The sequence below is a fragment of the Halorhabdus amylolytica genome, assembly GCF_004944975.1.
Taxonomy (GTDB): Archaea; Halobacteriota; Halobacteria; order Halobacteriales; family Haloarculaceae; genus Halorhabdus; species Halorhabdus amylolytica.
Genome location: NZ_SPQG01000002.1, coordinates 194,271 through 249,946 on the forward strand (window position 1 = coordinate 194,271; position 55,676 = coordinate 249,946).

55 protein-coding genes (1 of these 55 only partly in view) are annotated in these 55,676 nt (G+C 63.5%); 29 read left to right on the forward strand and 26 right to left on the reverse strand.

Translation table 11 applies throughout. The features are described from left to right. The 9 genes from E3374_RS17535 to E3374_RS17025 form a co-directional block, all read left to right on the forward strand. Window positions 1–427, forward strand: a 427-nt coding sequence (locus E3374_RS17535; RefSeq protein WP_282568429.1) for a FlaD/FlaE family flagellar protein, incomplete at its 5' end; no start/stop codon positions are given. Continuing rightward, window positions 411–851 carry a flagellin gene (locus E3374_RS03535; RefSeq protein WP_136687650.1) on the forward strand — a complete coding sequence of 147 codons (441 nt, stop codon included), beginning with the start codon at window positions 411–413 and terminating at the stop codon, window positions 849–851. The genes E3374_RS17535 and E3374_RS03535, both read left to right, overlap by 17 nt. Beyond that, window positions 844–1,299, forward strand: coding sequence for a flagellar protein G (locus E3374_RS03540; RefSeq protein ID WP_136687651.1), 456 nt, complete (start codon window positions 844–846; stop codon window positions 1,297–1,299). The genes E3374_RS03535 and E3374_RS03540 overlap by 8 nt, the downstream gene beginning before the upstream one ends. Beyond that, window positions 1,296–2,057, forward strand: a complete 762-nt coding sequence (locus tag E3374_RS03545; protein WP_136687652.1) for an ATPase domain-containing protein — start codon at window positions 1,296–1,298, stop codon at window positions 2,055–2,057. The genes E3374_RS03540 and E3374_RS03545 overlap by 4 nt, the downstream gene beginning before the upstream one ends. 12 nt (window positions 2,058–2,069) lie before the next feature. Continuing rightward, window positions 2,070–3,743, forward strand: a complete 1,674-nt coding sequence (locus tag E3374_RS03550) for a type II/IV secretion system ATPase subunit (RefSeq protein WP_136687653.1) — start codon at window positions 2,070–2,072, stop codon at window positions 3,741–3,743. Then, window positions 3,743–5,488, forward strand: a complete 1,746-nt coding sequence (gene flaJ / locus E3374_RS03555) for an archaellar assembly protein FlaJ (RefSeq protein WP_136687654.1) — start codon at window positions 3,743–3,745, stop codon at window positions 5,486–5,488. The genes E3374_RS03550 and flaJ overlap by 1 nt, the downstream gene beginning before the upstream one ends. Before the next feature lie 74 nt (window positions 5,489–5,562). After that, on the forward strand, window positions 5,563–6,009 hold the full coding sequence (locus E3374_RS03560) for a DUF5807 family protein (RefSeq protein ID WP_136687655.1): 447 nt from the start codon (window positions 5,563–5,565) through the stop codon (window positions 6,007–6,009). Between the two features lie 55 nt (window positions 6,010–6,064). Beyond that, window positions 6,065–6,967: an ArsR/SmtB family transcription factor gene (locus E3374_RS03565; RefSeq protein WP_136687656.1), complete on the forward strand. Its 903-nt coding sequence runs from the start codon at window positions 6,065–6,067 to the stop codon at window positions 6,965–6,967. Between the two features lie 93 nt (window positions 6,968–7,060). Further along, window positions 7,061–7,222 (forward strand): hypothetical protein, encoded by a 162-nt coding sequence (locus E3374_RS17025; protein WP_169051763.1) that lies wholly within the window; start codon window positions 7,061–7,063, stop codon window positions 7,220–7,222. A gap of 126 nt (window positions 7,223–7,348) precedes the next feature. On the opposite strand, the gene E3374_RS03570 is transcribed toward E3374_RS17025, so the two are convergent. Both E3374_RS03570 and E3374_RS03575 read right to left on the reverse strand, forming a co-directional pair. Then, window positions 7,349–8,425 carry a DHH family phosphoesterase gene (locus E3374_RS03570; RefSeq protein WP_136687657.1) on the reverse strand — a complete coding sequence of 359 codons (1,077 nt, stop codon included), beginning with the start codon at window positions 8,423–8,425 and terminating at the stop codon, window positions 7,349–7,351. Between the two features lie 2 nt (window positions 8,426–8,427). Next, window positions 8,428–8,889 carry a universal stress protein gene (locus E3374_RS03575; protein WP_136687658.1) on the reverse strand — a complete coding sequence of 154 codons (462 nt, stop codon included), beginning with the start codon at window positions 8,887–8,889 and terminating at the stop codon, window positions 8,428–8,430. A 109-nt stretch (window positions 8,890–8,998) separates the two neighbouring features. On the opposite strand from E3374_RS03575, the gene E3374_RS03580 reads away from it, so the two are divergent. Then, window positions 8,999–9,451 (forward strand): universal stress protein, encoded by a 453-nt coding sequence (locus E3374_RS03580; protein WP_136687659.1) that lies wholly within the window; start codon window positions 8,999–9,001, stop codon window positions 9,449–9,451. Between the two features lie 17 nt (window positions 9,452–9,468). On the opposite strand, the gene E3374_RS03585 is transcribed toward E3374_RS03580, so the two are convergent. Together E3374_RS03585 and E3374_RS03590 are read right to left on the reverse strand one after the other, a co-directional pair. Next, window positions 9,469–10,005 (reverse strand): GNAT family N-acetyltransferase, encoded by a 537-nt coding sequence (locus E3374_RS03585; RefSeq protein ID WP_136687660.1) that lies wholly within the window; start codon window positions 10,003–10,005, stop codon window positions 9,469–9,471. Continuing rightward, window positions 10,002–10,370: a universal stress protein gene (locus E3374_RS03590; protein ID WP_136687661.1), complete on the reverse strand. Its 369-nt coding sequence runs from the start codon at window positions 10,368–10,370 to the stop codon at window positions 10,002–10,004. Before E3374_RS03590 ends, E3374_RS03585 begins: the two co-directional genes overlap by 4 nt. Before the next feature lie 173 nt (window positions 10,371–10,543). Here E3374_RS03590 and E3374_RS03595 point away from each other — a divergent pair, with 173 nt between their 5' ends. Beyond that, the gene (locus E3374_RS03595) at window positions 10,544–11,272 is read left to right on the forward strand and encodes a DUF5806 family protein (protein WP_136687662.1); all 729 of its coding nucleotides are present in this window, start codon (window positions 10,544–10,546) and stop codon (window positions 11,270–11,272) included. Window positions 11,273–11,381: 109 nt separating this feature from the next. On the opposite strand, the gene E3374_RS03600 is transcribed toward E3374_RS03595, so the two are convergent. Next, window positions 11,382–12,878: a dihydroorotase gene (locus tag E3374_RS03600; RefSeq protein ID WP_136687663.1), complete on the reverse strand. Its 1,497-nt coding sequence runs from the start codon at window positions 12,876–12,878 to the stop codon at window positions 11,382–11,384. A gap of 129 nt (window positions 12,879–13,007) precedes the next feature. On the opposite strand from E3374_RS03600, the gene E3374_RS03605 reads away from it, so the two are divergent. Continuing rightward, window positions 13,008–14,075 carry an aldose 1-epimerase gene (locus E3374_RS03605; protein ID WP_136687664.1) on the forward strand — a complete coding sequence of 356 codons (1,068 nt, stop codon included), beginning with the start codon at window positions 13,008–13,010 and terminating at the stop codon, window positions 14,073–14,075. Here the strand turns inward: E3374_RS03605 and E3374_RS03610 are convergent. Together E3374_RS03610 and E3374_RS03615 are read right to left on the reverse strand one after the other, a co-directional pair. Next, window positions 14,070–14,543 (reverse strand): GNAT family N-acetyltransferase, encoded by a 474-nt coding sequence (locus E3374_RS03610; protein ID WP_136687665.1) that lies wholly within the window; start codon window positions 14,541–14,543, stop codon window positions 14,070–14,072. The genes E3374_RS03605 and E3374_RS03610 overlap by 6 nt on opposite strands. Then, window positions 14,544–15,116: a cysteine hydrolase family protein gene (locus tag E3374_RS03615; protein WP_136687666.1), complete on the reverse strand. Its 573-nt coding sequence runs from the start codon at window positions 15,114–15,116 to the stop codon at window positions 14,544–14,546. A 149-nt stretch (window positions 15,117–15,265) separates the two neighbouring features. On the opposite strand from E3374_RS03615, the gene E3374_RS03620 reads away from it, so the two are divergent. Then, window positions 15,266–16,966, forward strand: coding sequence for an Hvo_1808 family surface protein (locus E3374_RS03620; RefSeq protein ID WP_136687667.1), 1,701 nt, complete (start codon window positions 15,266–15,268; stop codon window positions 16,964–16,966). A 54-nt stretch (window positions 16,967–17,020) separates the two neighbouring features. Then, window positions 17,021–18,175, forward strand: a complete 1,155-nt coding sequence (locus E3374_RS03625; RefSeq protein WP_136687668.1) for a nicotinate phosphoribosyltransferase — start codon at window positions 17,021–17,023, stop codon at window positions 18,173–18,175. A gap of 142 nt (window positions 18,176–18,317) precedes the next feature. Here the strand turns inward: E3374_RS03625 and E3374_RS03630 are convergent, their stop codons facing one another. Beyond that, window positions 18,318–20,012 (reverse strand): sensor histidine kinase, encoded by a 1,695-nt coding sequence (locus E3374_RS03630; protein WP_169051764.1) that lies wholly within the window; start codon window positions 20,010–20,012, stop codon window positions 18,318–18,320. Window positions 20,013–20,365: 353 nt separating this feature from the next. Between E3374_RS03630 and dapA the strand changes: the two genes are divergently transcribed. From dapA to E3374_RS03645, 3 genes are read left to right on the forward strand one after another with little or no spacing between them, the layout of a single operon-like run. Beyond that, entirely contained in the window at window positions 20,366–21,289 is a 924-nt protein-coding gene (gene dapA, locus E3374_RS03635; RefSeq protein WP_136687670.1) for a 4-hydroxy-tetrahydrodipicolinate synthase, read from the forward strand. A 31-nt stretch (window positions 21,290–21,320) separates the two neighbouring features. Continuing rightward, window positions 21,321–22,085 carry a 4-hydroxy-tetrahydrodipicolinate reductase gene (gene dapB, locus E3374_RS03640; protein WP_136687671.1) on the forward strand — a complete coding sequence of 255 codons (765 nt, stop codon included), beginning with the start codon at window positions 21,321–21,323 and terminating at the stop codon, window positions 22,083–22,085. A gap of 1 nt (window position 22,086) precedes the next feature. After that, window positions 22,087–22,914 carry a 2,3,4,5-tetrahydropyridine-2,6-dicarboxylate N-succinyltransferase gene (locus E3374_RS03645; RefSeq protein ID WP_136687672.1) on the forward strand — a complete coding sequence of 276 codons (828 nt, stop codon included), beginning with the start codon at window positions 22,087–22,089 and terminating at the stop codon, window positions 22,912–22,914. Between the two features lie 361 nt (window positions 22,915–23,275). On the opposite strand, the gene E3374_RS03650 is transcribed toward E3374_RS03645, so the two are convergent. Continuing rightward, complete coding sequence (locus E3374_RS03650) at window positions 23,276–26,110, reverse strand: TIM-barrel domain-containing protein (protein WP_136687673.1); 2,835 nt, start codon at window positions 26,108–26,110, stop codon at window positions 23,276–23,278. Window positions 26,111–26,501: 391 nt separating this feature from the next. Here E3374_RS03650 and lysA point away from each other — a divergent pair, with 391 nt between their 5' ends. Further along, window positions 26,502–27,761 (forward strand): diaminopimelate decarboxylase, encoded by a 1,260-nt coding sequence (gene lysA / locus E3374_RS03655; RefSeq protein WP_136687674.1) that lies wholly within the window; start codon window positions 26,502–26,504, stop codon window positions 27,759–27,761. Beyond that, complete coding sequence (locus E3374_RS03660; protein WP_136687675.1) at window positions 27,761–28,852, forward strand: M20 family metallopeptidase; 1,092 nt, start codon at window positions 27,761–27,763, stop codon at window positions 28,850–28,852. Before lysA ends, E3374_RS03660 begins: the two co-directional genes overlap by 1 nt. A 273-nt stretch (window positions 28,853–29,125) precedes the next feature. Here E3374_RS03660 and proS read toward each other — a convergent pair whose 3' ends face one another. Next, window positions 29,126–30,580, reverse strand: a complete 1,455-nt coding sequence (gene proS, locus E3374_RS03665; protein WP_136687676.1) for a proline--tRNA ligase — start codon at window positions 30,578–30,580, stop codon at window positions 29,126–29,128. 214 nt (window positions 30,581–30,794) lie between these two features. Between proS and E3374_RS03670 the strand changes: the two genes are divergently transcribed. Further along, window positions 30,795–31,187: a hypothetical protein gene (locus tag E3374_RS03670; RefSeq protein ID WP_136687677.1), complete on the forward strand. Its 393-nt coding sequence runs from the start codon at window positions 30,795–30,797 to the stop codon at window positions 31,185–31,187. A 152-nt stretch (window positions 31,188–31,339) separates the two neighbouring features. Here E3374_RS03670 and E3374_RS03675 read toward each other — a convergent pair whose 3' ends face one another. Continuing rightward, window positions 31,340–32,158 carry a M14 family metallopeptidase gene (locus E3374_RS03675; RefSeq protein WP_136687678.1) on the reverse strand — a complete coding sequence of 273 codons (819 nt, stop codon included), beginning with the start codon at window positions 32,156–32,158 and terminating at the stop codon, window positions 31,340–31,342. A 75-nt stretch (window positions 32,159–32,233) separates the two neighbouring features. Further along, the gene (locus E3374_RS03680; RefSeq protein WP_136687679.1) at window positions 32,234–32,728 is read right to left on the reverse strand and encodes a hypothetical protein; all 495 of its coding nucleotides are present in this window, start codon (window positions 32,726–32,728) and stop codon (window positions 32,234–32,236) included. Window positions 32,729–33,022: 294 nt separating this feature from the next. Between E3374_RS03680 and E3374_RS03685 the strand changes: the two genes are divergently transcribed. Both E3374_RS03685 and E3374_RS03690 read left to right on the forward strand, forming a co-directional pair. Beyond that, a complete protein-coding gene (locus tag E3374_RS03685) occupies window positions 33,023–34,939 on the forward strand; it encodes a beta-CASP ribonuclease aCPSF1 (RefSeq protein WP_136687680.1) in 1,917 nt (638 codons plus the stop codon). 16 nt (window positions 34,940–34,955) lie between these two features. Continuing rightward, a complete protein-coding gene (locus tag E3374_RS03690; protein ID WP_136687681.1) occupies window positions 34,956–35,414 on the forward strand; it encodes a disulfide bond formation protein B in 459 nt (152 codons plus the stop codon). Between the two features lie 147 nt (window positions 35,415–35,561). On the opposite strand, the gene E3374_RS17030 is transcribed toward E3374_RS03690, so the two are convergent. Continuing rightward, a complete protein-coding gene (locus tag E3374_RS17030) occupies window positions 35,562–35,732 on the reverse strand; it encodes a hypothetical protein (protein ID WP_169051765.1) in 171 nt (56 codons plus the stop codon). 127 nt (window positions 35,733–35,859) lie between these two features. Between E3374_RS17030 and E3374_RS03695 the strand changes: the two genes are divergently transcribed. Continuing rightward, window positions 35,860–37,104, forward strand: coding sequence for an RNA-guided endonuclease InsQ/TnpB family protein (locus E3374_RS03695; protein WP_136687682.1), 1,245 nt, complete (start codon window positions 35,860–35,862; stop codon window positions 37,102–37,104). A gap of 7 nt (window positions 37,105–37,111) precedes the next feature. On the opposite strand, the gene E3374_RS03700 is transcribed toward E3374_RS03695, so the two are convergent. The 6 genes from E3374_RS03700 to E3374_RS03725 form a co-directional block, all read right to left on the reverse strand. Continuing rightward, window positions 37,112–37,648 carry a DUF6602 domain-containing protein gene (locus E3374_RS03700; RefSeq protein ID WP_136687683.1) on the reverse strand — a complete coding sequence of 179 codons (537 nt, stop codon included), beginning with the start codon at window positions 37,646–37,648 and terminating at the stop codon, window positions 37,112–37,114. A 58-nt stretch (window positions 37,649–37,706) separates the two neighbouring features. Further along, window positions 37,707–38,555: an endonuclease III domain-containing protein gene (locus E3374_RS03705; protein ID WP_136687684.1), complete on the reverse strand. Its 849-nt coding sequence runs from the start codon at window positions 38,553–38,555 to the stop codon at window positions 37,707–37,709. A 166-nt stretch (window positions 38,556–38,721) separates the two neighbouring features. Beyond that, window positions 38,722–39,135 (reverse strand): DUF371 domain-containing protein, encoded by a 414-nt coding sequence (locus E3374_RS03710; RefSeq protein WP_136687685.1) that lies wholly within the window; start codon window positions 39,133–39,135, stop codon window positions 38,722–38,724. Window positions 39,136–39,177: 42 nt separating this feature from the next. Beyond that, window positions 39,178–40,314, reverse strand: coding sequence for a DUF373 family protein (locus E3374_RS03715; RefSeq protein ID WP_136687686.1), 1,137 nt, complete (start codon window positions 40,312–40,314; stop codon window positions 39,178–39,180). Window positions 40,315–40,383: 69 nt separating this feature from the next. Further along, window positions 40,384–41,274 (reverse strand): coiled-coil protein, encoded by an 891-nt coding sequence (locus E3374_RS03720; RefSeq protein WP_136687687.1) that lies wholly within the window; start codon window positions 41,272–41,274, stop codon window positions 40,384–40,386. Window positions 41,275–41,521: 247 nt separating this feature from the next. Beyond that, window positions 41,522–43,381: a glycosyl hydrolase 2 galactose-binding domain-containing protein gene (locus tag E3374_RS03725; protein WP_136687688.1), complete on the reverse strand. Its 1,860-nt coding sequence runs from the start codon at window positions 43,379–43,381 to the stop codon at window positions 41,522–41,524. A 144-nt stretch (window positions 43,382–43,525) separates the two neighbouring features. Here E3374_RS03725 and E3374_RS17035 point away from each other — a divergent pair, with 144 nt between their 5' ends. Both E3374_RS17035 and E3374_RS03730 read left to right on the forward strand, forming a co-directional pair. Beyond that, window positions 43,526–43,678, forward strand: a complete 153-nt coding sequence (locus E3374_RS17035; RefSeq protein ID WP_169051766.1) for a hypothetical protein — start codon at window positions 43,526–43,528, stop codon at window positions 43,676–43,678. 123 nt (window positions 43,679–43,801) lie between these two features. Further along, entirely contained in the window at window positions 43,802–44,530 is a 729-nt protein-coding gene (locus E3374_RS03730) for a diphthine--ammonia ligase (protein WP_136687689.1), read from the forward strand. A gap of 30 nt (window positions 44,531–44,560) precedes the next feature. On the opposite strand, the gene E3374_RS03735 is transcribed toward E3374_RS03730, so the two are convergent. After that, complete coding sequence (locus E3374_RS03735) at window positions 44,561–45,529, reverse strand: sugar phosphate nucleotidyltransferase (RefSeq protein WP_136687690.1); 969 nt, start codon at window positions 45,527–45,529, stop codon at window positions 44,561–44,563. A 174-nt stretch (window positions 45,530–45,703) separates the two neighbouring features. Between E3374_RS03735 and E3374_RS03740 the strand changes: the two genes are divergently transcribed. From E3374_RS03740 to E3374_RS03750, 3 genes are all read left to right on the forward strand, one after another. Continuing rightward, complete coding sequence (locus E3374_RS03740) at window positions 45,704–46,342, forward strand: helix-turn-helix domain-containing protein (protein ID WP_136687691.1); 639 nt, start codon at window positions 45,704–45,706, stop codon at window positions 46,340–46,342. A 116-nt stretch (window positions 46,343–46,458) separates the two neighbouring features. Continuing rightward, window positions 46,459–47,373, forward strand: a complete 915-nt coding sequence (gene cysK / locus E3374_RS03745; protein WP_136687692.1) for a cysteine synthase A — start codon at window positions 46,459–46,461, stop codon at window positions 47,371–47,373. A gap of 135 nt (window positions 47,374–47,508) precedes the next feature. Beyond that, complete coding sequence (locus E3374_RS03750) at window positions 47,509–49,014, forward strand: DUF1508 domain-containing protein (protein ID WP_136687693.1); 1,506 nt, start codon at window positions 47,509–47,511, stop codon at window positions 49,012–49,014. Between the two features lie 38 nt (window positions 49,015–49,052). Here the strand turns inward: E3374_RS03750 and E3374_RS03755 are convergent, their stop codons facing one another. The 3 genes from E3374_RS03755 to E3374_RS03765 form a co-directional block, all read right to left on the reverse strand. Then, complete coding sequence (locus E3374_RS03755; RefSeq protein ID WP_136687694.1) at window positions 49,053–49,505, reverse strand: CopD family protein; 453 nt, start codon at window positions 49,503–49,505, stop codon at window positions 49,053–49,055. A 71-nt stretch (window positions 49,506–49,576) separates the two neighbouring features. Then, a complete protein-coding gene (locus E3374_RS03760; protein ID WP_136687876.1) occupies window positions 49,577–50,215 on the reverse strand; it encodes a chemotaxis protein CheC in 639 nt (212 codons plus the stop codon). 99 nt (window positions 50,216–50,314) lie between these two features. Further along, window positions 50,315–50,512: a DUF5800 family protein gene (locus E3374_RS03765; protein WP_136687695.1), complete on the reverse strand. Its 198-nt coding sequence runs from the start codon at window positions 50,510–50,512 to the stop codon at window positions 50,315–50,317. A gap of 122 nt (window positions 50,513–50,634) precedes the next feature. Between E3374_RS03765 and E3374_RS03770 the strand changes: the two genes are divergently transcribed. Continuing rightward, window positions 50,635–51,831: a polymer-forming cytoskeletal protein gene (locus E3374_RS03770; protein ID WP_136687696.1), complete on the forward strand. Its 1,197-nt coding sequence runs from the start codon at window positions 50,635–50,637 to the stop codon at window positions 51,829–51,831. A gap of 60 nt (window positions 51,832–51,891) precedes the next feature. On the opposite strand, the gene E3374_RS03775 is transcribed toward E3374_RS03770, so the two are convergent. The 3 genes from E3374_RS03775 to E3374_RS03785 form a co-directional block, all read right to left on the reverse strand. Next, a complete protein-coding gene (locus tag E3374_RS03775) occupies window positions 51,892–53,358 on the reverse strand; it encodes a methyl-accepting chemotaxis protein (RefSeq protein WP_136687697.1) in 1,467 nt (488 codons plus the stop codon). A gap of 225 nt (window positions 53,359–53,583) precedes the next feature. Further along, entirely contained in the window at window positions 53,584–54,543 is a 960-nt protein-coding gene (porB, locus tag E3374_RS03780) for a pyruvate synthase subunit PorB (protein WP_136687698.1), read from the reverse strand. 2 nt (window positions 54,544–54,545) lie between these two features. Continuing rightward, a protein-coding gene (locus E3374_RS03785; protein WP_136687699.1) for a pyruvate ferredoxin oxidoreductase crosses the window boundary here: on the reverse strand, window positions 54,546–55,676 show its 3' portion. 96 nt of this gene lie beyond the right edge of the window; 1,131 of the gene's 1,227 nt are visible here — the last part of the coding sequence; its start codon lies beyond the right edge, outside the window — the gene reads right to left on this strand; it ends in the stop codon at window positions 54,546–54,548.

Consider the following 55,676-nt stretch of genomic DNA (forward strand, 5'->3'; position numbering starts at 1 on the left):
AGCCGAGACTGGCGTCGACACGGAAGCGGTGTCAGCGGAAGTGGATACGAACGAGGTTGACGGCGCGAACGCGACTGACACTGACGACGGGAAACCGTACCTGACGGAGTTGCCCGACGGGTTCCTGGCCGATCTGATCGTCGTCGAATGGCTCGAGTTCCTCGTCTCGGAGGTCGGCGTCAGGGCCACCGCGGAGGCGATCCATTACTACGAGCGCATCGACTGGATCGACGCCGAGGTCGCCGAGCAACTTCAGGCGTACCTCCGGGGTTTCGAGGACGACGGGGGCGCGGCGACGTTGACCATCGATCACCACACCAAGAGTCTCCGATACGTGAGTCAACTCGACGGCGGCGGCGCTCAGTCGGTCGCACTGGATCAGATCCCGGCCACTGCCGGAGGTGGGTCAGATGGGATTCAGCGTTAGCGCCTCGGTGGCGATCCTGTTCGCCGCACTGTTGATCGGCTTCGGGATGTTCCACAGTGCCGCTTTCGATACCGTCGAGCGGGTGACTGACGCGAGAAGCGACGCACGGGATGACCTCCTGGCCCAGCAGAACACGGCGATAAATCTGACGGCAGCGACGTATGACATCGCTAACGACACGCTGCACGTCTACGTCGACAACACCGGAGCGACGACGCTGACGGTTAGTGACACCGACTTGCTCGTCGACAACCGCTACCAGACAACCTTCAACGACCGCGAGGTTTCGGGCGACTCCACAACTGATCTGTGGCAGCCCGGAGAGACGTTGCACTACAACGCCACGTTCAGCTCACAACCGGGTCGTGTGAAAGTCATCACCGACCCTGGCGTCTCCGGAACGGAGGTGGTCGTGAGTGGCTAGCGTTTCGGCCTCCCACTTGATCATCTTCATCGCGAGTGTCATCATCGCCGCCAGCGTCGCCGGTGTACTGACGAACACGGTCAACGAACTCAGTCAGGCCGTCGACGACCTCGGGCTGAGTGTCAGCGAGGACGTCCGGACCGACGTCGACATCATCAGCGATAGCGGCGCGGGCATCTACGATACGGACGGGAACGGAAACATCACACTGTACGTCAAAAATACCGGTTCACAACGGCTGCCAGCCCATAGCGACGCCATGGATATTTTCGTCAACGGACAGTTCAAAACCGGGCCCGACGTGACTGTCACGGTCGTCGACGGCGACATCTGGACGCCCGGGAACGTGGTCCGGGTCGAGATCGACCACGCGCTGGGGCCTGACGAAGACGTCCGTGTGCAACTCACTGTCAACGGTGATCAGGAGGTGTTCAGGTTCCGCACATGAGTATCGCAACGACCGATCTGTACTCGCTGGGGCTGGACGAGCGCGACCGACTGAACAAGGAACTGGGCGGGGGCATCCCGCCCGGGAGCATCGTCCTCGTCGAGGGCGACTACGGCGCCGGGAAGTCCGCGATGAGCCAGCGCTTTAGCTACGGGCTCTGTGAGACCGGCCAGACGGTCACGATGCTCTCGACGGAGTTGACTGTCGGGAGTTTCCTCGATCAGATGCACAGCCTGGATTACGGCATGGTCGAACACATCCTCGACGAGAACCTCCTGTTCTTGCACGCCGACATCGGCGACTCCAACACCTTCCAGGGCGACGACGAAGAGAGCGACCGGATGGACCTACTCAAGCGGTTGATGGACGCCGAGGTGATGTGGGAGACGGACGTCATCATCATCGATACCTTCGACGCCATTCTCCGGAACGACCCCAAGTTCGAGGCCCTGGTCCGCCAGAACGAAGAACGCCAGGCTGCCCTGGAGATCATCTCGTTCTTCCGGGACGTCATCGCCGAGGGGAAAGTCATCATGCTCACGGTCGACCCATCGACGCTGGACGAGGATGCGATCGGCCCCTTCCGGGCGATCGCTGACGTCTTCCTGGAACTGGAGATGGTCGAGGTCGGCAACGACGTGCGTCGACAGATCTCCGTGAAACGCTTCGCCGGTATGGGCGAACAGGTCGGCGATACCATCGGCTACTCCGTCCGCTCGGGAACGGGCATCGTCATCGAATCGCGCAGCGTCGCATAAGGAAGGATACACATGACAGATCACGGCAGACCCAAACCGTCGGACGAACTCCGCCAGCACGCCGCAAGACGGCCACACCTCCGTGATCACCTCCAGAAGTTCAAGCAGATCACCGGCGAGTTTCCGATGTTCGTCGAGGAGGCCGACGGCGAGTACGAGTCCGACCGGCCGAACATCATCTACCCGGTCGGCGGCCCCATCTACACGCACATCTACGGCGACATCGGCCAGGACATCAAGTACTACGCGATCGAGCCCGAACTGGCCGACGACGAACGGAGTGTCTTCGAGCAGGTCCGCAACCGTCTCCTAGAGAAGAGCGTCATGAAGCCGGCACCGGCCGAGGAGGCCGAGTACGACGACCGGATCGAGGAACTCCTCCAGGAGACGACGGCGGTCAAGAGCCACGACGAGGGTGGCGGCGTCCTCAGCCGGTTCAGCGACATCACGAACCTCGGTAAAGTCGAGGTCACCGAGGAAACCTACGAGAACATCCGCTACCGACTCAATCGCGACATCGTCGGGCTCGGACCGCTGGAACCCGTGATGCGAGACCCGGCCAACGAGGACATCCATGTCATCGGCCCTAACGAGTGTTACGTCGATCATTCCGTCTACAGCCTCATCAAGACGACTGTCGACTTCGGCGAACCCGAGGAGTACGAACAGTGGCTGCGCAACATGGGCGAGCGGATCGGCGACCCCGTCTCGGACAACGACCCGATCATCGACTCGACGCTGCCCGACGGCTCGCGTATCAACATCATCTACTCCGACGACGTCTCGCTCAAGGGCCCTTCCCTGACTATCCGCCAGGGCGACGAGGTGCCCCTGTCGATCTTCCAGATCACCAAGTGGGGCACCCTCTCCCCGGAACTGTCGGCGTACCTCTGGCTCGCCCTGGAGAACGAACAGACGGTATTCGTCGTCGGGGAGACCGCCTCGGGGAAGACGACGACGCTGAACTCCATCATGTCGTTCATCCCACGGGACAGCAAGATCTATACCGCAGAGGACACTTCCGAGGTCCTCCCCCCACACGATACCTGGCAGCAACTTCTCACACGGGAGGGCGACGACGAAGGGACGGACGTCGACATGTTCGACCTCGTCGCCGCAGCCCTCCGATCACGGCCCGACTACATCATCGTGGGTGAGGTCCGTGGCGAGGAGGGGCGGATGGCCTTCCAGGCTGCCCAGACGGGTCACCCGGTCATGTTGACGTTCCACGCGAGCGACATCGTCTCGATGATCCAGCGGTTCACCGGCGACCCGATCAATGTCCCCGAGACGTTCATGGACAACGCCGACATCGCGCTGTTCCAGAACCGGGTCAAGCAGGGCGACGACGTCCTCCGTCGGGTCACTTCAGTCCAGGAGATCGAGGGTTACTCCAAGGAGATGGACGGGGTCGTCACCCGCCAGAGTTTCTACTGGGACCCCGTCGAGGACGAGATCGTCTTCCAGGGCATGAACAACTCCTACGTCCTCGAAGAACAGATCGCCACTCTGCTGGGCTACGAGGACACACGTGACATCTACGACGACCTGCAGTTCAGGGCGAACCTCATCGAGCGGGCGATCCAGGAGAACGTCCTGGGCTATCACGAGGTCAACGAGTTGATCGAGAACTTCCAACGGGACGGCGTCGAAGGGCTGCCCTTCGACATCCACCGCCAAGACTGATGGCCTCCGAAGAAGCCAGCACGCTCGACCTGACGATATCTGGGACGGTAGCGTCGCTACTCGATTCCTATCGGCGGATGGGGATCCCGATCCAGCGGTACGTGCTTTCCATCCTGCTGCCGGCATTTGTCTTTTTCGTCGTCACGATCGGGATCGCGGTGGTCGCACCGCTCCCGATCTCGATCGCGCTTCCCTTCCCGCTGCTCGGGTTGTTGTTGTTCGGGGCCGCTGTCTTCTACCCGAAGGTACAACTCTCCCAGCGTCGCCAGGCGTTGAACAACCGCTTTCACCTCATGGTCACGCACATGACCGTGCTGTCGACCACGAAGATCGACCGGATGGAGGTCTTCCGGGCGCTCGCTGCGGAGGACGAGTACGGGGAACTCGCGACCGAGATGGGCCGGGTGGTCGAACTGGTCGACACCTGGAACCTGAGTCTCGACGAGGCCTGTGCCCGGCGAGCCAAGGAGGTGCCCAGCGATGCCGTCTCGGACTTCTTCGATCGCCTGGCCTACACCATGGGCGCCGGCCAAAGCCTCGAGGACTACCTGCTCTCCGAGCAGGACATGATCATTGACAACTACAAGACGGTCTACGAGGGGGCGCTGGGCAACCTCGAAGTGATGAAGGACCTGTATCTGTCGATGATCCTCTCGATGACGTTCGCTCTGGTGTTCGCCGTCGTGTTGCCGATCCTCACCGGCACGAACCCGATGATGACCGTCAGCGCCGTCATCGTCCTGTTCATCTTCATCCAGTCCGGGTTCTTCGTCGCGATTCGGTCACTGGCACCTTACGATCCCGTCTGGTACCACCCCGAGGACATCAACTCGCCGATGGATCGTCGGATCAACCTGAGCTTCGCCGTTGGAGTCGTCTTGACGCTCGTGCTGGCAGCCATCAGTTTCGGCGGGTACGCCGGAATCAGCCCGATCACGCTCAATATGCTCCTCCCGTTTTTCGATCCCGTTCCGCTTGCGATGTACGCAGTTGTCCCCATTACGCCGCTGCTCATCCCCGGAGTCGTGATCCGCCAGGAGGAAAATCAGATCAAAGCGCGCGACGAGGAGTTCCCGAGTTTCATCCGGGCGCTTGGATCGACGGAGGGCGCCAAACAGTCGACGACCGGAGCTGTCCTCGAATCGCTCCGCAAGAAAGACTTTGGACCCCTTTCGGAGAACGTCGACAACCTCTATAAACGGCTAAACATGCGGATCGAACCCGCCAAAGCCTGGCGGCACTTCACCGCTGAATCCCGGTCGTATCTCATCCAGACGTTCAGTGAGATGTATCTCGTGGGTCGCGAGATGGGTGGCAGTCCCAAGCAACTCGGCGAACTCATCAGCGAGAACATGAACGAGGTCCTCCAGCTACGCCAGCAGCGCGACCAGGAGACGACGACACTCATCGGCGTCCTCTACGGCATCACCGCCGCCTCGACGTTCGCCTTCTTCATCGGTCTGCAGGTCGTCAACATCCTCTCGACGATGAGTCTCGACCTGAACGCCGGCAGTCGCATGGACGTCGGCTCGCTCATCAACACCGCCGTCTACGACATCCCGACCATCGAGTTCCTGCTCATCATCGTCATCGTCTTCAACGCGCTGCTGTCGTCGCTGATGATCCGGACCACCGACGGCGGCCACAAGCTCAACAGCTACCTGCACTTCGTCGTCCTCTCGTGGCTCGGTGCTATCATCGCCATCTTCACGAAGGCCGTCGTCTCGTCCGTCATTAATATCTGATCCACTCGGCGGGGCCACGTACCTTCGAGACCGCGGACCGCCGTCCTTTTGCGCGTCGCTCCGCTCGCTCCGGTATGACCGATCGCGAGGCGTTCCTGGCCGGGAACCGACCTGACGACGTCGCCTTTTTCCTGCACGACGACGCCGTCTCGAACCCCGAGGCGTTAGACGAGTACGCCGAATCAGTAGCGAACGGCCTCGTCCTCGTCCTTCCGGGCGAGAAGGGTGCCAGCGCCTTCCAGTCAACGACCGGTATCGACCCGATGGCGCTCGCACAGGCAGCGATGGACACGCCCGGAGAGATCGACCGGGACCTCGTCAGCGGAACCTGCCCGATGGTCGACGAGCGGCCCGAGAACGAGCACCACGTCCGGTTCGTCTTTGCCTTCGCCGAAGCACAGAACGAGGAGGTGGGTGGTATCTACGCCGAGGGCGACATCATCCACGCCTACGCCGTCTGTGCCTGTGGCGAGCGCTACAGCGAGAAGTGGGTCGCCGACGCACCAGAAAAGTCAGAATAGATACAATAACCGATTTCAGCGAACGCTTTTGGACGGTGACGCCGATGAAACGCCCATGAGCGGGATCACCGGGCCGGAACGCGAGGACGGGACAGTCGAGCCGGCGGAGGCGTTCTCCGTGGTCGCCAACGAGACGCGCCTCGACATCCTCGAAGCCCTCTGGCGGGCCGAGGAGCGTCCGATCCGGTTCTCGGACCTCTTCGACGCTGTCGAACTCACGGACAGCGCACAGTTCAACTACCATCTCCAGGAACTCACTGACCGATTCGTCGTCAAAACCGACGAGGGGTATGACCTCGCACACACCGGTGGGCAAGTCATCCGCGCGTTGCGAGCGGGGACGTACACGCGCTCGCCCGAGATCGACCCGTTCGGCGTCGAGGGTGCTTGCACCCGGTGTGGCGGGCCGCTGGTCGCCGAGTACGCGGACGAACAGCTCTCGATCGACTGCTCGGACTGCGGGAAAGCCCACGGGAAGTACGACTTTCCGCCAGGCGGACTGGAAGACCGCACGGCGGCAGAGGTCGCGATGGCTTTCGACGAACGGGTCCGACATCTTCACTGCCTTGCCGCCGACGGAGTCTGTCCCGCCTGTTCCGGCCGGATGCACACGGAGATTACCCGCGAAGGCGAGTGCTGTCTGGACGTCGCGATCCGGGCCGAACACGTCTGTGAACGCTGTCGCCACGAACTGTGCTCGCCCGTCGGACTCGTCCTCCTGGACGAGGCACCCGTCGCAGCCTTCTACGACGACCACGGGATTTCCCTCTCTGAACGACCCTACTGGACGCTGCCGTGGTGTGTCGACGACGAGTACACGGACGTCGTCTCGACGGATCCCTGGCGCGTCGAAGTGTCGATACCGCTGGCCGACGAACGCATGCAGGTCACGCTCGACGGTGACCTGGCGATTGTCGAAACTAACCGGGTCGCTTGCACCGGCAGCACAGCTCGCTGAAACGCGTTTGAGTGGCCACGTCGATTGCCACTCCGGGCTTAATTTTCATCCAGGTTATACTTATTGGCGTCGGGGGCCGTCTTTCCGGATACGATGCGACAGTCCCGATCGACCTCCGACCCGGTTGCACAGCCGCCCGCGGCGAGCCTCACGCCGGTTCTGACTGTCGCGGCGTCGCTGACGGCCGTCCTCGTCGCCTTTCTGCTCGTGGCGTCGTACCCCCCGCTCCTGGGCGTCGTGGTCCCGCTGATTTGAGCCGTCCTCTACTGACGTGGCCGGACGCACCACTCGGCCAGTGAAACCGCTCGCTTCGCTCACGGCTTCGCCGCTCGCGTTTCCGAGACGCTCCCTTCGGTCGCGTCTCGCTTCGCTCACGGTATGCTACGACTCGGTTGGTTCCTCGGATAGCCGCCGGAACGCGTCGACGATCGCCTGTTTCGCCACTGCCCCCCGCGTCGTCCAGTGGTGGGCGTAATCCAGCATGTCGTCGTAGACGTCCGGCTTACAACCGGCCGCTTTCGGGTGGCCGCCGCCGTTGACCTGGGCGGCCACTTCGTGGGCGCGCTCGAAGGTCTCGGTCCCGCGGATCGACGCCGATCCGGCGGGTTTGACGATCACCGCGGCGTCGGCACCCTGCTCGCGGAGCGCTTCGGCCACTTCGTTCTGCGAGCAGCGACCGTAGGTGACGCCGACCGTCCAGGGACCGATCTCACGCAACTCGGCGCGTTCGACGGCCTTCTCGATCAGCGCCTCCTTCTCGATGCGCCGCTCGGCGAGTAACTCCTCGGCGTCCGGGGGGAGGTCGGCGCCATGTTCACGGACGATCTCGATGTACTCCTCGGGTTCGAGCCAGTGGGCGAGGTCCGCCAGGTCGTCGCTGCGCGGATCCTCGCGGATCCAGAGGTCGTGATCCCGCGTCGCGGCCGCCAGATCGGCGAAGCGCGCCTCAAAGTCGGCATCGAGTTCCCGAAGCGCCACGTCAGCGGTGCACTCCTCTTCGGACTCGCCGACCGTCAGGTCGACCCCGGCGTCCCGTACCAGCGTCGTGAGGTCTGGGTCCCACTGGTGATGGTCGAACCAGCGGATGTCCCCTTCGCTCGCGGTCAGATCCGCGAGCGGTTCCAGATCGGCCGCGTCGTCCGGGCAGAGATCACAGACGTAGACGTCGGCCCCGCTCTCAGCGTACTCGGCGACCCAGGCGAGAGCACGGTCGAGGTCGTGTGGACTGGCTGGCAGCAGCGCCGCCGCGCCGAACGCTTCACGGACCAGTGCGACACAGGCGAGTCCGTCTGCATCGGGGTCCGCGACCACAACCCCTTCGGCCTCCTCAAGGCGCTCGGCCGCCTCCTGTTCGCGTTTGGCTTCCTCGACCGTGTCGGGGTAGAAAAAGCCCTCACCGGGCAGGATAGACTTGCGCTCGATCGACAGACGCTCGTCGTCGATGAGCCACTCGTCCATGCTCAGACCCCTCGCTTGCGAGCGGTCACGTCGCGTTCGCCACCCTCGAGTTGCCGGACGGTCAACACTGGAACAGGCGACTTCCGAACGACGGCCTCGGCGACGCTGCCAAGCAAGAGTGCATGCTCGCCGTGGCGCCCCCGCGTCCCGGTCACCACGACATCGGCGTCTACCTCGGCGGCGTACTCACAGATCTCTATCGCCGGTTTTCCCTCGCGGACCGCCCCTCTCACGTCGCGTTCGCTCCGCTCGTCGATCATCCCCACTGCCTCCTCGCCGTGTCGTTCGAGGGAGTGTCGGAGGTCCTCGCGCACCTCCGCGGGCGTGGAGTCGACCTCCCCCTCGTCGACGACGTACAGCGCGTGGACCGCCGCGTCGAACCGACGGACGAGATCCAGCCCGACGGTCACCGCCCGTTCGGTACTCGCCGATCCGTCGGTCGCCAGCACTACCGTGTCGTACATGGGAACCGATAGTTCGCCGCCGTATAAAGGTGCAGCGACCCCAGGGGTCAGACACTCGACCGAAACCCGCTCGGTGGGTTTTTGACGGTGCCTCCCCCAGAGTGTCACGATGGATGTCGAGATCGATACAGTGTTCGTCCCTGTTGACGGGACTGAGAAGTCCGAGCGGGCGATCGAACACGCTCTGGCGATCGCCGATCGGTACGGCGCGGACGTACACGTCTTACACGTCATCGAGGAACACGTGGCACGCGGTCTCGAAGCCGGCGACATCGCGGCCGATAGCGTCGCCGAGGAACACCGCGCGTTCATGGGGGCGATCCGCGAACACGTCCGGGACGCCGGCTACGACGTTTCCCTCTCCCAGTCGGCTGCACTCGGTTACTCGGCGAGTTCGTTGAGTCGCCATCCGGTCAGCGTCGTTTTGGACGCGGCCGACGAGGTCACAGCCGACTTCATCGTCGTCCCGCGGGAGTCGGCCATTGACGACCCCGGTGCGATGCTCGGACGGGTCGCCGAGTACGTCCTCTCGTACGCCAGCCAGCCAGTCCTGTCGGTGTAGTCCGACTCTACGGTGGGTCACTCCCGATCGGCGATCCGGATCGCCATCTCGAGTTCGAAACTTTCCGTGTTGCGGATCTCGAAGCCAACCTTCTGGTAGAGTCCGATCGCCGGTTCGTTCCAGCGTTCGACGGTCAGCCAGACCCGATCGATCCCCCGATCCTTTCCGTGACCCAGCAGGGTTCCCAGCAACTCCGTGCCGATGCCCGCCGACTGGTGGCTCCCGAGGACGAAGATCGCCAGTTCGTAGGCGTCCTCGTCGTCGGGGACCAACATCGAGTGGCCGACCGCGTCCTCACCGTGCCATGCGATCACGTTCAGACAGTCGTCCTCGAAGACCCGGTCGAGCCAGCGCCTGATCGAGCGTTCGCCGACCGGCGGGATCCCCTGGGCGCGGTCCTGCGGATCGAAGTCCTCGTACATGGCGACGAGGTCCTCACGGTCGTCGTTGGCGATCCGGACGACGATATCTCGACCCTCGTCGTCGACGAAATCGTGTGGCGGGGTCGGGAACGGTCCCGAGACCTCCGCCGGGTAAGAACGGTCCTCGCTCATCTGATGAGAGTCACCGGCGTTTCGGCGTTGAGTACGACGAACTCGGCGATCGAGCCGAGTTGGATCTTTCCAAGCGGGCTCCGGGTACCACCGCCGATGACGAGGCGGTCGAACCCTTCCTCGTCGGCCAACTGGACCAGTTCGCCGCCGGGATGACTCGTGATCCGGCGGACCGTCGCCTCGACGTTAGCATCCTCGAGAACCGCTCGCACGTCCGATTCGACGTCAGTCAACGTCGCCTCGACCTCCTCGGAACTGAAGATGGCGACCGTTAGATCGTCGCCGGTCTCCTGGACGCGCTCTATGGTCTCCTTGAGCGCCCGTCGGGAGTGATCGCTCCCGCCGACTCCCAGCAGAACCTTCATACGCACCCCATTGGTGTAGCGGATAAAAAATCTCCGTTCCGTGACCCGCCGAGGGCGTCGATACGCTTTTTCGATCCTGGACCGGACTGGATGGCGTCGATACGCTTTTTCGACCCCGGACCGGACTGGATGGCGTCGATACGCTTTTTCGACCCCGGACCGGACTGGCTCGCATGGTCGACGATCCTTCGGACGATACACGGCCGACCGCCGAGGCCCCCCAGTCGGTCGGTGAACCGGACGATGACGCCACTGAGGGCTCCGAGACGGCCGACGCCGATGTCGATGACTCACAGGCCGAAAGCGCGGCCACGGATGGTGAGGTTACAGGCGAACCCGGTGGAATGGATGACCCGTCGGACGCTGATCCGCCCGCGGACGTCCGTTCGTACGATCGCTTTCAGAAGATCGACGGCGGCACCTACGAGCGCGCCAACGACTTCCTGCGAGAACGCACCTACATCACGGCCAGGGAATGGGCGATCGCCCGGCTGTGTGCCGACTTCCGGACCGAGACCGGCGTCGAGATGACCAAGATCGGCGAGAACCTGCCCGATCTCGTCCCGTTCATGACCGACACTTACTCCCCGCAGGCCGTCAATCAGGCGCGGGCCTCTTTCGAGGAGAAAGTCCGGATGGCCGGAGCGACCTTCCTCTACGGAGCGATGAGCGACTTCTTCACCGCCGACGAACTCGACGAGATGATGTACGAGGCCACCGAGGTCGCGAAGTTCCTCCTGGAGGTCGAAGGCGTCGAGCTTTCTGTCGACGAGGAACTCGAAGCCGAGGACCGCATCTCCGAAGTCATGCGCGACGTCCGGGAGCACAGCGTTGCACTCCGCCACGACGAGGTTGAATGCCCCGAATGCGGCCACGCCTTCCACGTCGACGGCCCGGAGTGAGTGACGGCACGGGTGATTGACGGCAAGGAATGGTCGACGGCACGGGTGATTGACGGCAAAGAATGGTCGACGGCACGGGTGATTGACGGCAAGGAATGGTCGACGGCGGTCAGTCGTCGGCCCCGTCCTCTGGGAGTGCTTCCCGTCCACGATCCGCGGGTGAACCGTCCGACGTTTCACCAGCGGCCTTCCCGGCTGATTCCTCACCCCTTTCGATCGATTCGTCGCCGCTTTCGATCGATTCGTCGCCAGTCTCGGTCTTTTCCGGCTCCGCGTCCCCTTCGTTCTCGTCCGTCTCGTTCCCGTCATCTCCGGCGTCCGCTGCGGGACGTGAGGCTCGAACGTTCCGGCCCTGGTGGTCGTGGAACGTCACGCCGTCATCCGTTCGCTCGTAGACGACAGTCCCCCTGACCATCGTGAGTTCGGGGAACAGGCCGCGCCAGCCTTCGAACGGCGTCCACTCGCAGTTCGTATGCAGCTCTTCGCCGTGGATCTCCCGTGTCGTGTCCGGATCGACCAGGACGAGATCGGCGTCGTACCCCTCCGCGATCCGTCCTTTCCTCGGCAGGTCGAACAGTGCGGCCGGATTGGCGGCTGTCAGGTCCCGGACGCGTTCGTACGTGAGGTGGCCTCGTCGCGCTTCTTCGAGTAGCAGCGGGAGTGCGGTCTCGACGCCCGGGACGCCGCTGGGGGCGTCCCAGATGCTCGTGTCCTTCTCTTCGCGCGTGTGTGGCGCGTGGTCCGTGGCGACGATATCGACCTGTCCTTCTCTGACTCGATCGTAGACGCGCTCGCGGCGCTTCTCCCGACGTAGCGGCGGGTTCATCCGGCCGAACGTACCGAGTTCGTTGCTGTTGGAACGCGAGAGAAAGAGGTGATGTGGCGTGACCTCGCAACTGATTCCTGCCTCGCCAGCGGCGTCGATCGCCTCGGGCGTGCTCGCGTGGGCAATGTGCAGATCGACGTCGTACTCCGCCCCAAGCTCACAGACCTGCTCGACGGCCGCGATCTCGGCGCGAGCTGCCCGGTAAGCCGACCATGCGTCGGCGTCAGTCCGTTCGCGTGCACCCAGATTGAACCGACTGGCGTTCTCGGCGTGAACGGTGACGGTCACGCCGTGGCGTTCGGCCGCCTCGAGGGCCTCCCGGAAGCACCGCTCGTCGATCCCCATATCACCCGTCGAGTCCGCCAGGAAGACCTCGCCGAGTGCGAAGATCGGCCGCTCGAACAACGAGTCCGGATCCCACCCGGGAACGACCCCGCCGTTGAGCCCGAAGTCGACCACCGAGTCCGCTGTGAACGTCGCTTTCTCGTCGAATGCGTCGCCGTCGACGGTCGGAGGGTCGGTGTTGGGCTGGTCGACGACGGTCGTGACGCCGCCCGCCGCGGCGCTTTTCGAACCCGTCGTCCAGGTCTCTTTCTGTGGGTCGCCCGGCTCCCGGAAGTGGACGTGCGTGTCGATCATGCCGGGGAGCAGGCGCTTGCCCGTCGCGTCGATCTCCCGCCCGTCCCCCGAGAGACCCTCGCCGACGCCCGTAATTCGCTCGCCGTCGATACGGACGTCCCGGTGGCGACCGTCGGGAAGTGTGGCGTTCCGGATGAGCATGGACCCGGATCGACGCCCCGTGACCCTAAGTGTCCCGGAGTGTATCGCTCGCCAGGAAACGCGCCCTGCCCGGAGGTTGTCGATTGCTTTCGCCGGAGAGCCTTAGCCGGTGGCGACCGTACCGCCTCCATGGAGTGGAACGAGTCTCCCCGAATCTCGACGGCCTACGCCTACCGCGGCGTCGAGGCATCCCTCCTCGAGAACCGTCACCTTCGGGTCATGGTTCTCCAGGGGAAGGGCGGCGACATCGTCGAGTTCAGGGACAAACGCACTGACGTGGATGTCCTCTGGCACGCCGACCACGAGTGGTCGTCGCCGCCGGGCCCGATCCCGCCGACGGAGACGACCTGGAACGAGCACTACCCCGGCGGCTGGCAACTGAACCTCCCCGTCGCCGGTGGCCCCCTCTCCTTCCCGGGCGGCCGGTACGACCACCACGGCGAGAGCGCGCTGTTGCCGTGGGACGCGACGATCACCCGCGAGGACGCGACGGCCGTCTCGCTGGAACTCTCGACGACGCTGCGGCGCTACCCCTTCACCGTGACGCGGGAACTGACCCTGCCGGCCGACGCCGCCAGCCTCGAGATCGCAGAGACGATCACCAACGAGGGGGCTGTCGAACTCGAGTATGCCTGGCAGCAACACGTCGCCCTGGGTCGCCCGCTGATCGGTCCGACGGCGCGACTGGACGTCCCGGCCGACCGCGGTTACGTCGAGGACTACGACGACCACGCGAACAACCGCCTGGTCGGCGGCGAAGAGTTCGAGTGGCCCGACGCCCCTGGGGCCGACGGCGGGACAGTCGATCTCACTGCTTTCCCGCCGATCGACGCCGAGATCCACGACCTGGCGTACCTTCACGAACTCCGCGACGGTTGGTACGCTGTCACTAACCCGGACCTGGACCTGGGATTCGCCCTCCGGTGGCCCGTCGAGTGCTTCGAGTCGCTGTGGTATTGGCAACCGTTCGGCGGGATGGCCGAGTCGCCGTTCTGGGGCCGCAACTACACCGCCGGCCTTGAACCGACGACGGCGCATCCGGCCCATTCCTATCCCGAAGCACAGCGCGAGAACGGGTCGATCCGGACGCTCGAACCGGGCCAGACAGTGTCGGCATCGTTCGTCGCGAAAACGTTCGAGGGCACAGAGCGTATTACCGGCGTCAGTCCTGACGGGTCGATCGAGCGTAACTCATAGTCGCTTGCCGAATTCGATCAGGTGGTAGCCGTTCACCCGTTCAGTTCCGAGCCGTTCGTAGCCGCGCTCGGGATAGAAGGTAGTCGCACTCGCCTGTCGGCTGGCGGTCGTCAGCACGATCCGATCACAATCACGCTCCCTGGCCGCACGTTCGAGTCCCTCGACGATCGCCGTCCCGAACCCTTCCCGCTGGTGGTCGGGATCGACGGCGATCCGCAGAAGTTCGGCCGTCGCGCCGTCGACGAGGAGGCCACCACAGGCGACGATCTGACCGTCCGACTCGGCGATCAGGAACTCGCCGTCTGACCGGAGATACGTCTCCTCGATCCACCGGAGATCCTGGTTGCCAGGGACGTCGTCGGGATCCGTCCCTGCCTCCTGGAGTGCCCGCCGGTAGAGGTTCTCGACGGCTGGCTCGTCGCCAGGTCGATACCGGCGCACGGCTTCCTCCGAACGAGATCGGGCCATTCAGGCAAACTCGATCGAGCCGCGATCAGTCACCTCGCCGAACAGCCAGTCGGCGTGATCGAGAGCGTATTCCCGGTGATCGCCCTCGATGAAGCCGACGGCGTCCTCGATCAGGACGGGACGGTAATCCCTGAGACCGGCGCTGGCGGCCGTATGGAGGACGCAGACGTTCGCCAGCGTCCCGCAGATCAAGAGGTCGTCGATCCCGTGGGCGTCGAGCCACCCCTCCAGTTGCGTCTCGTGGAAAGCGTCGTAAGTGTGTTTCTCGACGACGAGATCGGCCGGCCGTTCCCGGAGTTCCTCGACCAGTTCGGCGTCCCAGCTTCCTTCGAGGACGTGTTCCCCCCAGCGTTCGAACTCGTCGTAGTAGTGGGTGTCCTCGAACTGTTCAGGTGGATGGACGTCGCGGGTGTAGACGACCGACGCGCCGGCTGCCCGGGCGTGATCGATCAGCTCGACGCAAGGTTCGATCGCGTCCTCGCTCGGCGCTGCGTAGAGGCTCCCGTCGGGGTGACAGAAGCTGTTCTGCATGTCCACGACGACCACCGCGGTCGCGTCTGGATCGAACGACATTGCTATCGGGGTGTAGGTTCGCCACGGCAAAAGTGGTCGGGGAGTTTCGACGGATCGGCCGCGTCGGCCGTGAGTAACGTGTGGCTCCGTTGTCCGGCGTCAACTGTCCCGACCGGGGCATTTGTAAGTAACTCGCCCCGAATGGCAGTATGGTCGCCCGAACGCACCTCCTGGCTGTGATCGTCGCGGTGGCGCTGGTCGGCGTCCCGGTCGCCGCGGCGGTCGAGCCCCCCCAGCCCGCATCGACGGGTCTGGACGGCTCGGACGCCGAGCATCTCCAGGCGACGAACACGACCGAACGGCTCTCGACGTTCGCTGATCAGCATCTACCGGATCGGTCGTCGACGTTCGCTGATCAGCATTCGCCCGACCCCGAGGCCGATATCCTCGGGTGGGAAGCCGGCTACTGGTACAACGAGTCGATCAGCGTCACGCCCGGGGACGGGTTGAACGACTCCGAACTCGACGCGGTGGTCGCCCGAGGGATGGCTCGTGTCGAGCAGATCCGCCGCATCGAGTTCGAGGAACGGCCGCCCGTCGAGATCATCAGCCGGTCGGCCTACGAGGAACGCGTCCGCAACGACACGTCGAACCTGACCGAGGCACAGCGCCTCCATCAGAACGTCAAGTACGAGGCGCTGTTGATGGTCAACGAGTCCACCGACACGACTCAGGTCCAGGCCGACAACCAGGCCGGCGGCGTCGGTGGCTTTTACGACCCTTCGACCGGCGAGATCAAGATCGTCTCGGAGAACACTTCGACGCCGAAGATGAACGAGATCACGCTCTCTCAGGAACTGTTCCACGCCCTCCAGGACCAGCGCTTCGACATCGCCTCGTTCAACCAGTCTACACAGGAACTCCACAACGCCAGGGACGGCATCATCGAGGGCGACGGCAACTACGTCGATCACCTCTATCAGCAGCACTGTGAGAACGAGTGGGAGGGGACCTGCCTGATGCCCGAAGACTCACAGGGTGCATCGTCCGACTTCCAGCCCCACTTCGGGCTCTATCAGATCCTCCTCCAGCCCTATAGTGACGGCCCGCCGTTCGTCGAGGCGATCCGCGAGGAGGGTGGCTGGGAAGCCGTGAATGCGGTCTACGAGAACCCGCCCGCATCGACCGAGCAGACGATCCATCCTGAGAAGTACGACGAGGACGCGCCGACGAACGTTTCCGTCCCGGATCGGAGCGATGATCGCTGGCGGGTACTCGACGTCAATGGGAGTATCAACTACGCCTCCTTCGGCGAGGCGGGGCTGTACGTGACGCTGTGGTACCCCTCCATCGATATCGGGATTCCGCCTGACAAGGCGATCATTCCCTACGCGAACCACGTGAATGCTGTTCCGGGTGGCGCTCAACAGTTCGATCCGTACAACTACAATCACAGCTACACGGCCGGCTGGGACGGCGACAAACTGGTGCCGTACGTCACCGACGAGTCGAGCGAGACGAACGAGACGGGATACGTCTACAAAACAGTCTGGGACTCGCCCGAGGACGCCGCTGAATTCAGCGAGGGCTACGAGCGACTGCTCACGTTCCGCGGCGCGGAGGCCGTCGAGGGCCGACTCGGGACCTGGCGGATCCCGGACGGCAAGGAATTCGGCGACGCCTTCTACCTGGACCGGACCGGCGAGACGCTGGTGATCGTCAACGCGCCGAACGTCGAGGAACTCCCGGCGGTTCGAGAGGGGTCCGCCCCCGAAGGTGAACGGACACCGGTCCCGGACGATGACGACGGAACGGGCATCGTGACGACGACAGACGGCCCCGGATTTACCGTTCTGGCCGCGTTTGCGGCACTTCTCGCTTTCGCCGTGACGTCTCTCCGGAGACGGTGACACGGCGGGGGCGACCGGACAGGTTTTTTAGACGCGGCGAGAAGCGACCGTAGCATGACCGAGGAGACGCCGTTCGACATCGTTACCCCGTCGGCCATCGCGTCCGGGCGAGCGACCGACGCCTACTTCGACCGGACGATCGAGGCGCTCGAACACGCCGGCAAGAACCCGCGGGTCGTCGCGGAGGTCTCGGCCGACCAGTTTCCGACCGGCGAATTCGCCGTCCTGGCCGGACTGAAAGACGCAGCCCACCTGCTGGAGGGCTACCCCGTCGATGTCGACGCCCTTCCCGAAGGACAACTGTTCGATCACGGACCCGTGATGCGGATCGAGGGTCCCTATCGTGAGTTCGCACGGTTCGAGACTGCACTGCTTGGCTTTCTCTCCCACCCGACCGGAATCGCCACCAACGCGCTCCGCGCACGCCGGGCCGCCCCCGATTCGACGGTGTTGAGCTTCGGCTCGCGACACGTCCATCCGTCGTTGGGAGCGATGGTCGAACGCAGCGCCCTGCTCGGCGGCCTGGACGGCATCTCGAACGTCGCCGCGGGGGAGGTGATCGGTCGCGAAGCCGGCGGGACGATGCCTCACGCGCTGGTCATCTGCTTCGGTCGGGGTAATCAGGAGGACGCCTGGCGGGCCTTCGACGAGGCTGTCGGTCCGGACGTCCCGCGGGTGGCGCTCTGTGACACCTACAGCGACGAGGTTGAGGAGGCGATCCGGGCCGTCGAGGCCGTCGACGGTCTCGACAGCATCCGCCTGGATACTACGAGTTCACGCCGCGGGGACTTCCGGCGGATCGTCCAGGAAGTCCGCTGGGAACTCGACGCCCGGGGGTACGACGACGTGGGGATCTTCCTCAGCGGCGGGCTCGACCCCGAGACGCTTCGGGAGTTGCGGGATGTCGCCGACGGCTTTGGCGTCGGCGGGTACGTTTCCAACGCCGACCCGAAGGACTTCGCCTTAGACATCGTCACGATTGAGGGCGATCCGGTCGCCAAGCGCGGCAAGCTCTCCGGAAAGAAAGCTGTCTATCGGACTGCGGCGGGCCGTCACGAGGTCGGTCTCGCCGACCGCCCGGGACCGACCGACGCCGAGTCGCTGTTCGAACCGCTTCTCCGCGACGGCGAGATCGTCCGGGAATTTGACCTGGAGGGGGCAGCGCGCCGGACACGCGAGGATGCCGACGCCGTCGGCTTCGAGCAGTGACGGAACGCGTCGGATTCAACGGGTGACGGAGCCCGTTGCCGACGCGATCGACTTCGGAGAGTGATGGCACCCGTTGCCGACCGGATTCGAACAGTGACCGAACGCGTCGCCGCCACGATCGAGGAAGGACGACGAGCGGCCGCTACGCGCCATTTTCCCGACCGGGGATCGTCAGGGAGACCGTAGTGCCGTTTTCACCGGTCTCGAAGTCGACTGCGCCGTCCAGGGAGTGGACGATCCAGGAGACCAGCCAGAGTCCGACGCCACTGCCGTGTGACAGCTGGGTCTCCTCGCCGTTCGTGATCGGTTCGAGTTCGTGATCGGGGATCCCGGGGCCGTCGTCATCGACCGTGATCTGGGCCGTCCCGTCCGCGACGCCGGCCGCGACAGTCACCGTCGGCGCGTCGCCGTCGTGGACGATCGCGTTCGTCAACAGTTCTTCGAGAGCGATACGGAGACGTTCCTGGCCCTCGAAAGAGAGTGACGCCTCGGGGAGGTCGACCGCTACGTCTGACTTCGGATACGACGTTCGAACCGTCTCCACGACGTCCTTCAACAGGGTATCGAGAGACTCACAGGCGTAGCGTTCGCGTTCGAACGTCCGGAGAACGCGGTAGAGTTTCTCCTGTTTGTCCATCATCGTCGCGGCGTTTTCCTCGATGACGTCCAACCGCTCGCGGACCTCCTCGTCGCGTGCGCTGGCCGCGGCGTACTCCGCGTTCCCCAGGATCGTCGTGACGGTGTTCGAGAGGTTGTGTCGGAGCAGTCGATTGAGGACGTTTACCTGCTGGCGGTTGTGCTGTCTGGCAGTCACATCCCGCAGGGCGAGCAGCGTCCCCGAAGCTGTGCCGTTCCGCTGAGAGAGCGCCGTGGCCTGGACGTCGTAGTACCGGTCGACGTTGTCGACCTCGTCGGTGATGGTCTCCTCGGTACGGTCGCTGTCGAGCCACTCACGCAGTTCCGGACTGACGGCCGAGAGGTCCGCCCCGATCACCGCCGTTCGCTCGACGCCGAAGATGTCGATCGCTGCGGGGTTCATCTCGACCACGCGACGTGCGTCGTCGACTACGACGATCGGATCCTCGAGTGTTTCGAGCAGTTCCGTCCGGGCGAGTCGTCTGGCTGCCGGAACGATGTCGAGAAGCCGGTGTCGATAGAGCGTCGTCAACAGGAGCACACAGGTCAGCACGATCCCGACGATCGTCGGATCGTACGGCGTTCGGATCACGTCGGCGAGGTATAGCGCGTTCGCTCCCCACGGCGCGAGGACCGCTAGCAAGAGTGTCCCCGCCTGGGTTCGATAGAGATCGTCCGCCGTGACGAGAAGTTCGACGAGGAGATACGACCCGACCGCGAGCAACGAGTAGGAGTACGCCGCGTGGACCCAGAACAGGGGGCCGTACAGCGAGTCCGGAACCCCTTCCGTGGTGTCTGTGACGACGGCGAGGTTCTCCCAGAAAAGCGAGTGGATACCGGCTGGCTCGTTCGTGAGCGCCGCCAGGACAGTGATCGTTGGAACCACCGCGAGCAGACCGAGACGCGGATCCGTCAGCCAGTCGCGCCGCCCCGTGTATTCGAGGACGAACACCACCCAGGCGATGGGAACGATCGCAATGGCGACGTAGGAACCCTTCGTCAGGAGGACACTGGTGAGCGGGTCTGTCGTGAGGAGTTCGAGGCCAGCAGTCAGCGACCACCAGTCGGCGGCGACGGCGATCGCGGCGAGTGCCTTCGCTCCGGGTGCGTCACGCTTTCTCAGGACGACAGCTGCCACGACTGTCGCGACCAGCGTCGCGGCGAAAAGCGGCAGCGCGGCGGGCGTGAACTGCCAGCCCATGTCTATGCGCGTATACAACTCGTCGTATACGTAAGACCGCACTGGCCCCGTTCTCAGGAGCAATAACTGCCCCGCAGGAATCCATCGACCTGAAACAGCACCTAAACACAATCCATAAGTCATCTCGCGATGGGAGTAGACACATAATGTTGACACCCCGAACGCGTGCTGGGCCCGGACAGCTACGTAGCGGGGTGGTTACCGATCGCGCACGGCGTGTCCATCCGCGGCTCCCGAACCCGAAACCCAAACGTTCCTGATTGGCTCGTGGCGAGCCTGGCGACCTCGTCCCGGGTCGGTTTTTTGGTACGGCGCGTCGATTAACCGATCACCGAACAATCCGGATCAAACCCATGCCACCACAACCACTGTTCGAGGGCGTCTATCCCGCGATGACGACGCCCTTCGCTGCGGACGGGAGCATCGATTTCGATCAACTGCGAGCCAACGCCCGGCGACTCGAAGCCGCTGGCGTCGACGGGGTCGTTCCTGTCGGCTCGACCGGCGAGAGCGCCACTCTCAGCCACGACGAACACGTCGAGGTGATCGAGGCCGTCGCTGGGGTCCTCGAAGACGTGCCCGTGATCGCCGGGACCGGGAGCAACAACACTCGCGAAGCCCTCTCGCTCTCCCGACGGGCACGGGACGCCGGTGCGGACGCCCTCCTGTTGATCTCGCCGTACTACAACAAGCCCGAACAGCACGGCCTCCGCAAGCACTACCTGACGGTCGCCGACGAGATCGACCTGCCACAGATCGTCTACAATGTCCCCTCTCGGACAGGGCGCAACATCGAACCGGACACGGCCGTCGAACTCGCCGACCACGAGAACATCCGGGCGTTCAAGGCCGCCTCGGGCGACCTCGGCCAGGTCACGGAGATCGTCGAACGCACTCGCGAGAAGGACTTCACCGTCCTCTCGGGCGACGACGCGCTGACGCTACCGATGCTGTCGATCGGCGCGAGAGGGGCGATCAGCGTCGTGGCCAACGTCGAGCCGGTTCGGACCTGCGCGATGGTCGGGGCGGCACTCGCGGGGGACTTCGAACGCGCTCGCGAGTTACATCACGAACTCGGTCCGCTCGCCCGGGCGCTGTTCGTCGAGACGAACCCGATCCCGGTCAAGGAGGCGATGTCGATCCGAGACCTGGGATCACCCGAACTCCGGTCGCCACTGACACGGCTCTCGGAGGAACACCGCCAGCATCTCCGGGACGTACTCGGAAACCTCGACCCGATCGACATCGAGACGCCCGTCGAGACGACGGACCGATAGTCATTCCGGGGCCGAGCACGGAGCGACCACCATGATACGCATCGGCGTCACGGGTGCGGCCGGACGCATGGGCCGGACAGTCATCGAGACGGCGAGTGATCGCGAGGACGTGACGGTCGTCTTCGCCGTCGACGCAACGGACGACGAGACGGTCGCTGGCAAACCGATCCACGAGCCTGACGACATCGCCGCGCTATTGGCGACCCACGAGCCCGATGCGATCGTCGACTTCTCCGTCCCCGAGGCGACCGTCGGGCTCGCCGACGCCTGCGCGGAGGCGGGCGTGCCGCTCGTGACCGGGACGACGGGCTTCGAGGACGACCAGGTGGCGGCGTTGGAAGACGCCAGCGGGGACGTGGCCGTCCTGAAGGCCGCCAACTTCGCCCGCGGGATCCAGGCACTGTTGGCGACCGTCCGGGCGGCCACCGAGGCGCTGCCGGGCTACGACATCGAACTCACCGAGACACACCACAACGCGAAACAGGACGCGCCGAGCGGCACGGCGAAGACACTGCTCGAAGCACTCGCCGACGCCCGCGAGGAGGACTTCGCGGAGGTTTACGGCCGAGAGGGGATCGACCCCCGCGAGGCAGGCGAGGTCGGCGTTCACGTCCGGCGAGCCGGGGATGTCCGTGGCGAACACGAACTCATGTTCGCCGGCAACGACGAGGTACTGACGCTGTCCCATCGCGCGGAGGACCGCGGAGTCTTCGCCGCGGGCGCACTCGACGCCGCTATCTGGATCGCTGGCCGGGAACCGGGATTCTATACCTTCGGGGACGTAATCGAGGGTTAACATGCGTCTGAAGGCCGACATCGAAGACCTCTGGAATCGATCGGACGACCTGACCCCGGCGGATCTCACTGACGACCAGCAGGCCACGCTGGATCGCTTCCTCGAAGCGCTGGAGGCCGGCGAGGTGCGGGCCGCCGAGAAGCACGACGGCACCTGGGAAGCCAACGAGTGGGTCAAACAGGGCATCCTGCTGAATTTCACCCTCCGGGAGACGCAGGCCCGCGAGTACGGCGACGTCACGTATCACGATGTCCTCCCGCTCAGGGAGACGGCCGATCTCGGTGACCGTGGAACGCGTAACACCCCCGACGGGACGGTCATCCGCCGGGGCGCGTACGTCGGCAGCGACGCGATCCTGATGAGCCCCGCGTTCGTGAACATCGGCGCGCACGTCGGCGACGGCACGCTCGTCGATTCGAACGATGTCGTCGGCTCGTGCGCTCAGATCGGCGACGACGTGAAACTCGGCGCGAACACCGTCATCGGTGGCGTGCTCGAACCCGTCGAGGACGCGCCGGTGGTCGTCGAGGATGGCGTGGCACTCGGGGCCGGCAGTCGCGTCACCTCTGGGTTCGTCGTCGGTGAGAACTCGGTAGTTGGCGAGGACACCTTGCTCTCGCCCCGGATCCCCGTGTACGATCTGGTCGAGGAAGAGATTCGCTATGGCGAACTCCCACCCGGGCGGCGGGCTTTCCAGCGCTTCGTCGAGAGTTCGATCGGCGAGCACGACCTCTTCGACGGTGGGGCGTACAAGCCGGCGGTCGTTGCGACCCACGTCGAGGAAGAGACGCTGGAAGGGGCAGAGCGCGAGGACGCGTTGCGGGAGTAGAGGTGTCCGCGTGTCTTCGGCACGGGGTTCAGGCGAACGACCGAAGGGAGTGAGCGCCTTTTTGGTCCAGATTTTTCGAGGAGAGGTTGCGAGTGAAACGAGCAACCCGACGACGAAAAAGGTGGGAGCGAGACGCTGGAAGGGGCAGAGCGCGAGGACGCGCTCCGGGAGTGAGGAGGAATTATCTCGGTGCGATTCGCGGTGGCGTTTGTCACCCCACGCGGGGCGAGGGCCACTCGTAGGCACGATCGCCCACCCGGATGTTCTCCGAGAATCTCCCCTCGTCAGTCGCGGCCACCAGCTGGTGTGATGGGGATTATCGACAGTGGAAGCTGATAAACGAGGCAGTAGCAGAGATCGCCTACTGCTGACTGTGTTCGTTGAAAATGAGCTTTACGTTGTACACTTCGCCGGCGGGAATGTGAACCAGTACGGCGCTCTCATCTTGGCTGTAGGCGAACGAGTTCAACGTGTCTTCGACCGTGTCGGCGGCGACTTCGTCGTACTTTGTCGGCCCTGCTTGGACCTTCTTCGGCGCTCTCGACCGGTCGAGTCCCAACAGGTACGACGACAGCTGCGAGTCGTCGTAGTTCCGGACTTCTACCCGAGAGTCGAAGGTGACGACGCCTTTCTCTGTCTCCGTGATGGTGAAGTTCGTCACGTTGTACTCGCCGTCCTCGAAACTGTTGGTCGCACCGTCGTCCTCGTAGAACGAGTACGACGTCTCTTCGTCGAGATAGGTGTTTAGTTGAAGCGTCGTAAGCGGCTTTTCTCCCGTGTACTGTTGCACTTCGCGCATCGGGATGACCGAGTCCTTGCGAACGTAGATCGGCAGGTGGTCGATCGGCGCGTCGACGGTCATCCACTGGCCGCCGTCGTACACCTCATTGTTCCAGAAGTCGACCCAGGTCTCACCATCCGGGAGGTAAACGTCGCGCTCGGTCGCGCCCGCTTCGAGGACTGGTGCGAGTAGCATGTCGTCACCGAAGAGGAACTGATCTGTGATGTCCCGGACCTCTTCGTCGTTTTGGAACTGGTAGACGAGCGGTTGGAAGATGGGCTTTCCACTCTCAGAGGAGTCTTGGAACTCGTTGTAAAGGTACGGAAGCAGCTTGTATCGTAGCTCGGTGTACTTCTTCGTGATATCCACCGCTTCCTCGCCGAACGTCCAGGGGTGTTGATTGCGCGGGAGGTCCGGGTCTTGCTTCTGGTGGGTGTCCGTGTGGTTCCGAAAGAAGGGGATGAACGCACCCACCTCTATCCAGCGTTTGAATAGTTCGGGAGAAGGCCGCCCGACGAATCCGCCGACATCGTGCCCGCAAAACGCTAGCCCGGAAAGTCCCATGTTCATCATCATCGGTATCTGCATCTGAAGGTGGGCCCAATCACTCACACAGTCGCCGGTCCAGATAGCCGCGTACCGTTGACCACCGGCGTAGAGGTTCCGGTTCAACAGAAACGGACGGTCGTCGGGCTTGAAGAGGTCAAACGACTCGCGTGCCGCTCGCGCGTAGTCGAACCCGTACATGTTGTGGTACTCCTCGTGTAACATCGTGTCGTCGCCCGTTCCGTGGACGTTATCCACTGGCATCGTCCAGTCGTAACTACTGTTGCTCTGGAACACCGCCGGTTCACCCATATCGTTTTTCACCCCGTCGAAGCCCGCGTCGAACAACACGTCGTGTTGTTCGGCCCACCAGTTTCGAACCTCCGAACGGGAGAAGTCGGGCCACACTGCGACGTCGGGCCAGACTTCCGCTTTGAACGTCTCGCCGTTGGCGTCCTTGGTCCAGTAGTCGTTGGCAGCCCCTTCGAGATAGGGGTCGTACGGTTCGAGTTCTCCGTCTCCATCGACGTCAACCTCTTCGTCTACTGCAACGCCCGGATCGTTGACGGCGACCGTCTTGAGCTCCGGTAGCTCGTCGCTGAGCGACTGCAGCGCATCCCGGTGGGAGTCCTGAATACTGAAGACACGGTAGGTTTCCATGTAGCCGATGTCGAAGTGCATTGCGTCCAGTGGGATGCTCTCCTCGCGGTACCGATGTGGCACTTCGACGAGTTCGTCAGGGCTGTACTCCCACTTGCTCTGGTGGAAACCCATCGCCCACTTGGGTGGCAGGTTGATCGTCCCAGTCAGACTCGTGTAGCTGTCGAGTACGTCGCCGATCTCCGGCCCGTAGGCGAAGTAATACGTTAATTGGCCACCGTCGCCGACGAAGTAGTAGTAGTCCTCGCCGGCGTTGGTGTCGTAGGTCTCTTCGACGCCGTCGGCGTTCGCCACTTTGGGCGTGTGGAACACCGTGTGGTAGGGGTTGTCGAAGAAGATGCCGTAGGCACCAGCGTCCTTCAGGCCGACGAAGAACGGAATCGAGGCGTAGACATAGTCGTTCGTGTAGAAGTACCCGTACTGGTCCGTGTTCCAGTTTTCGAGTTTCTTCCCGCGCTGGTTGAGAGTGAGTTCGGGTTGTTCGCCGAACCCGTAGAAGGCTTCGTCTTCGTCGGCCTTCTTGTACACGTAGGGAAGCGGCTCGTTCGGGGTCGGATCGGTCATTTCGACGTCGTTCTGTGTGGGTGAGTCGTACCCCGACGACCCCGTCTCCAAGTCGGTCTCGTTTTTGTAACTCGCGTACGATGACGGCGTCGTTGGCGTCGAGTCGGCCGCTGTCCCGTCGCGCTCGGGGGATGGTACGTATCCCGACGACCCCTTGTCCAGGTAGTCTTCGTTGACAACGGTCCCGTCCTTATCGAGGAACCGGACGCCGAAGAGTTCAGTATTGATCTCGACGGTGATGGTGTCGGTTTCAATGGCGATTGTTTCGGGACTCGTCTCGACGCTGAAGTCCGGGATGTCCCAGTCGCCGCGTCCCTTTTTGATTCCACGGGATTCGTATTCTTCCTCTTCGAGGTCCACGATGGAAACACGAGCGAGGGTGTCACTGAACAGACGAATGTACCCTTCGTGGCTCCCGAGGTCCAGTTTCACTCCGTCATCGAGAACTTCGTGACCCTCGACGGACAACTGCATGAGATTGTCCTCGTCGACCTGCGGTTCGTAGTGAATCTTCGAACCGAAGTGATGGGCCGATGCGGGGGCTGATGTGAGAGCGCTGCCCGCTAGAAGGGCAGCCGTTGATTTCAACACTGTACGGCGTTCGACCGGGGGGAATCCGGAGTCGTTTGGATTGTCGTCAAACATTGAGTGTGTCGGTGAGTGGGGGTATGCGTTCGGAAGACTGTTCGATGAGCTGAGGTCCGGGGTGGTCCATCGCACAGACCCCGTGATTCGATCCAGTAATATTCACATCCATTATTTATTTTGGATGCTAATACTACTATAATTACATTATGTGCGTGAATTATTGGTCTTAACACATCCTAGTTGAGGCTATTTTCCGAGCAATAATAAACTTCTAGCCGACATAACGGTGATAAAATATAGTGTATAGTGGATTTGAATAAACAAATGTTGATGATTGTGATGATGAAACAAAAGAACACCCAATGGAGATCTGTGCTGAACTTACAGAGAGTATTCCTGAAAACCCCGAAGCGCAATCCTTGTTATCGACCTTCCCCTGTTTTCGCTAATGAGTCACTCGCCACTGGTCCGGCGCCTCGCCGACTGGGACCACGATCGGCTGCTCGATCTGGCCGCCGAATACGGGACGCCACTGTACGTTCTCGATCCTGAACGTGTCGCCGAGAACTACCGCCGGTTCGATGCGGCTTTTCCAGACGCCGAGGTGATGTACGCCGCGAAGGCCCACACCGGCCGAGCCGCCCTTTCGACGTTGCTGGACACCGGCGCGACCATCGAGTGTGCCGCTCGCGGGGAGCTACAGCGGGCGATCGAGGCGGGCGCTAACCCGAACACACTCCAGTATACGGCCGTCAATCCGCCCGACGCCGATCTCGATTACGCGGTCGAACTCGCTGAGGACAATCCGGGGCTCACGATCACCGGTGGTGCCGAGGACACGTTCGACCGTCTCCAAGCGCGCGGCTACGACGGCCGCGTCGCGATCCGGATCAACCCTGGGATCGGGACGGGTCATCACGAGAAGGTTGCGACCGGCAAGGACGCGAAGTTCGGGATTCCCTACGAGCGCGTTCCCGCACTCGCTGACGACCTCCGGGAGCGTTTCGATCTCGTCGGTCTTCATGCCCACGTAGGAAGCGGTGTCCTCTCCGACGAGGTTGAGGATCACGCTCGCGCACTCGGCAAAGTCGCCGACCTGGCCCGTGAGGTCGGCGACGCCGACCTGGAGTTCGTCGATCTCGGCGGCGGGTTCGGTGTCCCCTATCGCGAGGACGAATCACCACTTGACCTCCAGGCCGTGGCCGAGACGGTCCGTGATGCGGTCGGCGACCTCGATACGACGATGAAATTCGAACCCGGGCGGTACGTCGTCGCCGACGCCGAGTTGATCCTTACGACGGTCAACACGATCAAAGAGGCCCCCGAAACGACCGTGGTCGGCGTCGATGCCTCGCTGTCGACGTTGATCCGGCCGGCGATGTTCGACGCCTACCATCCGATCCGGAACGTCTCTTCGGCCGACAGCGAGGACGCGCCGGTCTCGATCGGCGGTCCGTGCTGTACGAGCGCGGATGTCTTCGCTACTGACCGACCGATCGCCCGACCGGAGCGTAAGGACGTCCTCGCGATCGGCAACGCCGGGGCCTACGGGTACGAACTCGCCAATCACTTCCACTCCCAGCCCCGGCCCGCCGAGATCGCGATCGATGGCGACGGCGCCCGGGTCGTCCGTCGCCGGGAGACCATGGCCGACGTCACACGCGTCGAGGACGAGGCCCCCGGCGCGCCCGATCCGGAGCGCGAGTGATGGCCTTCGACGTTCTCGAGTTCCACGAGCGCGCGGTCCGGACACCGTCCCACGAGTCGGTCGACGCGATGCGAACGCTGCTCGTCGAGACCCTCGAAGATGCGGGCGTGGACGTTCACGTAGATAGTGGCGGAAACGTCGTCGCGCAACGAGGCAGCAACGACACCGACGACAGCCCCCACCTCCTGCTCAATACCCACCTCGACACCGTTCCGCCTCACGTCCCGTACGAACGCGACGGCGAGGTCGTCCGTGGACGAGGTGCCTGTGACGCGAAGGGGCCACTGGCGGCGATGGTAGCTGCCTTTCTGGAAGCCGACCTCGGGGACGGGCGAGTGACTCTTGCCGTCACGCCCGACGAGGAGACGACCCAGACCGGCGCGGCACACCTCGTCGAGACGTCAGTCACTGACTTCGACGCGGCGATCGTCGGCGAACCGACGGGGCTGGACATTTGCTACGCCGCCCGCGGTCAGTTCGAAGGGACGATTACCCTCACCGGTGAGAGTGCCCACGCGAGCGATCCGGCCGACGGGATCAACGCGCTCCGGGCCGTCGGCCCGACCATCGAAGCGATGGATCGCTACGACGACGAGCACGGCCCCGGCGAGCACGACACGCTCGGCGCGCCGACGCTGACGCTGACGATGATCGAGGGCGGCGAGGCCTCGAACCAGATCCCGGCCGAAGTGACGATCACCTTCGATCGTCGGAGCGTCCCACCCGAGCGAAGCGAGGAGTTTCCCGCTTCCTTGAAGGCTCACCTGCGGGACTCGCTCCCCGGGGATATCGACATCTCCGTCGAACTGATCCGGCCCGACACGCCGTTCCCCGAGGCGTTCGAGACGGACCCAGAGGCTCAAATCGTCGAGGTTCTGCGGGACGCGAGCGGCGGGGCCGTGCGCCCCTTCGGTGCGGCGACGGAGGCCGCCCAGTTCGCCGACATCGCGCCGACGGTCGTCTTCGGTCCCGGCGTGTTGAGCGACGACGAGGGACCGGTCGCCCACTCGCCGCGGGAGTACGTCGATCAGCGGGATGTCGAACGAGCGGCGAACGTCCTGACCGAGGCCGTCGACGTAGTGGTCCGCTGACTGCAGGGGAGTCCACAGACGTCGAGGTGCACCTCCTCTCACTCCGTATCGATCAGCCGTCGCTGTCGAGGGTGGTGTTACCGTCGGCCCGAAACGCGTCCGCGCGATCCTCGATGAATGTGTGCATGTCACGTGGAGGCCGACCGAGAATCCACTGACTGTCCCGCGTGACGCGATCGGCGAGACCGGCGGTCGAGCCGTCGGCCTTTTTCACCCATGTTTTTGCCGCGAGCGGTTCGCGCTTTGCGCGAACCCGAGCGGGAAAAAGATGGTTTAGTATGTCTTGGCGAAGTATGCCGTCTCCTCGGCCTCCTCGCCACAGATCGCACAGTCGTCGTGGATCGGTTCCTCGTCGCGGTCCTTCGGAACCATCACGATCTCGGCGGCGATGGCGTCCTTGATCGGTTCCTCGCAGTCCTCGTCGCCACACCAGCCACACTTGACGTAGCCGCCGTGCTGGCCGATCGTACCGAGGATCTCTTCACGGGATTCCGCCTCGCGGATCTCTCCTTCCAGGGTTTCCTCGGCGCTCGCGTAGAGCTTCGCGAAGATGGTATCGAGATGCTCGGAGACGATTTCGGCGACGCCTTCGCGCTCGACCGTAATTTCCTCGCCGTCGGGACGGTGGACGAGCGTGAGTTCGTCGTCTTCGACCTCGTAGGATCCGATCTCGATCCGGAGCGGGACACCGTTGAGTTCGTGTTCGTTGTACTTGAAGCCGGGATTGCGGTGGTCGCGGTCGTCCAGTTCGACCCGAACGCCCGCATCTCGGAGGGCCGCCTCGACTGTCTCGGCGTATTCGAGGACGTCGTCCTTGCTGTCCTCGTCCCAGATCGGGACGATGGCGACCTGGGTCTCGGCAAGCGTCGGTGGCAGGACCAGTCCCTGGTCGTCGCTGTGAGTCATGAACAGCGCACCGAGCGCCCGCCAGGACAGCCCCCAGGAGGTCGTGTGGGCAGTCTTCTCTTCTTCGTCCTCGTCGACGTACGTCACGTCGTAGGCCTCCGCGAAGGAAGTCCCCAGGTAGTGGGAGGTCCCGCCCTGGACTGACTTGCCATCGGGCATCAGCGCCTCGACGCTCGTCGTCGTGTGTGCGCCGGGGAACTTGTCGTGTTCGGGTTTCCGGCCGGTCAACACCGGCATCGCCAGGACGTCCTCGTAGAGGCGCTCGTACTGCTCGAGACGGGTCTCCATCTCCTCGATCGCGTCCCCGGCGTCGTGGTGGGCGGTGTGACCTTCCTGCCAGAGGAACTCCTTCGTGCGGAAGAACGGCTTGGTCTCGGTGGCTTCCCACCGGACGACGCTACACCACTGATTGACGCGGATCGGGAGGTCCCGATGGGATCGGGTCCACTGGGCAAGGAAGGGCGTGATGATGCTCTCACTTGTCGGTCGGACCGCCAGACGCTCCTCCAGTTCGTCGTAGCCTCCTTGCGTGACCCACGCCACCTCGGGGTCAAACCCCTCGACGATGTCCTTCTCCTTTTCGAGATAGCTTTCGGGGATGAAAAGCGGGAAATAGGCGTTCTGGACGCCGGTCTCCTTGAACCAGCCGTCGAGGTAGTTCTGGAGTCGTTCCCAGATGGCGTACCCGCGGGGGCGGGTGACGATGAACCCGCCCATCGGGGCGTAGTCGGCCAGGCCGGCTTTCTGGACCAGTTCGGCGTACCACTCGCCGGTCGCGTGTTCCTTGCTCTCGGTGATGCCGAGCTCTTGCTCGCCGCTCATACTCGTGTGTCCACGAGGGACGGCATAAACCCGCCGTGTTCCGCTCGCTTTCCGCGAAGCCACCGTCTATCCGCTTCGGGTGTCGGTTCGGTCCTGCCCCTCGAATCCTGCGGGATGGCGAAGCCCCGCCTCGCTGCTTTCCTCCTCGAGAGAGGCCAGGCTTCAAGTCACCTGAAACCAATCAGAGCATTGGGGGAACTGATGGTGAACACTCGTGACTGACGCTGCCCGCGGTCCCGACGGGAAATGGCGGATCAACCGGACGCTTCTGGGCGCTTCGGCGGTCGCACTCGGCGTGGCGATCGTCGCCGTGTTCCCTCTCAGAGTCGTCCCCAGTCCCTGGTTTGCGGACTCACTGTTGCACTTCTCCGGTGGCTTGGCACTGACGCTCGGCCTGGCCGCTATCGTCCCGCGGCGGGACGATCTCCTAGCGCTACTCGTCGTCCTCTTGGGTGTCCTCTGGGAGCCCGTCGAAGCGGTCCACTACGGTCGCGACACGCTCCCGGCGATGGCCGACTGGATGACGAACAACGATACGCTGAAAGACATGAGTTTAGTCGCAGTCGGGGCGCTGGTAGCGTTGGTCGCGATCGGGCGTTACGAGTGAGTTTGCGGGGTGTCCCGGACGCGATCCTAGCCTTCGTCGATAGATATCCGGGGACCCCTCTCCTCAGTGAGGTACCACAGATCGACGTGCTCTGTTGTTCGATCCGCCTGTCGAGCGAGTGCGGCGGTGACCCGGCAGCCGACGCTCGCGTTTCAATCGGCCGTCAGCGTCGCCGCCCCGTCCTCCGTCGTCCGGAGCGTCCCGGCGAAGGTCCCGCGGTAGCCGAAGATGTGCTCGTAGCCGTATGCCGAGAAGAGGATAGGGTCAAAGCCCTCCTCGGCGGCCAGTCCTTCCCCGTCAACCGCGGCGTAGGTCTCGCCGGCGTCGACGTGGACGAAGTTCTCGGCGAAGACCTCGTATTCCTCGGCCGGTGGCTTCTCGACGGGCTCGCCCTGCTCGTAGACCTCCAGGTCGTGGGCGATGGTCTCACCGGCGATGGCACCCGTGGCCGTCAAGAACTCCCGGGCCAGCCGGTAGGCGTTCTCGGCGGCTTCCACCGAACCCTGATAGCCCGCCTCGACTTCGAGGATGTCCGCCTCCGCGGCGAACAGTCGTCCCTCGGCGTTGACGCCGGTCTCGACCAGCGCCCGGACGGAGAGGTGTGGGACGATCTCTCTGGCGAGATCGTTCAGTCCGGACGTGATCGCGAAAGGTTTGGCCGCTGAGCGCGTCGAGTGGATCGACAGTACCGTACATCCCCGGACGGCCTCGGCGAGTTCGACCGCGAGGTCTCGCTCGTGAGCGTCCTCGGACGTCGCCTCGTCGAACGCCCGGTTGAGATCCGTATCGACGTAGCGGACCCCCTCGGCCAGGGCTTTCTCGTTCGCGACGATGAGTCGGACCGGTCGCTGTACCGTCGACTCGTCGCCCAGTAGCCGATCGACTGCCCGAACGCCACAGGGTTCGTCGCCGTGGATCGCCGCCACGATCGCCAGTTCCGGGTGCCCCTCCCCGAGTTGCTCGACGCGCATGGGGACCGATAAGTCGTCGAGTCACAAGAGCTACCGGAATGTCTGTCGGGTGGAGTCCGGATATCGGGACCGCGTTCACTCCCGGTCCGGATCGATCCCGAACGGACTCTCACCTTCGGTCCACTCCCAGCCGGGCAGGCGCGTCTGGAACCCGGCCGCAAGCGCCGCGTCGAGGTCGTCGAGTCCCGCGGCGTCGTCGGGATCGCCGTGCCTCTGTACGTCCGTGTAGTGGAACGTGGCTTCGGCAAGCGTCGACAGCGGCTGGCCGCCTGCGACCGTCGCAGCAAGCTGTCGGCCGAGCTGTTCGTCGACGACGAATCCCGGGTAGTCCCCTTCGACGTCTAGGTCACGGAGGATGGCGGCCAGCGCGGCGACGTTGACGGCGCGATCTCCGTCTGCAAAGACTGTCCTGACCGCGTCGTGGTACTGTTCGTCGCTGATCCGTTCGACGTCGGTCTCGAAAGCGTCGCCCAGATCAGTACGGACACGGTTGATCAGTGGGACGACGACCTCGCCGCGGTCTTCGATCCAGGTCCGTTCGGTGGCGACGACGGCTGGCGTCACGCGCATGGCACCACTCACGACGGGTTCGATCCTGTAGTTTCCGGAGATTCTCCTGTGAGTCGGTGCTGGATGTTTCCGAAGGTTTTTATTAGCAGAGGGGAATACCACCACGTGGAGCTCGGTTTTCCGGACTCTCAGCATTAGTCGAACCGGTCCGGAGTACCACACGAGCGGAAAGCGTTATCGTATCATGACATTACTATTCAGTCGGGGTCCCACCCATCGACAGCACGGGACTGCGCGGGGACGTTCGAATCTGTGCCGCGGTGAGGGTCGGGGCGCCCGTTGGTTCTTGCAGCTATGAGCAAGGTAGATCAGCAACTCGAGGACACGAAGGCGACGATCGAGAGCGAAGTACCGAACGACATCTCCATCACGGAGGTCACCTACGAGGGGCCGGAGCTGGTCGTTTACACCCGCGATCCCAAGACGTTCGCGGACAACGGCGACCTCGTCCGGCGACTGGCCTCGAAACTCCGCAAACGGATCACCGTTCGGCCGGATCCAGAGGTCCTCTCTCGACCGTCTGAGGCCAGAGAGCAGATTCGTGCGGTGATCCCCGAGGAGGCCAGCGTCACCGACCTGGATTTCCACGAGGACACCGGCGAGGTGGTCATCGAGGCCGAGAAACCGGGGATGGTGATCGGCCGGCACGGTTCGACGCTCCGGGAGATAACCAAGGAGGTCGGCTGGACGCCCGAAGTCGTCCGAACGCCACCGATCGAGTCCTCGACAGTCAGTAACGTCCGTAGTTTCCTCACGCAAGAACGGGAAGACCGTCGGGATATTCTCGAACGCATCGGTCGGCAGATCCACCGTGAGGAGATGTCCGACGACGAGTGGGTCCGTATCACCACACTCGGGTGCTGTCGGGAGGTCGGCCGTGCTGCGTTCATCCTCTCGACGCCCGAGACCCGTGTCCTCATCGACTGTGGCGACAAGCCCGGTGCGGAGGGCGAGGTCCCGTACCTCCAGGTGCCCGAGGCGCTCGGGTCGGGCGCGAGTTCGCTCGACGCCGTCGTCCTGACCCACGCTCACCTCGATCATTCCGCGCTCATTCCTCTCCTGTTCAAATACGGGTATGACGGCCCGATCTACACGACCGAGCCGACCCGCGATCTGATGGGCCTGCTCACGCTCGACTACCTCGACGTCGCTGCCAAGGAGGGACGGAGTCCGCCCTACGACTCAGAGATGGTTCGAGAGGCGATCAAACACACCATCCCGATCGAATACGGCGACGTGACGGACATCTCGCCGGACATCAAGCTGACGATGCACAACGCCGGGCATATCCTCGGTTCGGCGGTCTCGCACTTCCACGTCGGCGACGGTCTGTACAACGTCGCCTTCTCCGGGGACATCCACTACGAGGACACGCGGTTGTTCAACGGTGCCGTCAACGACTTCCCGCGTGTCGAGACGCTCGTCCTCGAGTCGACCTACGGCGGCCGCAACGACTATCAGACCGACCAGGCGGACTCCGAACAGAAACTCAAGAAGGTCATCACCGAAACCCACGAGCAGGGCGGCAAGGTCTTGATCCCGGCGTTCGCCGTGGGGCGGTCCCAGGAGCTGATGTTGGTCCTCGAAGAGGCGATGCGAAGCGGCGACATCCCGGAAATGCCGGTTCACCTGGACGGGATGATCTGGGAAGCGACTGCCATTCACACCACGTATCCGGAGTATCTCCGTGACGATCTCCGGGATCGGATCTTCCACGACGACGAGAACCCGTTCCTCGCCGACCAGTTCAACCACATCGACGGCGGCGAGGACGAGCGACAGGACGTCGCCGACGGCGATCCCGCGATTATCCTCTCGACGTCGGGGATGGTCACTGGCGGGCCGATCATGTCCTGGCTCGAGCACGTCGGTCCCGACCCGGACTCGACGCTCGTCTTCGTCGGGTATCAGGCCCAGGGGACGCTGGGTCGGCGGATCCAGAACGGCTGGGACGAGATTCCGCTGGGCAACGGGAGCCGAGGGAACACCCTGCAGCTGGAAATGGACGTCGAGACCGTCGATGGGTTCTCGGGCCACGCCGACCGCCAGGGCCTGGAAAACTTCGTGAAGACGATGAACCCACGCCCGGAAAAGATCCTCTGTGTCCACGGCGACGAGTCCTCCGTCCAGGACCTCTCCTCGGCACTGTATCACGACTACAATCTCCGGACGTTCGCGCCCAAGAACCTAGAGACCTTCCGGTTCGTCTGACTGCTGGGCTGTTTACATGACCGACGTCTCGAGCCCTGATCGATCGAAAGCCTTCGACCGGTTTCGCCGGGGTTCCCGGACGTGGCTCGCTGTCGCCACGCTGATCGCCGTTGTCGCAACCGCCGGCAGTCTCTATTTGAGTCTCGGTCTCGGACTGGTTCCCTGCCGACTCTGCTGGTATCAGCGCATCTTGATGTACCCGCTCGTGATCGTCCTCGGGATAGCGAGTTTCGAGAACCGACGTGGTGTCTTCCGGACCGCACTCCCGCTATCGACTCTCGGTGGCGGGATCGCGGCCTATCACTCCATGTTGCAGGTTTCGGCCGCGACGGGAGGCGCGTGTACACTCGGGGGAGGTGGGTGCGGGACTATCCAGTTGCGAGTCCTCGGCCTGTCGATACCGAACCTGTCGCTACTCGCGTTCGCACTGATAACAACCGCGATGCTCGTCCTCGCTGTTCGATCGTCCGATTGAGAGAAACAAGACGGGGTGTGTGGTCGAAGTCTCCAACGTCGACATCGGATCGCGTGGTGACATCAACGAGAACCCATAAGGCTGGTATCTCCGGGAGAAAGCCTGGGACGTCTTCGAGGGGATCCGCACGGTCGCCGAGACGAACGATCAGAACTGTTCAGCTTCCGTTCGGTCCATGTACGCTGAGACGACCGGCCGACGGTGCCAGTAGTTCGTCGAGACGGCGCCGGCCAGGGTGACGTAGAACGCGGTCAGGCTGTCGGCCCCGGTCCGGAGGAACCGAAAGCCAGGTTCGGGTCCCGAGAACTGCGTGATCATAGCGGAACAGCGCGGAAACCCACCCGTTCACGGGTGGGAGCAAGCGCGTACGCTTTGTGCAACAATCCACCGACTACGACAGGCCGACTCCCCAATATATTTGAACCACCAAGTATACATATGATGTATGGAGAAGCGGCGGACTGTCCCGGTCAAACTCGACGTGGACAGTGACGACGCCGCACTCCTCGAAGACACCGTAGACGAGTTCCTATGGGCGGCTAACTACGTGACGCGCCACGCCTTCTCAGGTGAGTACGTCACCACCAGCAAGACGACGCTTCACGAGGAAACCTACGAGGACGTGCGTGATGAAACAGCATTACATAGCAACCACGTCCAAGCCGCCCGAAACAAGGCTGCCGACGCTTGCAAGAGCGTTGTCGAAAAATGGAAACAGGGGAAGAAGGCGTCGATGCCCCACTTCACCAGCCCGCACCTCGTCTACGACCACCGTACCACCACCTTCCACGACGAGTACGTGTCGTTAGCAACGGTTGACGGTCGCATTGAAGCCGACTACGTGCTCCCTGACGACGACCGATATACGCCCCACGCGGAGTACCTCTTTTCAGACGAGTACGAAACCACGGGAGCCGAACTGCACTACACGAACGGCAACTGGATGCTTCACATCCACACAAAGACGGACGTGGAGCCTGACACGTCGGCACAGGATGCCACCGAGAACAGCACAGTTCTCGGGGTAGACCTCGGCGTGAACAATCTTGCAGTTGCCTCGACTGGCACGTTCTGGACTGGTGATGAGTTCGACCACTGGCGACGAGAATACGAGAAACGCCGTGGTGACCTCCAAGAGTGTGGCACGCGGTGGGCACACGATAATATCCAGTCGATCGGACGGAAAGAGGAAGGCCGATTCAAGATAACGCTTCACCGTATCTCGAACGATTTGGTGGCTGAAGCCCGTGAGTACGGGTGTTCAGTGATAGCGTTTGAAGACCTGACTGACATTCGCGAGCGTACCGGCGCGTCGTGGGGCCACAAGTGGGCGTTCAACCGCCTCTACGAGTACGTCGAGTACAAAGCCGCAGAGTACAGTATCGACGTTGAACAGGTTGACCCGGAGAACACCTCTCGGCGGTGTTCACACTGTGGCTTCACGCATCCGGACAACCGCGAGGGCGAGGACTTCGAGTGTCTGAAATGCGGCTACGAGAACCACGCTGACTACAACGCTGCAAAGAACATCGGATTGCGGTATCTCCGCCGGAACCAAACTGGAGACGGCGGAGGGGCATCCGTAGGCATTGCCCTGAACAGCGGGATGTTGAACGCGAACGGAGAGTATGAGCCTCCTGCCGAGAATTCGGCCAGAGCGGGAGTCCACGCTGAAAGCCCACGGCTTTAGCCGTGGGTTAGCTTACCACGTATTCGTCGAGGACACAGATCAGATCCACACACCCCTCCAGGCTGGTCCGGTTGGCGTAGTACCGCAGGACACTGTCTCTGAAGGTCTCCGGGTCAGGTCCTTCGAAGGCAAAAACTGTCGAGAAGAGCTGTTCCTGTCGTTCGACTTCGTCACCGACAGGTATCCGATCCACGTTGAGGCGTTTGATGGAATCGACCTTACTGAGGGCGTGATCGACTTCCCCGAAAAGGTCTGGTTTCACGTCCACGTGGGCGTGGACGCCCGCACTGAGGTACCGAGACCGACCGCTGTCCGAAAGTACCGGCAAGTGTGGATCGTACAGCACTGCACCCACACGATTGCTGGACTCGCCGTTCGCGTCGACGATCTCACCGCCGACGGTGACGTACTCCTCCGGATAGGTCTCTGTGAGGAACCGCTCTACGAAGGCGTTACGGGCGTCGGGCTCGCGGTCGAACCCGCCGTCAGCGGCCCCGGCGAGCTTCTCCGACAGATGCCGAAAGTACTCGTCGAACGGTGCCATAAAGGATGCTACGATCAATCGTGATAAAAAGGTGGGGCTCGGTCACGGATCTGCGGGATCAATCGCCGATCGTGTCGGCCGAATCGTGGGCCTCGCTGTCCCCGATGTCGACGCCGACTCTATCACACAGGTCGGATAGTGGACACGCTTCGGGGCCGTCCAGGCAAGTTGGCTTCCGTGCCGTGCAGTACTCGCGGCCGAACTGGATGCTCGCCGTGTGACCGAAGCCACACTTCCCTTCGGGAACGTCCCGTTCGAGCACCTCCCTGACCGTCTCGTGATCGGCGTCCGGCGGGGCGATGCCCAGTCGGCGATAGATTCGATGGACGTGCGTGTCGACAGGGAAGACACCGGGACGTCCGCCGGCGAACAGCAACACGCAGTCGGCCGTCTTGGGGCCGACACCGTTCATCGAAAGGAGTGTCTCCCGGACTGTTCCGGCATCTTCCTCGCGGACGAACGCGTCGAACGCGGCTTCCCCGCCGTATTCGGCGAGGATCAGTTCTGCGATCTCGATGATGCGAGCGGACTTCTGGTTGTGCAGTCCTCCCTCGGCGATCGTCTCCGCGAGTTCCTCCCGGTCGGCGTCAGCCAGCATCTCGACGAGATCTGCCCCCCTCTCACCGCCGTCCGCGTCGGTTTCCGAATCTGATCCGTACCGTTCCATCAGCGCATCGTGGGCCGGCTGGCTCGCCGCGTCGCTGGTGTTCTGACTGAGGATCGTCCGTACGAGCGTCTCGAAGGCGTCGCGGCCCCCGTAGGTCTTTTCCCAATACAACTCTCCCAGCCGATCGACGACTGCGCCGGCTCGGGTGTCCGCGTTCGCATCGGTTTCGAAGGCCGTCACTGACCCACCGCCGTCGATCCCGCCGCTGATGTTCCGGCTCGGTTCCGCGTCCTCGTCCATGGCCGCTGTTCCGGCGGCCACGGAGAAAAACGACCGGACACGCCCGTCGTTCTGACCGGCCCACAAGACGTGTCCGTGAGCGTTCACCGTTCGGCTGGGTCCGGAACCTGGGGCGTCAGTTGTCGTATCGTGTCCTTTATCGAACACACACACACACCGATTGGGGTCACTCGACAGACAGCGTCATTGTGACCGACGCGCCGTCCGCGAGTGTCTCGATCAGATTCCGATCTACGTCAGCGGCCGCCGCGTCCGCATCGACCATCACGGTCCGGTCGTCGACGTAGTCGCTGGTCCGGACGACGAGGCTGCGGTCGTTCTCGAAGGAGAGGTCGGGATGACCGCGTCCGGTGATCTCGAACCGGTGGCTGTCGGTTGCGATCGTGGCCGTGATCGTCGCGTCGTGGTCCCGGCAGGCCTCAACGAACGCGGGATCGAACTCGTTTGGGGTTCGATCGGCCTCGACGGCGAGGATACAGTCCCCGGCCGGCGTGAGGTAGTCGTCGCTGGTGAACTCGAGAGTGCTGTCGTGGGTCGCGGTCACGTTCTCGTGACCCCGGGCGCGGATCCGTTCGTCCATGATCGTGGCTCCGGATGACGATACTTGAGACGTCCGTTTCGATCAGGCTTCCCTGGCCAGATCCTCCTGGACGTCGGTTCCACTGACGTATGCGGCAAAGCGGACGCCGATCAGACTGACGAGGATCCCGGCCAGCAGGAACAGCGCGAGTCTGGCACTCGGTGAGACCGTGAAGCCCTCGATGACGATCGGTCCGAAGTCGACCGTCGAGATCCGCACCGAGGAGAAGACGGCAGCCCGTTCGAGGAAGTACCCCGTCACGCCGCGAACCACGAGTCCGACTGCGACGACCCCGAACGGCAGGTTGAGATAGGCACTTCGGACGCCCTCCCGGCGGAGCAGTTCGTCGAGCAGCCGGCCGGTGCTCGCGGCCAGCGCGGCCGCCGTCAGCCACGGAACGCTGTCGAACCCGAAACGCATCGCCAGGATGACCTCGGCATCGGAAGCGGTCGCCGAGACTCCCAGCGCCCCGACGAACAGACCGATCAACGTCAATCCCGCCGCGACGACGTACGTCACCAGCGACACTTGCCCGGAGTACAACGCCTCGTTGATCTGTCGGGGGAGATCGGCGACGTACTCGTCTATCCCGAGCCCTTTATAAAGCAACGCCAGTCCGACGGCTGCCGCGATCGCGCCGACGGTCATCGTCACGCTGTTGAGGACCAGAAGCAGGATCGGCAACGCCAGCAGCGCCGCCCCGACGGGGACCAGGACGGTCTCACGGAGCTCCTCGTCGGCCATGAACTGCTTGAGGAGATAGTACGTCGACTCGATATCCCGGGACTGGCGGACGATCACCCGATCGACGGCGTCGACAGGGATCCGGCTCTCGACGATCGGTACCAGGCGTTCGTCCTCCGGGCTATCGGTGACGACGATCGCGGAGTCCGGATCGTACGTCTCGAGCAGTTCGTCGGTCTGGCGGGCCACCGACCGGTCGACGCCGACGGTCTCACCACCCCCCGAGAGGACTGCGACTGTCACCTCCTCACCGTCGTCTTCGAGATCACGCGTGATTCGAAGCCCTTCGAGGAGACAGTTCACGCGGCTGTCCTCGGGGTCGTCGATACCGAACTCCGTGACTAACGATTCGACCGCTTCGAACCCAACTACCGGCGGGTCAGCCGCTCCCGCAAGATCACTCCCCCGGTCTACACACACCACCAGCGTGCTCACATCCGGGAGGTAGCCGGGGATAGATAAAAATCCTCGTCACCCGTCCCACGCGACGATCGGTCGTCCCGCCTACAGCAGACCGGTCTTTTGCAGCTTCATCAGGTCCTCGGTATCCAAGGTCTCGCCGTCCTTGAACTGCTGGTAGATCTCTTCGGCTTCCTCGCGGGCGGCCTCCTTCTCCTCCTCGCGACGCGAGCGCTCCTCTTCTTCCTCTTTCTTGTCGAGTTCGCGCAGGCGCTTCTGGACGCGGACGAAGTCCTCGTGGTGCTGATCTGCGGCCTCCTGGGCCTCGACGAACTTCTCGTGCATCTCGTCGGCCTCGTCACGGATCTCGTCGGCCTCACGATAGGCCTCGATCATCTGGTTGTGATGCTCCTGAGCCTCGTCAGCCAACTCGGTCACCTTCTGGTGGTGCTGGCTGGCCTCCGAGCGGATCTCCTGGGCCTCGGCCTTGAGCTCGTCGACGTCGTCGGTCTGCTCTAACTTCTCCTTGCGCTCGGCGAGCTGTTCACGCTTGTTCTCGATCTTCTCGATGAGTTCCTGCTCCTCCTCGGAGTCGAGGACTTCCGTCTGCTGTTTGAACTCGAGATCCTCGATCTCCTCTTCGAGCTGGTCGACGCTCTTGCCCTCGTTGAGCTCCAGTTCCTCTTTCTTCTGTTCGACTTCCTCGAAGAGTTCGTTCGCCTCGGCGTTGAGCTCGTTGCGACTTTCCTTGTGCTCCTGTACCTTCTCGTTGAGCTCGTCGCGCTTCTCGCGGTGTTCCTGGGCCTCGTCGACCTTCTCGCGAGTCTTGGCGTTGAGGTCGTCACGTTTCGAGGCGCGTTCGGAAGCCATCTGGTTGAGATCGTTGCGTCGATCTCTGAGCTGGCCGGCGAGCTTGATGAGCTCGCCCTTGGATTTGTTCTCGAGGTCTTCTTCGCTAACTGATACGTTCTTGGATTGGTCTATCGAATCTGTCATGGTTGACTCTCTGTGCCGTTCCCGCTCCGGCGTTCGACAGTACGGTCGCTACCGACCTGCTGGCGCCTGATAAGTAGCTTCCCTGTCATGCTGGGCGTCGCGCGATACTGCCGAACGCTCGAAGCGTTCAGGTATTTGCTACTACACTGTCCCGTCGTTTAAAGATTCCGGTCACTCTGGTCCATGGGTCGCCATATCACGGGATCGGCGTTCAATTCGTGGGAATGTGAGATCCTACCACGGAGGTTTATAACGGATAGGTGTTCGTGACCGACCGGTCCGGCAGCGACAGCGATAGTTCGATCGTCTCCGCTTCCGGGGGGATCACGACTGTCGTTACCGGTTTCGTCTTGTTTCCTTCGAGGGATATTTCTTGCTCTCCGGACGTGCCGTCCGTCTTCCAGGCCAGCGTGGCGTCGACATCCGTGGGTCCGTCGTTGACGACGACAACGTCCGACTCGACGCCCGGCCGGGGTTCGCTGAGCAACGCCTGGATCGGCTCGAAGGCATCCGCGAGGGCTTGCTGTGCCTGTTTGGGATCGCCCGCGTCGGTGTAGACGCCCATCCCCGCGCCTGCGGGGTCTCGCAGTGCGGACGCGACGAGAAGGTCCGTCCCGTGCAGGCGCAGTCGTTCGGTGATCGTTTCCAGGACGTCTTGCTGGTATGCCTGGGACGCTTCACGGTCCCTCTCGACACGTCGGTCGTGGATCGCCCGGTCGAAGCCCGCAACGTCGGTCGCGTCCGGGTCGCTACCCAGCGAGGCGGCGCCGTATTCGCCGACGACGTTTCCGAGTTGCGGGTACCGATCGAGCAACCAGTCGACGTCGGCCGCTTCGCCGTAACGCCAGCCAGGGTAAAGCGCCGTCGCGTCGTGATCGATGCCCGGTGATCCGATCACCGGCAACGCCAGGAAGTCTTCCGGGATCGCGCTCGCGACGTCGTCGGCTGCACCCCGGTCGTAGTCCCCACGCCACATCCGCCAGCGCAATCGCAGCCGATCCAGGGTCCCGGAACCGAGACCTCCTTCCCCGAGCGTGAACGGATCGTCGTGGACGCCGATCGCCGCGAGGCTCGGATGGTGGTCGTAGGTCTCGACCAGCCGGGTCAGCAGGTTCCGACCGCGTTCGATGTCGAACGGTCCGGGACCGGTGAGCGGGAGGTCGCTCCAGACGAGCACGCCGGCGTCGTCGGCCGCCTCGAACACGTCGGGCCTGGGAACGTGAGCGTGAGGGCGCACGAGGTTCGCGTTGACCTCGATCGCGCGCTCGACGTCCGCGGGTTCGGAGACGAGCAGATTGACCCCGCGACCGGTCGTCTGACGGCCGTTGACGACGAGTCCGTCCCCCTCGTCGTACTCGATCGAACGTAGCCCTGTCGTCACTGTTCGTTCGTCCTCGCCGAGCTTCGCCCGCACCACGTAGCGGTCCTGTTCGCCCATGTCGTGGGGCCACCACAGCGCCGGATCCCTGATCTCGATCGTGTGCTCGACGGTGGTCTTCTCACCCGCCTGTGCCTCGACCGGCGCCCTATTCATCATGCCCCGGCCGCGTCGGTCCCCCTCCGGTTTCACCGAGAACGTCACCCGATCGTCAAGGTCGATCCCGGACAGAACCGTCGTCCGCACCTCGAAGCGTGCTCCCTCCTCGTCGATTCGCGGCCTGGCCGAGAGGTCGACGACGTGGTGGTCGCCGTACGTCTCGACGTCCGCCCCCCACCAGATACCGGGGACTGCCTCGTCGTCGGGGACGAGGTCGCTCTCGTAGATTCCGCCGAACCGGTCCTCGGGGCGACGACACTCGACGAGCAGTTCGTTCTCGGCGGTCAGCGCTTCCCCGAGAGGAACCCGAAGCGGTTCGAAGTACGCGTCGTGTTCGGCTAGGAGCGATCCGTTCAACCAGAGCCGCGCATGCGCGTAAACCCCTTCGAGGACGAGCATCGCGTTCTCGTCCACGTCGGATCGGGGGTCGTCGAACGTAGTCCGGTAGACGACGGCATCGGCGTCGGCGAACCCCGACGGCTTTCCCGGGACCGTCACCGGCTCCCATGTCTCCGGCTCTGGGACGCCCTCGCCCGGTTCGACTTCCCCGGCACGCCACTCGTGAAACATGGTTCACATCGCGGACGCCGCCGGCATATCCTTTACGTACCCGGCCGGCGGACGGTTCCGGGATCCACCGGTTGCCGCCCGGCACTTTCACTTCCACTCCGGGGCCGGCGCGCATTCAAGGTGGTTCCGATCCTACTGAGATATATGATCGAATCGCTTACGCCGACCTGCGACTCCGACGACTGTGACCGCCCCCTTTCGGCTGAACAGCGCAGGATCGTCTACGAGTCCCCCGGCGGAACGCGCCACGTTTACGAGTGTGACTGCGGCGCAGTGACGGTCACTGTCCACCGGTGAGCTTTGGCGCGGTCACGGTCACACTCGACGACAGAGGTCCCTCGACCAGGATGACAGAGGTCCCTCACCCTCAAAGCCCTCTCAACCGGCAGGCCTAAATCCGACGGTTCGACTAGCCGGGACATGAACGACCACGGGGCGGGTGCGTGGCTGGCGCTGTTCTCCGGCGGCAAAGACTCTTCGTGGGCACTATATCGCGCCTTGCAGCGTGACCTCTCGGTTGAACGACTTGTCACGGTCCACCCGCGAGGGGACTCTTACATGTATCACGTCCCGGCGACGGACCTGGCCCGACTCGCAGCCGAGAGTATCGGGATCGAGCTCGTCGAAGTCGAACCCGACGACTTCGGGGCGGAAACCGTGATCGACGCGGGTAGACAGGGTGATGTGGAACTCGAACCTCTCGAGACGGCCGTCCGCGATCTCGACGCCGACCTGCCGGGCGGTGTGGCCGGGATCGTCGCGGGTGCCGTCGAAAGCGAGTACCAGACCTCCCGAATCGAGGGGCTCGCCGACCGCCTCGACGCCGAGCTGTTCGCCCCGCTGTGGCAACGTGACCCCGAGACCCTCGCACGGGAAATGTTGGCGGCGGGCTTCGAGATCCGGATCATCCAGGTTGCCGCCGCCGGCCTGGACGAGGCGTGGCTCGGCCGACGGCTCGACGAGGATGCCCTGGCGGAACTCCTCTCGCTCAACGAGGAGTATGGCGTTCACGTCCTCGGTGAGGGTGGGGAGTTCGAGACCCTCGTCACTGACGGCCCACACATGGATCGACCGATCGAACTGACGTACGACTCCGAATGGGATGGGACGCGGGGCTCGATCCGGATCGAAGATGCCTGGCTGGGATAGGTCGAGTCGACCCAACCCGGTCGTTCGTGATCACGAACCGTTCGTGATCTGGGTATGCGCACCGATGAGCGCGCTAGCGAGGTCGAGGTTCTCGACGTGAGTGTCCCGGTCGATGATCGTATCGTGTATCTCACAGTCCCGAACCGTCGCGTCCGAGAAGATGATCGACCCTTCGACGGTCGAATCGACGACCGTCGCGTCCGGGAGGACGTGTACGTTCTCCCCGATCTCGGAGTTCTCGACGGTTGCGCTGTCGGCGACGACGCTGTCGCCGTCCAGTGCCCACCGGACCGAATCGAGGTAGCTCTCGGGTGTCCCGATGTCGAACCAGGCGCCGTCGAAGGTATAGGCGTCCACCGAACCGCGCTCGACCAGCCACTGGATGAACCAGCCGGGTTCGTCGGGGTTGTTGCCGCCGTCGAGGTACTCCTCGAAGCGTGCCTCCTCTGCCGGGAAAGCGTAGCAGGCGATCGACACGAGCGTGCTGTCTGGATCGTCGGGCTTCTCCTGGAAGTCGACGACGCGATCACCCTCGACGGTGATCAGGCCGTAGGACTTCGCCCGCTCGCGCGATCCGACATCGTAGGCCGCGAGCGTCGGCTCCCGGCACTGCTGGAAGGTGTCGAGGAAGTCACTCAGATCGAAACTAATGAGATTGTCCCCTGCGACGACCAGCAGGTCCTCCTCCTCCAGCCCTTCGCGGTCGACCAGCTGTGCCAGTGCCCCGACGACGCCGAACTTCTCGTCTTCCTCGACGGTTTCCTCGACCGAGAGCGTCGGCTTTTCAAAGTCAGTCTCGGCAATGTGGTCGAGGAAATCGTCTGCGAACCGTTCGTTCGTGGAGACGTAGACGTCCTCGATCCGGTCGTCGGCTTCGAGTTCCCCGAGAATCCGGTCGATGACGGTCCGCTCTCCGATCGGGAGAAGCATCTTCGGTCGGTTACGCGTGACTGGCCAGAGGCGCGTCGCGTATCCTCCGGCGAGTACGACGGCTTGCATACCACCGGAGTCGTTGGCCCCGGTCTAAGTCCTTTTTCATTCGGTCGACCGACGTGTCCAACGCTCGCCGACGATGCGGACACATTTGCCGTGTCTAGTGCTGTTAACGACGTTTTCAGTCGATGGGAATGGCCCGATCCGTTATGGCCCGTCCGGCCCTATTTCGAATCAACAATGCCGGGAATGCGTGCAGAAGTCGAGGTTCTTTCCCCGGACACCTGTCCGGTCGCGGAACTCTCCGAACGGGCCGAGGGACCGCTCACCTCCGTCTCGCGGGCGGGGCAGGACGCGGGGTCGATCACCGAGGAGTTCACTGCCAGCGGCGAGACGGACTTCTCGGACAATCGCCTCTCGCAGCTGTTCGAATACCGTTCGACTAACGTCTATCGGTTCCGGCACGAACCGCTGGATTGTGTCTGTGAGTTCGTCGAGGAAAACAGCCACCCGATCTCGGAGATCCGGGCCCAGGACGGCTCGTTGGTGCTCTCGTTACACCTCACGGCGATTCAGGACCTCCGTGATCTCGTGACGGATCTCCGTGAGCGATACGGATCTGTCCGGATCCGATACCTGTTGCAGGTCGACAGCGACGAGGAGGGTAGCACGGATGTCGTCCCGATCAACCGCAACCGGCTGACCGATCGCCAGCAGGAGGTCCTTGAGACGGCCTACCAGATGGGGTACTTCTCGTACCCACGGGAAGCCAACGCGACCGACGTCGCCGCCGAACTGGGTATCGACTCCTCGACGTTCACTGAACACCTCGCGGCTGCCCAGTCGAAGCTGATGGACGAATTGCTGACCGAACTGTGATCTAAGTCCTCTTTTCGACGCCGTCGGTGATCTGTCCTCACCCGTTCGGGTGGGTTCTCGCACACTGGGAGTTTCGGACGACCTTAAATAGCGACGACAGAGACCGTCCTAATGTCATGGAAGTCGCAGACGCTGTCACCGAATTGATCGGGAACACGCCGTTGCTCCGACTCGACGACGGGTCTGGAACGGCGGTGCTCGCCAAAGTCGAATCGTTCAATCCCTACTCGGTGAAGGATCGCATCGCGAGGTCGATGATCGAAGCTGCCGAGGAACACGGCGAGATCACCGACGACACGGTTGTCATCGAGCCGACGAGCGGCAACACGGGGATCGGGCTGGCAAGCGTCTGTGCCGCAAAGGGCTACGATCTCGTGCTTGCCATGCCCGAGTCCATGAGTGAGGAGCGCCGCCAGTTACTTGCCGGACTCGGGGCGGAACTCGAGTTGACCGACGCTGATGGCGGTATGAGCGGCGCGATCGATCGAGCCCACGAACTCGCCGCGGAGTACGACGACGCGTTCGTTCCCCAGCAGTTCGACAACCCCGCGAACCCGGCCGCCCACCGGGAGACGACTGGGCCTGAGTTGTGGGACGCCACTGACGGGGAACTCGACGCGTTCGTGGCCGGGATCGGCACCGGCGGGACGATCACGGGCGTCGGGGAGTTTCTCCGCGAGGAGGTCGAGGCCGACGTCGACGTCGTCGGGATCGAACCGGCCGAGTCGGCTGTCCTCTCCGGCGAAGAACCCGGCAGTCACGGTATCCAAGGTATCGGCGCCGGGTTCGTGCCCGAGATCCTACGGACTGAACTGCTCGACGAGGTCGTCACCGTCGAGCGCGAGGAGTCGATCGCAGAGGCTCGCCGGATCGCCCGCGAGGAGGGTCTCGCCGTCGGGATCTCCTCGGGTGCCGCGTCACTCGCCGCGAAACGGGTCGCCGAGGGGTATCCAGACGACGCCGTCGTCGCCACCGTCCTCCCTGACACTGGCGAACGCTACCTCTCGACGGACCTTTTCGAGGAGATCTGATCAGTTCGAACGCCCGAGAGCGCGATATTTCCGTTCTCTCCGACAGCTCCGGCCCGAAATCGCGTTTGTGAACGTTCCTACCTGTCCGCATCAATCTATAAGTATCGTCCGTCTGTATAAGTAAACGGAAATACTATGGCATCAGAGAGTTCTCAGCAAGGATATCTCAACCAGTGGTATCGCGAGCGTATCGGCCGACCGGCGACTGACGACGAGGTGATCGGGTACTGGGTATTTGTCCTCGGATTGTTGCTTGGAATCCTGGGCATCCTGCTGGTAATGACCAGCAGGGCTGGAACCCAGATGCGGGGCTGGGGCATTATCATAAGTGCTCTCGGACTCGCGTTGCTCGTCGCAGGCCCGATAGTCAGACTTCCGTTGAGTGATCTGGCATCGTCTCTATTGCTCGTCGGATTTCTCCTGTGTATCGTCGGAACCGGCTGGTTTCTGACGATTTACCCGGGTGACTGGCGACCGCAGGCGAGCCCTGTCATCGCCGTCTACTCGGTCGGATTACTCGTGATGGGCTTTGCGGGCGTGTTCGTCCCGTTGCTTACGACCCGTGACGAGGAACTCGCCGAGTCGGAAGCTGAATCCGACCGGCTACGCGAGGAACTCACCGAGACGGAAGCCGAGTCCGAACGGTTGGGCGAGGAACTGGCGGATACGCAGGCCGACGAAATGGACCTGGCCGCCAGACTGCGACTGCTTCGGAAGAGCCAATCGCGGTTCGAACTCTACGAGGATGTGGGCGGGGAGTGGCGCTGGCGTCTCCGCCATCGCAACGGGAACATCATCGCCGAGGGCGGCGAGGGCTACACCCGCAAACACAACGCCCAGAAGGGCATCGCCGGGGTCCGCCGGGACGCACTCGGGGCGACGGTCCTGCTCATCGAGAACGAAGCGGACTTGCCGGCCGAGGAGGAGACGTTCGAACCAGTCACCGAAATCGACAGTCAGGCGACGTTCGAACGCTACGAGGACAATGCGGGCGAGTACCGCTGGCGGCTGCGTCACGACAACGACAACATTCTCTGTGACTCCGCCGAGGGGTACGCCTCCCGGGGTAACCTCACCCGGGCGCTCGAACGGATCCGCGAGTACGTCGGCCCGGCCCAGTACCTCCGGATCGATCCGACTGCCTTCGAGATCTACGAGGACAATGCGGGCGAGTACCGCTGGCGACTGGTCCACCGTAACGGGAACATCCTCGCCGACGGCGGCCAGGGGTACTCACGGTACAACGATGCCAGCCGTGCCGTCGATCGGCTCAGAGAGAACCTCGCTGACTACGAGTTCGAGATCTACGAGGACGCGGCCGAAGAGTACCGCTGGCGGCTGCTCGCGAGTAACGATCGGATCGTCGCCGACAGCGGCGAGGGCTACACCGACCGCGACGAGGCCGAGACGGCCGTCGAGCGCGTCGAGAACTACGCGCCCGACGCTGACGCTCTCGAAGTGAGTCCTGCCGCCTTCGAGATCTACGAGGACGCGGGTGAGAAGTGGCGCTGGCGGCTCCGTCACCGCAACGGAAACATCCTCGCGGACGGCAGTCAGGGATACAACGACCGGAGCGCCGCCCGCGACGGCGTCGAGAGCGTCAAGCGCAACGCCCCCAACGCCGAGACCGAAGACGTCTGAGCGAGTGGTCCCAGGTCGCCCTTTTTGCGCCCATCGTCCTACCAGGGCGCAGCCAGTGCGCCGGCGTCGAACAACAACAGGATGGCAACGATCGACGCCGCGAGCAGGAACGGCCGAGCGTTCGCTGCTGGGGTGCGGACCTTCTGCTCCGCAGTACCGTCCGAGAGCCGGGCGGCGGCGACCTCCGAGAGCGCCGCGAGTGTGAACCACAGCACGACCATCCCGAGTACGAGATGGCCCCGCGTGGAGTCGAGGAGACTATCCACAGTGTAAAGCGTCGCCGCCTGGTGGGCACCAGTCAGTAGCGTCACGAGTGCGCCCGCGCGGGCGATCCACGTGAATCCCGCGGTGAGTCTGCTGAGTGGTTCGCTGTCGAGTGTCCCATCCCTGGCGATCGGCAGGACGGCGAGCGTGAGAAACAGGACGCTCCCGGTCCACAGTGCTGCGAACAGGAGGTGCAGTCCGGCGACGAGTACGTCGGCGAGTGTCATATCTGCCGGGTCGGACTCCCGACCCATCAAAACACTGGAATCGGTGGCCACGCCGGGTCGGGTCGACGCGATCAGAACACCGGATCGGCTTCCGTATCAGCGTCGTCGATGTCCCCGAGGTCGAGTCGATCGAGCAGGTTGACGAACGACCCTGGATCGGGAATCAGGAACAGTCGGACCTTGAAGGCCTCCTCGCGGTCAGTCACGTCGACGATGCTGTCAAGCACGATCGACAGCGAGTCCGCCCGAACGTGTGAGAGGGCGTCTTCGGCGATCTCCTCGCCGTCGGCCTGTCGGAGCGTCGGCGTGCCCATGTCGATGGTCGTCTCCAGCGTGTTAGCGATGCCATCGACGAACCCCGAGGTGAGGATGTTACAGACTTCCTGGAGTGCGCTCTCCTGAAGCTGGTTGAACTCGCCGTCGACCTCCGTCCCGGTCAGCAACTCGGCCATCTCACGGGCCGTCTCCTCGTAGAAGGTCAACAGGAAGACGCCGTAGGGTGGCTCGTTGAGACGGATACTGGCGCTGTAGATCGGGTCCGTCCCGATCTCCCTGGCGATGTCGGGCGGCTCGACGAACGCCAAGCTCTTGATGTCGACCGTCGCGTCCACCCCGGCGAGCGTGCCGAGCGACGACGCCGCGTTCTCCGCACCGGCTTTGATGAGCTGATTGATGACCCGCAGTTTCCGGATGTCGATGAGCAACGGCATCTGCCTGCTGTACCCAACAGGGAACTGGTCCTTAGTGATTGTGCCTGCCATCGGCATCGTCGGCCGACGGCGGAAAGTGGACACAGTCGTTTCCGTCCGTCACTCGATAATCTCGGCGATCCGGCGAGGCTCGCCGGACAGTGCGGGTTCGGGATCGATCAGCTGGAGCACCTCGTGGTCCGTCACGTCGGGATAGGACTTCTCCACCGCGTCCTCGATGAGGGCTTTCTCCAGGCGGAAGTCGACGCCCTCGTAGACGACGTCGACCCCGTGTTCGTCGAAGGAAAGGGCGGTCATGCCCGAACGTTGCGTGCTCGCCCTCATAAGCGTCGCGGACGCTGCCGGTGACGGCCGCGTCCGTCAGACCTCCGTCAGACGCGCCCTGGGGGTTTAATATGGCGGATTCCCCTGATTAACGTGTGCTGGGGTCGACGCCGCTTGCGGAGCTGGTCATCCCCGACAGGACGACTGTCGAGGAGCACGACCTCGTGGCCGACGGGGACGTGATCGTCGGTGGCCAGAGCACTGTCGAGTTCGGCGTCAGGGGGAACAATGTCATCGCGGGCGAGCGGGTACGCTTTGGCGGGCACATCGAGGCCGCCAGTGACTGTCGGCTGGACATGTGGTGTGACGTCGCCGAGGACGTGCTCGTCGGCGAGGACGCCTACCTCGGCGAGCGGGTCCACGTCGGCGGCGAGTTGAAGGTCGCGGGCGACTTGGATATCGGTGACGACGTCGACATCGACGATGGCTTCGAGGCAAACGGCTGGATCGTCATTCGGAACCCGATGCCGACGATCGTTTTCCTGTTCGTCTATCTGGGTCACCTCCTGCGGCTTGGCGAGGAGGAGGCTGCCGCGGACGTGCTTGCGGCGGTTGCGGACGACGACCGCGAGTACGAACCTGTCGTCGTCCCGCGGGGAGCTCATGTCAGCGACGACGCTTGGCGGGTCTCCGCGCCGGCACGCATCGGCGACGACTGCCGACTCCACGGGAACCTCCGCGCCGAGTCGCTCATTGTCGGCCGGGACACTGTCGTTTTCGGGAGTCTCCGCGCACGGGAGGACGTGATCGTCGGGCGCGCCACCGAGATCAAAGGCGACGTGACCACCCGCGAGGGCACCGTCTCGATCGGCCCCGGCGTCCACGTCTGGGGGGACATCGCCGCCGAGGACGTCGCCCTCCACGAGAACGCGACCGTCGAGGGGACCATCCGCGCCCGCGGCGAGATGGAGTTACACACCGAGGACGTCCTCGAGGAAGCTGACGAGACGGCCGCTGCCATGGCGAACGCGGCGGAACGACTCGACGGTGTGGACGACGAACCTGCGGCGGGCGACGGTGATCGAGACGCTGACGCCCCGGCCAGCGGTGACGACGTGACCAACGACGGTCAGATTGGCGACAGCCGAGCTGACGACGGACAGACCGATGAGGGCCGGGCTGATGATGTGTCCATCGACGGACAGGCTGACGACGGTCGGACTGACAACGGACAGGCTGACGACGTGACCGACGACGATCAGACCGAGACCGGCCAGGCTGATAGGAATCGGACCGACGATGCGGAGACGATGGCCGACCGGACGATGTCGGAGTCCAACGCTCTGGAGTGAGCTAAGGAGCAGGTCCCCGTCGGATCGTACTGCTAGACGTCCCCGTCGAGAAGAGACGCGTCACTCGGTCTCGTAGCGGTCGAACAGTGCCGAGAGCTGCTGGGCGCGCATGCTGAGCATCTTCGCGTTGACGTACATCTCGCCGAGGGCGAGAGTTTGTTCCTCGGCGATGGCCGCGACGCTTTCGGCTTCCTCCATGTTCTCACGGCTGATCTCGGCGGCGCTGTCAGCGATGCTGGCTACTTCCTCGCTGGAGGCCGCCTGGTCGTCCGTCGCGTTACTGATTTCCTTGACGCCGCTGGTCGTGTCCTGGACGAAGTCGAGGATCGACTCGAGGGCCTCCAGACCCTCATCCATCGTTTCCTGGCCCTCGCCGACTGTCTCGCGCATCTCCCCGATCTCCTCGACTGTCTGGGTCGTCTGATCCTGAATGTCCGTGATGAGTGACTCGATCTCGTCGGTGGCGTCCTTGGTCTCCTCGGCGAGTGACTTCACTTCGTCGGCGACAACCGTGAAGCCGTTGTTGTCCGCGCCCGAGGCGTGTGCGGCCTCGATCGAGGCGTTCAGCGCGAGAATATTGGTCTGCTCGGCGATGTCGTCGATGAGGTCGACGATCTGGCCCACTTCGCTCATCTGGTCGTCCAGCGTCTCGACAGTGTCGACGACCCCTTCGGTCTGATCGTCCACCTCGTTCATCGCGTCGCTGACTTCCCTGGCGGCTTCGATCCCCTCGACGGTCCGTTGCTCGGTCTGGTCGGCCTTCTCGGCGACCTCGTCCGAGGAAGCGGCGATCTCCTCGATAGTGGCGGACATCTCGCCCATCTCCTCGGAGATTTGGGTCACCTGTTCGTGTTGATCGTGGAAGGCATCTGCGAGTTGCTGGACGCTCTCGGCCATACTCTCGCTGGCCTCGCGGACGGCCTCGGTCGCTGTCGTCACCTGCTCGCTCGACCCCGAGACATCCTCGCTAAAGTCACTTGCCGTTTCGATGGTCTGCTGGAAGGCCGTCGCCATCTCGTTGAACTCCCTGGCGAGTTCGTTCATCGCCTCGGATGGCGTCTCGGCGTTCAACCGGACCGTCAGGTCGCCTTCGCCGACCGTGTCCATCCGTTGTGCGCCCTCGCGGATGTAGCCGTCGAGCTCCTCGAAGGATTCCCCGTTTGGCGCTGCGACGCCGCCGTCGGGTGCCGGTGCGACCCCCATCCCGATTTCGGGTGTTGGGGTCCTCTGGGTCGACTCTAACTCCGTGCGGACTTCTTCGAGCTCCGACTCGAGTGATGTCCGTTCGTCTTCGAGAGATGTCACCCTCGATCGGAGATCCGCGCGCTCGGAACGGAGCGACTCGTTCCGTTCGCGTTCGCGGACGAGGGCGTACCCCAGCGTTCCGGCTGCGAACACGAACCCGCCACCGGCCAGAAACGGATACAGTGATCCGGGCGCCAGGAACAGGAGGATCGTCTGCCACACGATATGCACTACTTGGACGGAGAGGGCGACGCGTGTCTCCCCCAAGGAGAACCTTGCCATACCCCTATCTTAAAAGATGAGGCATAAATATCCTTCTCCCATCGTTTCAGTTACTGATACTGGCGACCGTCCACTTGTGGCGCTGAACCGTCACTCCGAACGTCGAATATCAGCCTTCCGTCACGAATGGTCGTATAATCTGTCGTCGGTCTCGAGAGAATGCGGACGAGTGACGACGCTCGATAAACGCAAACGAGAGGAAAGACGCGACAGGTGGGGGTCAGCTCAGGCGTCCAGCCCGAGGTCTTCGGCGCGCTCGTCGATCCACGTCTGCAGTTCCTCGATGGCCTCCTCGCTGGGCTCTTCGCCGTCGAAGAGGTGCTTGAAGCGACCCTGCTTCTCGAGCCACTCGCGGACCGGCTTGCGGTCACTGATCTTGTTGACGCTGGTGATCTCGCCGTCCTCCATCTCGAAGACCGGGAACAGGCCAGTCTCGACGGCCAACTCGGCCAGTTCGACCGTCTTCGAGGACTCGTAACTCCAGCCGACCGGGCACGGCGAGTAGACGTGCAAGAACTTCGGCCCGTCAATCTCGAGGGCCTTCTCGACCTTCTGTTTGAAGTCGTGGGGGTTCGAAATCGACGCCGTCGCGACGTACTCGACGCCGTGGTCGGCCGCGATCGACGTCATGTCCTTCTTGTTGGTGTCGTTACCGATACTCTCATCGCCCGCCGGCGACGTGGTCGTCGACGCACCGAAGGGCGTCTGACTGGAGCGCTGGACGCCCGTGTTCATGTACGCCTCGTTGTCGTACATGATGTAGAGGACGTCGTGGCCGCGCTCCATCATGCCCGAGAGAGCGCGGATCCCGATGTCCGCGGTCGCACCGTCGCCACCGACGGCGATGATGTTGAGGTCATCCGAGTCCTGGACGTCCAGGTGGTCGGGGTCGCGGCGGTCGAAGGCCTTGTAGGCGGCCTCGATGCCCGAGGCGACGCTGGCGCCGTTCTCGAAGATGTTGTGGATGTAGCTGGTCCCCCAAGAGCTCTCGGGATAGGGCGTCGAGACGACCTCCATACAGCCAGTGGGCTGGCTGATGATGGTGTTCTCGCCGGCCGCCTCGGTGATGTACTTCATCGCCAGGGCGGGACCACACCCGGCACACGCGCGGTGACCGGGGTTCCACAGTTCCTCGTCGTGTTCGAGTTCGTCAGTGAAGTCCTGGTCTTGCAGATCGGAACTCATTGTCAGTCACCTCCGTCCGCGAGCAGTTCCTCGCGGAGCTGTGGCCACGATTCCTGTTCGTCGAAGGCCATCGGGGCCGAGGCCTCCATCGTCTCCTCGATCATCGCGCCGATGTCCGAGGCAGTGATGTCCCGGCCCGCCATGCCGACGACGAAACTCTTGATCGGGGGCTGGTTCTCGGCGTGGTACAGCGTGCCCTTGATCTCGCCCGCGAGCGCGCTCTCGTAGCCGGGAGACATCTCCTTGGTCAGGACGCCGACGGCCTCGGCGTCGCCAAGGGCTTCCCGGAGCTCCTCGGTCGGGAACGGCCGGTGGACGCGCGGTCGGATGAGACCGACGTCGACGCCCTCGGCGCGGTACTCGTCGATGACCTTCCGGATGGTCCCGCACATCGAGCCCAGCGCCACGAGGCGGTAGTCGGCGTCCCCGTGGTAGGTATCGAGCATGCCGTTGTACTCGGTGTAGTCCCGGCCGAAGATCTCCTTGAACTCCTCGACGGTCTTCGCCCAGACGTCCTTGGATTCCTCCATGGCCCGCTGGATCTCGTAGCGGGCTTCCGTCCAGTGTTCCGGCCGGGCGAAGGCACCCATCGTCTTCGGGTCGGAGGGGTCCAGCGTGTACTCGGGATCACGCGGCGGCAGGAACTCGCTGACCTCTTCCTCGGTGGGAATGTCGGCGGGTTCCTGAACGTGGGTCAGGATGAAGCCGTCGAAGTTCGAGAGGACGGGCAAGTTGACCTGCTCTGCGACCCGGAAGCCCATTAGCACGTGGTCGATGGCTTCCTGGACGTCTTCGGCGTGGAACTGCATCATCCCGCCGTCCCGCTCGGCGAAGGCGTCGGTGTGGTCGGCCCAGATCGACAGCGGAGCCGACAACGACCGGTTGGCGACCGCCATCACGATCGGCAGGCGCATGCCCGCCGCCGTGAACAGCGGTTCGCTCATCAGCTTCAGACCCTGGCTGGACGTCGCCGAGAAGGCCCGAGCGCCGGCCGCCGAGGCACCGATACACGTCGAGGCGGCGTTGAACTCGCTGTCGACCTTGATGAACTCGCTGTCGAGTTCGCCGTCGGCGACCAGGTCCGAGAGCTTCTCGACGACCCCGGTCTGGGGCGTGATCGGGTACGCCGAGAC

What these genes read in the sequence shown, in the direction of transcription:
- E3374_RS03610 (WP_136687665.1), bottom strand. Translation starts at nt 14,543, where the DNA reads ATGGCCCGATCTCGTTCGGAGGAAGCCGTGCGCCGGTATCGACCTGGC.
- E3374_RS03625 (WP_136687668.1), top strand. Translation starts at nt 17,021, where the DNA reads ATGACCGAGGAGACGCCGTTCGACATCGTTACCCCGTCGGCCATCGCG.
- E3374_RS17030 (WP_169051765.1), bottom strand. Translation starts at nt 35,732, where the DNA reads ATGATCACGCAGTTCTCGGGACCCGAACCTGGCTTTCGGTTCCTCCGG.
- E3374_RS03700 (WP_136687683.1), bottom strand. Translation starts at nt 37,648, where the DNA reads ATGGCACCGTTCGACGAGTACTTTCGGCATCTGTCGGAGAAGCTCGCC.
- E3374_RS03725 (WP_136687688.1), bottom strand. Translation starts at nt 43,381, where the DNA reads ATGTTTCACGAGTGGCGTGCCGGGGAAGTCGAACCGGGCGAGGGCGTC.
- proS (WP_136687676.1), bottom strand. Translation starts at nt 30,580, where the DNA reads ATGAGCGGCGAGCAAGAGCTCGGCATCACCGAGAGCAAGGAACACGCG.
- E3374_RS03645 (WP_136687672.1), top strand. Translation starts at nt 22,087, where the DNA reads ATGCGTCTGAAGGCCGACATCGAAGACCTCTGGAATCGATCGGACGAC.
- E3374_RS03695 (WP_136687682.1), top strand. Translation starts at nt 35,860, where the DNA reads ATGGAGAAGCGGCGGACTGTCCCGGTCAAACTCGACGTGGACAGTGAC.
- E3374_RS03710 (WP_136687685.1), bottom strand. Translation starts at nt 39,135, where the DNA reads ATGGACGAACGGATCCGCGCCCGGGGTCACGAGAACGTGACCGCGACC.
- E3374_RS03775 (WP_136687697.1), bottom strand. Translation starts at nt 53,358, where the DNA reads ATGGCAAGGTTCTCCTTGGGGGAGACACGCGTCGCCCTCTCCGTCCAA.
- E3374_RS03740 (WP_136687691.1), top strand. Translation starts at nt 45,704, where the DNA reads ATGCCGGGAATGCGTGCAGAAGTCGAGGTTCTTTCCCCGGACACCTGT.
- E3374_RS03630 (WP_169051764.1), bottom strand. Translation starts at nt 20,012, where the DNA reads ATGGGCTGGCAGTTCACGCCCGCCGCGCTGCCGCTTTTCGCCGCGACG.
- E3374_RS03735 (WP_136687690.1), bottom strand. Translation starts at nt 45,529, where the DNA reads ATGCAAGCCGTCGTACTCGCCGGAGGATACGCGACGCGCCTCTGGCCA.
- E3374_RS03605 (WP_136687664.1), top strand. Translation starts at nt 13,008, where the DNA reads ATGGAGTGGAACGAGTCTCCCCGAATCTCGACGGCCTACGCCTACCGC.
- cysK (WP_136687692.1), top strand. Translation starts at nt 46,459, where the DNA reads ATGGAAGTCGCAGACGCTGTCACCGAATTGATCGGGAACACGCCGTTG.
- E3374_RS03675 (WP_136687678.1), bottom strand. Translation starts at nt 32,158, where the DNA reads ATGCGCGTCGAGCAACTCGGGGAGGGGCACCCGGAACTGGCGATCGTG.
- E3374_RS03590 (WP_136687661.1), bottom strand. Translation starts at nt 10,370, where the DNA reads ATGAAGGTTCTGCTGGGAGTCGGCGGGAGCGATCACTCCCGACGGGCG.
- E3374_RS03585 (WP_136687660.1), bottom strand. Translation starts at nt 10,005, where the DNA reads ATGAGCGAGGACCGTTCTTACCCGGCGGAGGTCTCGGGACCGTTCCCG.
- E3374_RS03705 (WP_136687684.1), bottom strand. Translation starts at nt 38,555, where the DNA reads ATGGACGAGGACGCGGAACCGAGCCGGAACATCAGCGGCGGGATCGAC.
- porB (WP_136687698.1), bottom strand. Translation starts at nt 54,543, where the DNA reads ATGAGTTCCGATCTGCAAGACCAGGACTTCACTGACGAACTCGAACAC.
- E3374_RS03565 (WP_136687656.1), top strand. Translation starts at nt 6,065, where the DNA reads ATGAGCGGGATCACCGGGCCGGAACGCGAGGACGGGACAGTCGAGCCG.
- E3374_RS17035 (WP_169051766.1), top strand. Translation starts at nt 43,526, where the DNA reads ATGATCGAATCGCTTACGCCGACCTGCGACTCCGACGACTGTGACCGC.
- E3374_RS03620 (WP_136687667.1), top strand. Translation starts at nt 15,266, where the DNA reads ATGGTCGCCCGAACGCACCTCCTGGCTGTGATCGTCGCGGTGGCGCTG.
- dapA (WP_136687670.1), top strand. Translation starts at nt 20,366, where the DNA reads ATGCCACCACAACCACTGTTCGAGGGCGTCTATCCCGCGATGACGACG.
- E3374_RS03680 (WP_136687679.1), bottom strand. Translation starts at nt 32,728, where the DNA reads ATGCGCGTGACGCCAGCCGTCGTCGCCACCGAACGGACCTGGATCGAA.
- E3374_RS03750 (WP_136687693.1), top strand. Translation starts at nt 47,509, where the DNA reads ATGGCATCAGAGAGTTCTCAGCAAGGATATCTCAACCAGTGGTATCGC.
- E3374_RS03595 (WP_136687662.1), top strand. Translation starts at nt 10,544, where the DNA reads ATGGTCGACGATCCTTCGGACGATACACGGCCGACCGCCGAGGCCCCC.
- E3374_RS03570 (WP_136687657.1), bottom strand. Translation starts at nt 8,425, where the DNA reads ATGGACGAGTGGCTCATCGACGACGAGCGTCTGTCGATCGAGCGCAAG.
- E3374_RS03650 (WP_136687673.1), bottom strand. Translation starts at nt 26,110, where the DNA reads ATGTTTGACGACAATCCAAACGACTCCGGATTCCCCCCGGTCGAACGC.
- E3374_RS03760 (WP_136687876.1), bottom strand. Translation starts at nt 50,215, where the DNA reads ATGCCGTTGCTCATCGACATCCGGAAACTGCGGGTCATCAATCAGCTC.
- E3374_RS03730 (WP_136687689.1), top strand. Translation starts at nt 43,802, where the DNA reads ATGAACGACCACGGGGCGGGTGCGTGGCTGGCGCTGTTCTCCGGCGGC.
- E3374_RS03720 (WP_136687687.1), bottom strand. Translation starts at nt 41,274, where the DNA reads ATGACAGATTCGATAGACCAATCCAAGAACGTATCAGTTAGCGAAGAA.
- E3374_RS03765 (WP_136687695.1), bottom strand. Translation starts at nt 50,512, where the DNA reads ATGACCGCCCTTTCCTTCGACGAACACGGGGTCGACGTCGTCTACGAG.
- flaJ (WP_136687654.1), top strand. Translation starts at nt 3,743, where the DNA reads ATGGCCTCCGAAGAAGCCAGCACGCTCGACCTGACGATATCTGGGACG.
- E3374_RS03575 (WP_136687658.1), bottom strand. Translation starts at nt 8,889, where the DNA reads ATGTACGACACGGTAGTGCTGGCGACCGACGGATCGGCGAGTACCGAA.
- E3374_RS03660 (WP_136687675.1), top strand. Translation starts at nt 27,761, where the DNA reads ATGGCCTTCGACGTTCTCGAGTTCCACGAGCGCGCGGTCCGGACACCG.
- E3374_RS03535 (WP_136687650.1), top strand. Translation starts at nt 411, where the DNA reads ATGGGATTCAGCGTTAGCGCCTCGGTGGCGATCCTGTTCGCCGCACTG.
- lysA (WP_136687674.1), top strand. Translation starts at nt 26,502, where the DNA reads ATGAGTCACTCGCCACTGGTCCGGCGCCTCGCCGACTGGGACCACGAT.
- E3374_RS03600 (WP_136687663.1), bottom strand. Translation starts at nt 12,878, where the DNA reads ATGCTCATCCGGAACGCCACACTTCCCGACGGTCGCCACCGGGACGTC.
- E3374_RS03580 (WP_136687659.1), top strand. Translation starts at nt 8,999, where the DNA reads ATGGATGTCGAGATCGATACAGTGTTCGTCCCTGTTGACGGGACTGAG.
- E3374_RS03550 (WP_136687653.1), top strand. Translation starts at nt 2,070, where the DNA reads ATGACAGATCACGGCAGACCCAAACCGTCGGACGAACTCCGCCAGCAC.
- dapB (WP_136687671.1), top strand. Translation starts at nt 21,321, where the DNA reads ATGATACGCATCGGCGTCACGGGTGCGGCCGGACGCATGGGCCGGACA.
- E3374_RS03755 (WP_136687694.1), bottom strand. Translation starts at nt 49,505, where the DNA reads ATGACACTCGCCGACGTACTCGTCGCCGGACTGCACCTCCTGTTCGCA.
- E3374_RS03615 (WP_136687666.1), bottom strand. Translation starts at nt 15,116, where the DNA reads ATGTCGTTCGATCCAGACGCGACCGCGGTGGTCGTCGTGGACATGCAG.
- E3374_RS03560 (WP_136687655.1), top strand. Translation starts at nt 5,563, where the DNA reads ATGACCGATCGCGAGGCGTTCCTGGCCGGGAACCGACCTGACGACGTC.
- E3374_RS17025 (WP_169051763.1), top strand. Translation starts at nt 7,061, where the DNA reads ATGCGACAGTCCCGATCGACCTCCGACCCGGTTGCACAGCCGCCCGCG.
- E3374_RS03545 (WP_136687652.1), top strand. Translation starts at nt 1,296, where the DNA reads ATGAGTATCGCAACGACCGATCTGTACTCGCTGGGGCTGGACGAGCGC.
- E3374_RS03690 (WP_136687681.1), top strand. Translation starts at nt 34,956, where the DNA reads ATGACCGACGTCTCGAGCCCTGATCGATCGAAAGCCTTCGACCGGTTT.
- E3374_RS03685 (WP_136687680.1), top strand. Translation starts at nt 33,023, where the DNA reads ATGAGCAAGGTAGATCAGCAACTCGAGGACACGAAGGCGACGATCGAG.